Origin of the sequence: Nonomuraea sp. NPDC050783 (assembly GCF_040802095.1) — a bacterium.
Classification (GTDB): domain Bacteria; phylum Actinomycetota; class Actinomycetes; order Streptosporangiales; family Streptosporangiaceae; genus Nonomuraea.
In genome coordinates, this window is the sequence record NZ_JBFAHK010000018.1 from 166,381 (window position 1) to 214,226 (window position 47,846).

Genomic DNA, 47,846 nt, shown 5'->3' on the forward strand with positions numbered 1-47,846 from the left:
TGGACCGGCTGCTCGACCTGCTGCTCATCGCCGTGCTGCGCGGCTACTTCGCCACCCACGAGGCGCCCGCCTGGTACCGCGCGATGGGTGACCCGGTCGTGGGCAGGGCCCTGCGCATGCTGCACAACAACCCCGCCCACCCGTGGACGGTCGCCGCGCTGGCCGCCGAGGTCGGCGTCTCGCGGGCGTCGCTGGCCCGCCGCTTCACCGAGCTGGTCGGCGAGCCGCCGATGTCCTTCCTCACCGACTGGCGGCTGGCGCTCGCCGCCGACCTGCTGCGCGAGCCCGACGCCACGATCGGGTCGGTGGCCAGGAAGGTCGGCTACGGCAGTCCGTTCGCGCTGAGCGCGGCCTTCAAGCGGGTACGCGGCGTCAGCCCCCAGGAGTACCGGCGGCAGCCGGCCGGAGCCGTCGAGTGAAACCCCTGCTGCTGCTCGACGTGGACGGCGTGCTCAACCCGATGGGCCGGCCCACGGCCGGTTACCGGCGCTACCGCTGCACGATCGGGCGCGAGACGTACGTCGTGCACCTCAACCCCCGGCACGGCCCCCTCCTCCTCGACCTCGCCGTGTCCACCGGCGCCGAGCTGGTGTGGGCGACGACCTGGGAGCACCACGCCAACGAGTGGATCGCGCCGCGCATCGGCCTGCCCTCGCTGCCGGTCATCCCGGTCAACGCCGGGGCCGCGCCGGTGGGCGAGCACGGCGAGATGTTCAAGACCCCGAAGGTGGCCGCCTACGCGGGGCGGCGGCCGTTCGTCTGGTTCGACGATCAGGTGTGGGCCGAGGACGAGGAGTATCTCAGGGTCCATCAGGGTCTCGGCGATTTCCTGCTCGTGCACGTCGACCCCGCACACGGACTGACCAGCCGTCATCTGGGAATGGCACATGAGTGGCTGACCCTTACAGGGTTTTCTCAGGGTCCCTGACGGGAGTCCTTCGGTCTGCCCGTCCGTTTTGTTAGTAGATCGAGAAACGGAAGGAAGATCATGTATCGCTCACGAGAGCACCGGATCATCGCCGGCGTCTGCGGCGGCATCGCCGACAAGCTGGGGCTGCCCCCCACTCTGGTCCGGATCCTGTGGTTGCTCCTCTCCCTCATCCCCGGACCGCTGTGGGTCGTCTACGTCGCGATGTGGATCCTGGTCCCGCAGGAGCCGCAGGGATACCGCACCGTCTGATCAGCACCGTCTGATCAGCACCGTCTGATCAACGCGGCCGGGGGCCCAGCGCCGCCGCGAACCAGGCGGGGTCGTCGAGCCAGGGGAAGTGCCCGCCGCCCGGCTGCACCACGAACGTGACACGGGGGAACAGGCCGGCCAGCTCGGCCATCGCGGGGGGCGGCGCGGCGACGTCCGCCTCCCCGGCCAGCACGAGCACCGGCGCGTCGAGCCCTGCCAGGGCCTCGCGGGTGGCGGCGGGGTCGAAGGCGCCCTCGGCGCCGAACCCGGCCGCCGCCTCCCGGCCGGCCTGCCGCTCCCCGGCGGCGTGGTGGGCCCGCGCGGCCTCGTCCCAGCGCCCGTAGGTGAAGGGCACGATCAGCGAGCCGTCGCCCGGCAGGCCCCGGCCCGCCGTGACGCGCTCCAGCGCCGCGTACGCCTCGGCGAACCAGGGCTCGGCGGCGCGCGAGCGGGCGACCTCGCGGCGCGTCTCGCCGCCGATCTCGACGCCGGCCGCCCGGGTGCTGGGGGTGACCAGGACGAGGCGGGCGATCCGGTCGGGGTGGCGGGCCGCGTACAGGATCGCGAGGTTGGCGCCCGCGCAGTGCCCGAGCAGGTCCAGGCGGTCGAGGCCGAGGTGGGCGCGCAGCGCCTCCACGTCCGCGACCTGCCGGTCGCAGCGGTACGTGGCCGGATCGGCGGGCGTCGCCGACTCGCCGGTGCCGCGCAGGTCCAGCCGGACCACCCCGCGCAGCCCGCCGAGATCGCCCAGGTAGGCCGAGGCCCGCGGGCCGCCCGGCAGGCAGACCAGCGGCCGGTCGCCGCCCTCCCCGTGATAGGCGAGGACGGTCCCGTCGGGAGCGGAGAAGGCCGGCATGCCGGGCAGTCTTCCAGGTGTCCCGGCGCGCGGCCAGAGCGGCATATCCTCGAATGCATGAGGGCAAGGCCGCTGACACTCATCCAGGACGATCTCGTCGACTACGCCACGGCGATGGAGCGCATGACCGACCTCGTCGGGCAGCGCCAGCGGGACGAGCGCCCCGACACGCTCTGGCTGCTCAGCCACCCGTCGGTCTACACCGTGGGCCGCCGCACCCCGGCCGCCCACCTGCCCGACCCCTCGCGCGGCATCCCGGTCGTCGAGACCGGCCGCGGCGGGCAGCTCACCTACCACGGCCCGGGGCAGCTCGTCGGCTACCTCGTCGTCAAGCTCGCCGAGGGCGAGGGCATCGTCGACTACGTCCGCGAGGTGGAGCTGCGCCTGGTGGAGGCCCTGGGCAAGCTCGGGCTGCCGGCCGAGCGCCGCGACACCCCGCCGGGCTCGGAGCTGCTGACCGGCGTCTGGACGGTCGAGACCGGCCGCAAGATCATCTCCATCGGCATGCGGCAGAGCCGCGGCGTCACCAGCCACGGCTTCGCCCTCAACGTCGACGGCGACCTCGCCCCGTGGAACTGGGCGGTCGCCTGCGGCATGCCCGACGTGGACATGACGTCGCTCAAGCGCGAGCTGGGCACCGCCTCGATGGGCGAGGTCCGCGAGGCCGTCGCCGCGGCCTTCGAAGCCTCCTGAGATGCCCGCCTCGGCCGCGCGTTCCTTTGTGCCGGCACGTCAGACGGGTTCGGTCTCGTCCACGGTGCGGCGGGGGCCGGTGAACCAGTGGCGGGCCGAGAGCGTCCACCACAGGGCGATGAGGATCAGGACGACGCCCACCGCGATCGGCGCGTAGTTCACCGACGTCCAGGTGAAGCCCGGATCGCCCGGGACGCCTTCGGGGCTGAACGGCATGATGAAGTAGATCGACACCACGACGATCTCGGCGCAGGCGATCCAGCACAGCGCCTTGTACCTGCGGCCCAGCGTCCACGGCCCCGGCCGGAAGGCGTCGCCCATCCGCAGCCGGAGCCAGATGGGGATGAGGAAGGCCAGGTAGAGGCCGATGACGGCGATGGAGACGACGGCGTAGAAGGCGACCGGGGTGGTCAGGCCGGCGGGGGCGTAGAGGGCGGGCAGGGTGATCAGGGCGGCCACCACGCAGCCGGCCACGATGGCGTTCACGGGGGTGCGGTTGCGGTCCACCTTCGACCACAGCCGCCAGCCGGGCACGGCGCCGTCGCGGGAGAAGGCGTAGGTCATGCGGGACATCGAGGTCACGCAGCTCATGCCGCAGAAGAACTGGCCGATCGTGGAGATGGCGAAGACGGCCGTGGCGAGCGGCGAGGACAGGGCCGTCTCGAAGATGGCGCCGACGAAGCCCTTCTGCTCGTTGATCGCGTCCACGTGGGTGGCGGCGAACAGGAACGACAGCAGCAGGATCCAGCCGCCGATCGCCGAGTAGAAGATCGACTGCCACAGGCCGCGGGCGGCGGTCCTGGCGGCGCCCTGGGTCTCCTCGGAGACGTGGGCGCAGGCGTCGAAGCCGGTGATCGTGTACTGGGTGAGCAGGAAGCCGAGCGGCAGCACGTACAGCCAGAAGGTCGGGCCGCCGGAGCCGTCGCCGAAGCCGGAGGTGTTGTTGGTGCCGAAGAAGACGAACGACGCCGACTGGTGGTTCTCCGGGGCGAAGACCAGGATGGCGACGACGACGGCGGCGCCGGCGACGTGCCACCAGACGCTGACGTTCTGCAGCAGCGAGATCAGCTTGTGGCTGTAGATGTTGATCAGGGCGTGCAGGGCGAGGACGATCACGAACAGGAGGAACGCCTGCGGGAGGGTGCCCTCCCAGGCGCCGCCGGTCAGGCGGTTGAGGGTGATGTTGAGGAAGGTCGCGCAGCCGTAGTCGACGGAGGCGGTGACGGCGACGAGCCCGATGAGGTTGAGCCAGCCGGTGAACCAGCCGTGGATGGGCTTGCCCATCGTGGCGGCCCACCAGTAGATGCCGCCGGCCGTCGGGTACGCCGAGACCAGCTCGGACATGCAGAAGCCGATGATCAGGATGAACAGCGAGATCACCGGCCAGCCCCACGAGATGGCGATGGGGCCGCCGTTGTTCCAGGCCTGGCCGAAGGTCGTGAAGCAGCCGGCGAGGATCGAGATGATGGAGAAGGAGATGGCGAAGTTCGAGAATCCGCTCCAGGTGCGGGCCAGCTCTTGCCGGTAGCCGAGCTCGGCCAGCCGCCTGGAATCCTCGTCAGCGGTCATGAGGTCTCCCTGGGGGGCGCGGAGGACGCTCTATTTGGTCTACGTCTAGACCATTTCCCGCCGGGGGACAAGGCGTTACAGGCCAGTTTCCTCCTCGTCAGGCCGGAGCGACAGGGGCCCACGGCGTGTCGCGGGCCCCGCGATCGGTCATGTGCGGAAAGCGCGTCCGTCACGCGCCGACAGCGCCGTCACTTGCCGAAGACGTCCGTCGCCGCCTGGCAGAACGCCTTCAGGTCGTCCGGCTTGCGGCTGGTGACGAGGACGTTCGGGCCTTCGGCGTCCACCACGACCTCCTGGTCCACCCAGGTCGCCCCGGCGTTGCGCAGGTCGGTCCGGAGGCTGGGCCAGGACGTGAGCGTGCGCCCGCGCACCACGTCCGCCTCGATCAGGGTCCAGGGGGCGTGGCAGATGGCCGCGACCGGCTTGCCGGCGTCGAAGAAGGCGCGGGCGAACTGCACGGCCTTGGGCTGCATGCGCAGGAAGTCGGGGTTGGCCACGCCGCCGGGCAGGACGAGGCCGTCGAAGGACGCCGGGTCGGCGTTGTCCACCGTGTCGTCCACGGCGAAGGTGCCGGCCTTGTCCAGGTGGTTGAAGCCCTGGATCTGGCCGGAGTCGGTGGAGATCAGCTTGGGCTCGCCGCCCGCCTGCTTGACGGCCTTCCACGGCTCGGTGAGCTCCACCTGCTCCACTCCCTCGGGAGCGACGAGGAAGGCGATGGTCTTGCCGTTCAGCATGTGAACTCCCCTTCGGGTGGTGCGTTTCCTCCCCTCTATCCGGCTGTGTCGGATGTATGCGTCTTTACCCTAGGGGGGTATAGTGACGGCCATGACTGTGATGACATACCAGGTTGAGGGCATGACCTGCGGCCACTGCGTCAGGTCGGTGACCGAGGAGGTCGGCAAGGTTCCCGGCGTGAGCGGGGTCGAGGTGGATCTGGCCTCCGGGGCCGTGACCGTGACGAGCGCCGCGCCGCTCGACCGCACCGAGGTGGAGGCCGCCGTCAACGAGGCGGGCTACGAGCTGGCCGGCCGCGTCGAGCTGCTTCCTCAGGTGGACGGCGGCTCCTGCTGCGGCTCGGGCGGCTGCCACTGACGTGCGTACGCCCCGTGGGCGGCGCAGGCGGCCGCCGCGCCCACCGCGTACCAGAGCAGGTCGGGTGGGTTGAAGGTGCTGCCGAGCAGCGGCCGTAGCATCGCCGGGATCGGGCCGAGCTGGGCGAACTCGATCGCCCAGCTCAGCCCGGCCGACACCAGGGCCGCCGCCCACGGCCGGATGCGGGGGAGCGCGAGCACCGCCAGGGCGTAGATCAGCACGGTGTAGAGCGCGTCGCCGGCGTACTTGGGCACCGGGCCGTCCCACAGCAGCCGCACGCCGAGCCCGGCGGCGACGGTCAGGACGGCGGCGAGCGCCGCGAGCGCACGGGGCATTTGTTCACCGTAGCCCCGGAAGCACTGAAAATTTACACCGCCAAAGGATACGAAGATGAAACAATTTTCCGTGTCGCGTTGACACGTGGTCTCCGTATGGTGTGCCTTTCCATACACAGGAATCCCCGCCTGAAGGTGAGGCACTCATGAGGAAATGGCTCGCGCGCCTGGCAGCGCTGGGCGTGGCGGTGTTAGTGGCAGGTCAAGGCACCACGGCGGCCCTCGCCCAGGATCCGTCGGCGGGGAAGAAGGTCCTCAAGGTCGGCGCCACGCAGTCCATGGACTCGATGAACCCGTTCCTCGCGGTCCGCCTGGTCTCCACCTCCATCCACCGCTGGATGTACGGCTACCTCACGGTGCCCGATCCCAAGACCCTCCAGCCCAGCCCCGACCTGGCCGAGTCGTGGAGCGCCTCGCCCGACGGGCTCACCTGGACGTTCAAGATCCGCCAGGCCAAGTGGTCCGACGGCCAGCCGATCACGGCCGAGGACGCCGCCTGGACCTTCAACAAGATGATGACCGACGAGGCCGCCAAGACGGCGAACGGCCCGGCGGTGGAGAACTTCCAGAGCGTCACGGCCAACGGCCAGGACCTCGTCATCAAGCTCAAGTCGCCGCAGGCGTCCATCCTGGAGAACCCGACCCCGATCATGCCCAAGCATGTGTGGGAGTCGGTCACCGACCTGGCCAACTACGACGCCGAGAAGTACCCGTCGGTCAGCAGCGGCCCGTACGTCGCGGTCGAGCACAAGAAGGACCAGTACGTCAAGCTGCAGGCCAACCCCAACTACTGGCGGGGCAAGCCCAAGATCGACGAGCTGCAGGTCATCTTCTACGACAACCCGCAGGCCGCCATCGCCGGCCTGAAGAAGGGTGACATCGACCTGATCGGCCGGCTCAACCCGCCGGAGTTCGAGGCCATCCAGAACGACCCGAACATCGTGGCCTGGAACACCCAGGGCCGCCGGGCCGCGTACCTGCAGATCAACCACGGCGCCACCACCAGCGACGGCAAGCCGGTCGGCGACGGCCACCCGGCGCTGAAGGACCTCAAGGTCCGCCAGGCCCTGCACTACGCCATCGACAAGCAGAAGCTGGTCGACGAGGTCCAGAACGGCCTGGCCAAGCCCGCCGACGGCTCGATCGTGCCGCCGATGTACAAGGACTGGTTCTGGGAGGCCACCGGCGAGGAGAAGGTCACCTACGACCCGGCCAAGGCCAACCAGATCCTCGACGACGCCGGCTACAAGAAGGGCCCCGACGGCGTCCGCACGATGCCCGACGGCAAGCGCAAGCTGGAGTTCCGCTTCAGCATCCACACCGACACGCCGATCGAGGACAAGCTCGCCGAGTACCTGACCGGCTTCTTCAAGGCGATCGGCATCACGCTGACCACCAAGAAGCTCGACTCCAGCAAGTTCACCGAGGAGACCGGCACCACCGCCCTGTTCGACATCGCGATCAGCGGCTGGTCGGTCAACCCGGACCCGGAGGAGGTCCTGGCCACGCACCTGTGCAGCCGGCGGCCGGACCCGAACGGCCAGGGCGGCGGCACCGAGTCGTTCTTCTGCGACGACACCTTCGAGAAGCTCTACCAGGAGCAGCTCAAGGAGCTCGACCGGCCCAAGCGCATCGAGCTGGTCAAGCAGATGCAGGAGCGGCTCTACACGCAGGCGCCGATCATCGCCATCTACTACAACAACGACCTTGAGGGCTACCGCAAGGACAGGATCGCCAGCATCACCCCGATCCCCGAGGACAAGGGCCTGCTCTACGGCGGCAGCGGCTACTGGCCGTTCTACACCGTGGTCGTCAAGGACCCCGCGGCGGCCGGGGCGAGCGGCGGCGGCGGCTCCAACACCGGCCTCATCGCCGGGATCGTCGGTGCCGTGGTGGTGCTCGGCCTGGGTGCCTTCTTCCTGACCCGGCGGCGCAAGAGCACCGCAGACGAGCGCGAATGACCACACCTCTCGAATCAGCGGAGCCCGCCGTCCAGGCGGCGGGCCCCGCCGAGGAGCGCTCCGCCGGCCGTGGCACGCTGCGTTACGCGGCCGCCAAGGCCGGCGGGGCGCTGTTCAGCATCGCCATGGTGATCGTCGGGACGTTCTTCGTGTTCCGCCTGCTTCCCGGCGACCCCGTACGCAACCTCGCGCAGGGCCGCAACATGACCCCCGCGCAGCTCGACCTGGAGCGTCACCGGCTGGGCCTGGACAAGCCGCTGGTCGACCAGTTCTTCGACTTCGTCGGCAAGACCCTCCGGCTCGACCTCGGCACCTCCTACGAGTACAAGCGGCCGGTGCTCGACCTCATCGGCGAGCGCTTCGGCCCGACGCTGCTGCTGGCCGGCACCGGCCTGGTCATCGCGGTCAGCCTCGGCATCTGGCAGGGCACGCGGGCCGGGTGGCAGCGCGGCAGCGGCTTCGACCGCTTCTCCACCGGCACGTCGCTGGTGTTGTGGTCGGTGCCCACGTTCTGGCTCGGGCTGCTGCTCATGATGGTGTTCGGCGTGGGCATCGGGCCGATCCCGGGGCTGCTGCCCTTCCGCGGCATCGAGAGCGTGGACGCGCCGGACGGGTTCGCGTACGTGCTGGACGTGGCCGCGCACATGGTGCTGCCCTGCCTGACGCTGGTCGCCGTCGTCTACGCCCAGTACCTGCTGGTCATGCGCTCGTCGTTGCTGGAGGAGGTCGGGCAGGACTACGTCACCGTGGCCCGCGCCAAGGGGCTGCGCGACGACGAGGTGCGGCGGCGGCACGCCGTGCCCAACGCGCTGCTGCCGACGGTGACGCTGGTGTTCATGCGGATCGGGTTCGTGGTCGGCGGCGCGGTCACCGTCGAGACGATCTACACCTGGCCCGGGCTCGGGCAGTTGTTCTACGAGGCGGTGCGGGTGCCCGACTTCACGCTCATGCAGGGCACGTTCATGCTGATCACGGTGGCGGTGATCATCATGAACACGCTGGCGGACGTGGTCTACCACCTGCTCGACCCGAGGGTGAGGTCGGCATGACGAGTCTCGCCGCCACGCGCAGGCGCCTCGCGCTGCGCCGCTTCTGGGCGGAGTTCCGCGCCCACCGGGCCGGGCTGGCCGGAGCGGTCGTGCTCCTGGTCGCCGTGGTGCTCGCGCTGGTCGCGCCGCTGTTCATCAGCCAGGACGTGACCAGCGTCGTCCAGGGCACCGGGGCGAAGTGGGCGGCGCCGAGCCTCGCCGAGCCCTTCGGCACCGACGAGTCCGGCCGCTCGATCCTGCTCATGGTGTGGTGGGGCTCGCGCACGTCATTGTTCATCGGCTTCCTCGCCGCGCTGCTCAGCATCGTGATCGGCGCGGTCGTCGGGATCGCGGCCGGCCACTTCCGCGGCTGGACCAACGCCGTGCTCATGCGGCTCACCGACTGGTTCCTGGTGCTGCCGTCGCTGATCACGGCGCTGGTGCTGGCGGCCATCCTGGGCGGCAGCACGTTCACCATCATCATGGCGATCGCGATCACCACGTGGCCGTCCACCGCCCGCCTGATCAGGGCGCAGACGCTGGCCGTCGAGGCGCGGCCCTACATCGAGCGCTCCAGGGCGCTCGGCGGCGGGCACTGGCACATCACCACCCGGCACGTCCTGCCGAACGTGGCGCCGCTGCTGCTGGCCAGCACCACGCTGGAGGTGGCCAGCGCCATCGTCACGGAGTCCACCCTCGCCTTCCTCGGCGTCAGCGCCAACAAGACCTCGTGGGGCACCATGCTGCGCGCCTCCTACGACTACGGGGCCGCCACCCAGGGCGCGTGGTGGTACATCATCATCCCCGGTCTGGCCATCCTCGTGGTGGTCATGGCGTTCACCCTGGTGGGGCGGGCGCTGGAGGCCGTGCTCAACCCTCAGCTCAGGAGGAAGGCGTGAGTCTCCTCGAACTCGACGACGTGTCGGTGACGTACCGGATCGCCGCGGGCGAGGTGCCCGCGGTGCGCGGTGTGTCGCTGACCCTCGGCTCCGGAGCGGCACTCGGAGTCGCCGGCGAGTCGGGATCCGGCAAGTCGACGCTGGCCATGGCGCTGCTCAGGCTCCTGCCCCGGGACGCGCGCGTGGACGGCCGGATCCTGCTCGACGGCGAGGACGTCCTCGCCATGAAGTGGGGCAGGCTGCGGGCGGTGCGCTGGGCGGCGGCCTCGATCGTGTTCCAGGGCGCCCAGCACGGGCTCAACCCGGTGCGCAGGATCGGGGAGCAGATCGCCGAGCCGCTGCTCGTCCACGGCCTGGCCAAGCCGGACGCCGCCCGCGCGCGCGTGGCCGAGCTGCTCGAACAGGTCGGCCTGCCGGCCTGGCGGGCGCGCAGCTACCCGCACGAGCTGTCCGGCGGCCAGCGGCAGCGCGTGATGATCGCGATGGCGCTGGCCTGCTCGCCGCGCCTGATCATCGCCGACGAGCCGACCACCGCGCTCGACGTGATGGTCCAGGCCCAGGTCCTGACGCTGATCAAGGAGCTGGTCGCCGAGCACGGCATCTCGCTGATCATGATCTCGCACGACCTGTCGGTGCTCGCCGACGTCTGCGACCGGCTCGCGGTCATGTACGCCGGCCGCGTCGTCGAGCACGGCCCCTCCGCGCAGGTGTTCCACGACCCCCGGCATCCCTACAGCCGGGCGCTGGCGGCGGCGTTCCCGACCGTGGGCGATCCCGCCTCGCGCATGGCGCCCAAGGGGCTCGGCGGCGACCCGCCCGACCCCATGCAGCTCCCGACCGGCTGCCCCTTCCACCCGCGCTGCCCGGTCGCGCTGCCGGAGTGCCCCACCCTGGACGTGGAGCTGTGGCCGGCCGGGCCCGGGCGGAGCGCGGCCTGCGTGCACGTACGGGCGAAGGAGGAGGCCTCATGACCGAGACGCAGACCCCCGCCGAGGCGGTCGAGACCTCGCGGCCCACCCTGCTGGAGGCCCGCGACCTGCACGTGGAGTTCTCCTCCAGGGGCCGCAGGGCGCGGGCGGTGGACGGCGTGAACCTGGCCATCGGCAAGGGCGAGATCGTCGCGCTGGTCGGCGAGTCGGGCTGCGGCAAGACCACGCTCGCCCGCACCCTGCTCGGCCTGGAACGCCCCACCTCCGGCGAGGTCCGCTTCGACGGCGCCGCCCTGGACTACCGCTCCCGGGCGCTCAAGACCTACCGCAGGCAGGTCCAGCTCATCCTCCAGGACCCGATGGGCTCGCTCAACCCCCGGCACACCGTGTACGAGGCCGTCGCCGAGGGCCCGCGCATCCACGGCATGCAGGACGAGCGGGACGTCGTGGCCACCGCCCTGTCCCGGGCCGGGCTCCGGCCGCCGGAGCGGTTCTTCCTGCGTTACCCGCACGAGCTGTCGGGCGGGCAGCGGCAGCGCGTCGTCATCGCGGGCGCCCTCGCGCTCGACCCGAAGGTGCTGATCGCCGACGAGCCGGTGGCCTCGCTGGACGCCTCGGTACGCGGCGAGATCCTGGCCCTGCTGCTGCGGCTGCGGGCCGAGCTGGGCCTGTCGGCGCTGGTCGTCACGCACGACCTCGGGCTGGCCTGGAACATCGCCGACCGGGTGGCGGTGATGTACCTCGGCCGCATCGTCGAGTCGGGGCCGGTCGAGCAGGTGCTGACCGCGCCGCGGCACCCGTACACGCAGGCCCTGCTGTCGGTGCTGCCGGAGTCGCCCGAGCGGGTGGTGCTGACCGGCGAGCCGCCGGACCCGACCCGCATCCCCGGCGGGTGCCGCTTCCACGCCCGCTGCCAGGTGCTCGCCTCCGGGCGGGCGGCCGAGGCCGGGGTGGACGGCAGGTGCCGCGCCGAGCCGCTGGCCGTCCTGCCCGCCGTTCCGCGGGCCCAGGCGGCCTGCTACTACGCCGAGGTGGCCGAGCAGGGGGGCTAGGCGCTAGGCCAGGTCCGCGTCATGGACCAGGATGGCCGCCTGCACCCGGTTGGCCAGGCCCAGCTTGGCCAGCACGCGGCTGACGTGCGCCTTCACCGTGGCCTCCGACAGGCGCAGCTCGCGGCCGATCTCGGCGTTGGACAGGCCGCGGGCCAGGGCCCTGATCACGTCCTCCTCGCGGCCGGTGAGCGCGGCGAGGCGGCGGCGGGCGGTCTCGGCGCGGGACGGGGCGCGGTCGGCGTAGGAGGCGATCAGGCGCCTGGTGACCGAGGGGGAGAGCATGGCCTGGCCGGCCGCGACCGTGCGGACGGCGGCGGCCAGCTCCCTCGGCGGGGTGTCCTTGAGCAGGAAGCCGACCGCGCCGAGGCGCAACGCCTCGTGGACGTACTCGTCGAGGTCGAACGTCGTCAGCATGACCAGCTTGGGCCCGCCGGGCGCGGCGAGCAGGCGGGCGGCGGCGCTCAGGCCGTCGGTGCCCGGCATGCGCACGTCCATCAGCACCACCTCGGGCCGCAGGCGCTCCGCCGCCGAGACCGCCTCGGCGCCGTCGCGGGCCTCGCCGACCACCGCGATGTCGCCCGCCGCCTCCAGGATCAGCCGCAGCCCGGAGCGCACCAGCTCCTCGTCGTCGGCCACCAGGACCCTGATCACGCGGGGATCACCGCCGCCACCAGGAAGCCGCCGCCGTCCTGGGCGCTGGTCCGCAGCGTGCCGCCGAGCAGCTCCACGCGCTCGCGCAGCCCCACCAGCCCCCAGCCCGCGCCGGGCAGCCCGCCGGGCGGCGAGGCCGGCGCCCGGTTGCGCACCTCGACCTCCAGCGCCCCCGGCCGGTAACGCAGCCGCACGTCGGTGCGGGCGTCCGCGGCGTGCTTGTGCACGTTGGTCAGCGCCTCCTGCACCACCCGGTACGCGGTCCGCTCGACGGCCGGCCGCACCGCCCGCGCCGGGCCCTCGTCGTGCCGGACGACCTCGATGCCGAGGGCCCGCGACTGGTCGAGCAGCCGGTCGAGGTCGGCGAGCGTGGGCGGTGGCGCGACCGCCGACGCGCCGCCCCCGGCGGGCTCGGGGGCGCGCAGCACGCCGAGCACGTCACGCAGGTTGGCCAGCGCCTCGCGGCCGATGCCGCCGATCAGCGCGGCGGCCCGCGCCGCCTCCTCGTCGGAGGTGCGCACCTCCAGCGCCCCGGCGTGCAGCACGATCAGCGAGACCCGGTGGGCGACCACGTCGTGCATCTCCCTGGCGATCCTGGCCCGCTCCTGCGCCCTGGCCTGCTCGGCCCGCGCGACCTGCTCGCGCTCGGCCCGCCGCCGCACCTCGCGCCTGGCCCGCTCCCACCGGCCGAGCGCGAACGGCAGCCCGACCACCGCCAGCGCCATGAGCAGCGCGTTGCCGGGGGCGGCGGCCATGAGCTCGTGCGGGCCACCCCGCCAGGTGCCGACCAGCGCGGACGCTCCGCACACGGCCGCGCAGCCGCCCAGGTAGGCGGCGGCGTCCCGGCCCCGCGCCAGGTCGCGGCCCGCGTGGTAGGAGGCGGCCAGCAGCGGCGGCCACAGCAGGAGCCAGGCGTAGCCGGCGGCGCCCACGACCGCCAGCGGCCACCAGGACCGCCGCGTCCACCAGGCGGCCAGCCCGCCCGCCGCGGCGACCGCGACCGCCACCGGCAGCGGCAGGCCCGCCGGCGCCCCCGCCTGCCCTTGCAGGACCAGCAACGAGGGCACGAACACGCCGGCGCCGAGCAGAACGAACCGCATGCCCCTCAGCGTACGGGTCCGGCCGGAAAGGGCTTTACGACGAAAGTAGTAACCGCCGGCCGACGATCAGGGGGGACGCCGGGACGGCCGGCGCCGCCAGCCTGGGATCCATGCTGAAGACCCTGACCGCCCTGTCCCTGCTCGCCCTTCCCCCGCAGGCGGACCTCGCCCTGCCGGAGCCCACGGGCCCGCTGCCCGTCGGCACCGCCGACCTGCGTCTCGTGGACCACGACCGCCCCGACCCGTGGAACCCGGAGGCGGGCGAGCGCGAGCTGATGGTCACCCTCTGGTATCCGGCCCGGCGCGACAACGGCGCGCGGAGGCCCTACCTGACCCCGCAGGAGTCGGCGGCGGTCCTCGCCCCCTACCGCGACCTCGACCCCGGCGCCCTCACCCGGGTCGGGACGCACGCCGGGCGGGACGCCCCCGCCCGCGCGGGCCGCCGGCCGCTGGTCGTCCTGTCCCCGGGGTTCAGCTTCCCGCGCGCCACCCTGACCTCGCTCGGCGAGGACCTGGCCAGCCGCGGCTACCTGGTCGCGGCCGTGGAGCACACCTACGAGTCGGTCGCCACCACCTTCCCCGACGGCCGCACCACCACGTGCCTGGCCTGCGCCCAGAAGCCGGACGGCGCGAAGGTGGCGGCGGGCCGGGTGGCGGACGTGCGCTTCGTCCTGGACGAGCTGACCAAGGGGGCCTGGGGCCGGTCGATCGACCGCTCCAGGATCGCGATGGCCGGTCACTCGATGGGCGGCAACAGCGCCGCCCTCGCCCTGGCCACGGACCGGCGCCTCAAGGCCGGGGCCAACCTGGACGGCACCTTCACCCCGCCGGTCGAGCGCCTCGACCGGCCGTTCCTGCTGGTCGGCACGCCCAAGCTGCACGCGTGGGACGGCACCGACGACTCCTGGAAGAAGTCCTGGCCCCACCTGAAGGGGCCGAAGAAGTGGATCACGGTCGCCGGGACCGACCACTCCGCCTTCGTGGACTACGCGGTGCTGCGGCCCCGGCTCGGCCTGCCCGCGCAGGAGCTCGACGGCTCGCGGGCGCTGCGGATCACCCGCGACCACCTCGCCGCCTTCCTCGACCTGCACCTGCGGGGGAAGCGCACGCCGGTCGCCGACTTCCCCGAGGTGGCCGATCAGGGCAGGTAGTCCTTGAGCGTGATCGCGTTCGCCGCGCGGTGGATCGGGCCGGCCACCCGCTCCACCATGCGGTCGCGGCCCGGCAGGTGGGGGAGCAGGCGGATCATCCGGAGCTGGAACCACAGGGCGAGCCGCGACGGGACCACCATGCCCTTGAGGTTGGCGTCGGCCAGCGCCTGGTTGGCCGCCACGAAGTCGCGCAGCTCCCGCTCGTAGCCCTCCGGCCCGCGGCCCGCGGCCAGCTCGCCGGCCAGCACGTACGCCCCCACGATCGCCAGGCTGGTGCCCTGCCCCGAGGCGGGGGAGGCGCAGTACGCGGCGTCGCCGAGCAGCACGGCCCGCCCCTTCGACCAGCGTTCCATCCGGATCTGGCAGACCGCGTCGAAGTAGAAGTCGCCGGCCTCGCGCACGGCGTCGAGCAGTCGCGGGACCTGCCATCCCATCCCGGACATGGCCCGGGCCAGCAGTTCCTTCTGCCGCCCCACGTCCCGGTGGTCGTAGGCGAGGGGCGGGGAGGACCAGAAGAAGGCCGCCTTGGCGCCGGGGTCGTGCCGGGTGCTGTAGACGTTCGCGGTGCGGCCGGGCGCGGCGTGCACGGCCTCCTCGCGGTCCAGGCCGAGCAGGTCGGGCACCGAGCAGATCGACAGGTAGTGGCCCAGGTGGCGCACGAAGCGCTCCTCGGGGCCGAACACCAGCCCGCGCACGTTGGAGTGCACCCCGTCGGCCCCGACCACCAGGTCGAAGCGGCGCGGGCCGGAGCGCTCGAAGGTCACCGTGCCGTCGTCGGCGATGGCGGTGATCGAGTCGTCGAAGACGTACTCGACCTCGTCGCGGGTCAGCTCGTACAGCAGGGCGTTGAGGTCGCCGCGCATGATCTCGGCGTCGTCGCCGGTGCGGCCGCCGAACAGGTCGGCGTCCATGGTCGCGACCGGCCGGCCGGCGGCGTCGTAGTGGGTGGCGACGCGCATGCCGGTGCCGCGGGCGCGGATCGCGTCCATGAGGCCCATGCGCTCGACGACCCGCAGGGCCGCGCCGCGGATGTCCACCTTGTAGCCGCCCTCGCGGACGGCGGGGGCCCGCTCCACCACCGTGACCGCGAAGCCGTGCCGGTGCAGCCAGTAGGCGGCGGACGTGCCGGCGATGCTCGCGCCGGAGATGAGGATGTTCGTCACACCGCAGACGGTACATATGTCTAAGACACTTGTCTAGTACAAATGTGTTAGGGTGTGAGCATGGGAAACAGGGAGGACCTGCTGGCCGGAGCGAAGCGGTGCCTGGCGGAGAAGGGCTACACGCGGACCACGGCGCGCGACATCACCGCCGCGTCCGGCGTGAGCCTGGCGGCGATCGGCTACCACTTCAAGTCGAAGGAGGCCCTGCTCAACGAGGCGCTGTTCGAGGTCATGCGGGAGTGGGGCGACGAGCTGGCCAGGACGCTGCGGACCGAGGTCGAGCCGGGCGCGGCGCGGCTGGAGCGCTTCGCGGCGGTGTGGGACCGGGTGCTGGAGTCGTTCGCCCGGCTGCGCCCGCTGTGGGTGACGCAGCTGGAGCTCCTGGGGCAGGTCGATCACCTGCCGGGGGTGCGCGAGCAGCTAGCCGGGGCCGCGCGGGAGGCGCAGGAAGGGCTCGCCGAGCTCTTCGAGAGCGCCGGCGGCGGCGAGCCGGACGCCGATCCCGAGCGGCGGCGGCTGACGGGGGCGCTCTACCAGGCCCTGCTCACCGGGTTCCTGGCGCAGTGGCTGCTCGATCCGGAGCGGGCGCTGCCGGGCCGCGACGTGGCCGCGGCCCTGCGCATGATCACGACGTGATCGGGGCGCCCTGCCCGGCCGGGGTGTTACGCCCGGTCAGAACGCGCTGATCGTGGCGGGGGCGCGCTCGGCCCGGCTCAGGGTGCGGATGACCGCCGTCGCGCCGTGGCGGTGCACGGCCAGCCGGGCCAGCAGCTCGACCACCGGCCCGATGACCTGATCCGGCAGGGCCGGCGTCTCCAGGCCCACGCTCGCGGCCAGGTCGTCGCTGTGCACGACCAGCTCGACGAGGCGGGTGAGCAGGAAGTCGTCGAGGGTGAGCGCCCAGCCGGACGGCCTGACGTAGACCACCCGGCCGGCGGGCTCGGCGGGCAGCGCCGCGGCCTGCGCGTCGAGCAGCGCCCGCGTCCGCTCCACCAGCGCGGCCGGGCCGTCCGCGGCTGCCGCCTCGCCGCCGCGCCGGATGCCGACGTTGATCTCGTGGTCGAGGCCCGCCTCCACCCACGGCGAGCGCGAGTAGTGCTCCAGCAGGCTAAGGGGCTCGTGGCCGGTGCCGTCCGAGTCGAGCACGTCGCGGGTCCTGACGATCTGGTGCGCCAGGTGGCCCGCCAGCCCGGCGACGCTGAACTCGGTGAGCGCGCTCGGCTTGTCCCAGGCCGCCGCCACGGCGGGGTGGGCGAGCAGTGACACCGCCGACGTCGCGGCGATCAGGTAGGACTGCCTCGTCTCTCCCATGTGCCGCCCTTCTGCTCCTTCAGGTGGTGACTCGGGCCAAGACTATCCCTCCCACGATCAGCGCCAGGGCCGCCATCCGGCCCACCGAGAGCGGGTCGTCGTTGAGCACGACCCCCAGCGTGATCGCGCCGACGGCGCCGATGCCGGTGAAGACGGCGTACGCGGTGCCGACCGGCAGCGTGTTCATGGCCTGCGACAGCAGCCAGACGGCGGCGGCCATGAGCAGCAGGCAGACCAGGGTGGGCAGCGGGCGGGTGAAGTTCTGCGTCGGCTTGATGCTCTGGGACCAGGCCACCTCGACCAGGCCGGCCAGCAGCAGGATCAGCCAGCTCACGGGGTCACCGCCGCGTCCGCTTCCTTCGCCGCCTTCTCGGCCGCTTCCTTCGCCGCCCGCTCGCGGGCCGCGGTCAGCGACTCCTCGTGCTGCTCGCGCAGGTGGGCGAGGGCCGGGTCGAGGCGGGCGTTGACCAGCTCGGCGTGGATGAAGGTGACGTCCTCGACGCGGAAGTGGCCCTTGAAGAAGTCGCGCAGGTAGCGCTCGTGGTGGTCGTACGGCTCGCGCGGGGTGCCGGGGCCGTACGCGCCGCCCCTGGCGCCGGTCACCACGAACGAGCGGCCCTGGAGGGACATCTTGGGAAAGGTGATCTGGTCGAGCCACGCCTTGAGCGACGACGGGATCGAGTAGTTGTACATCGGCGCGCCGATCAGGATGACGTCGGCGGCCACCACCTCGGCGAGCAGCGGCTCGACGATCTCCCAGGCGGCACGCTGGGCGGGGGTGCGGACCGCCTCCGCGTAGCGCCCGATGTCGGTGATCTCGTGCTCCAGGATGTGGTCGCACAGCTCGGTCCACGCCTCGCCGATGTGCGGCACGGGGCGGGCGGCGAGGTCACGGTAGACGTAGCGGGCGCCGGGGCGGGCGGCGCGCCAGGCGTCCGCGTACGTGGCCGACAGCAGGCGGGAGACGCTGTCGCGGCGCGCGCTCGCGTCCAGGTGCAACAACATGAGTGATCCTCTCGATAAGTGGACACAGTGTCCACTTCATCATAAGCGGACGTCACGTCCACTTACAATGGGCGCATGGAGAGAGCCGACGCCGCGCGCAACCGCGCCAAGATCCTGGAGGCGGCGGCCGCGCTCTTCGCCGAGCGGCCGCCGCAGGACGTGACGATGGACGACATCGCCAGGAGGGCCGGGGTCGGCCGGGGCACGCTCTACCGCCGCTACCCCGACCGCGCCTCGATCGCCGTCGCCCTGCTCGACGAGCACGAGCGCGCGCTGCAGGAGGAGCTGCTGCGCGGCGAGCCGCCGCTCGGCCCCGGCGCGCCGCCCGACGAGCGTCTGGCGGCCTTCTACGCCGCGATGGTCCGCCTGCTGGAGGACCACTCCCACCTGGTGCTCGGCACGGAGGTGGGCCGCTCGCGCTTCGAGACCGGCGCGTACGGCTTCTGGCGGGCCCACGTGCGGGCGCTGCTGGTGGCCGCCGGCACGCCGGAGCCGGACGCGCTGGTGGACGTGCTGCTCGCGCCCCTCGCCCCCGAGGTGTACGGCTACCAGCGCACGACGCTCGGCCTCACCCCCGACCGGATCGCGGCGGCGCTGGCCCGGCTGACCACCGTCCTCAGGCCGGCGCCTTCCTGATCGCCCGATGGCCGAGCGTCATGCCGGCGCCTTCCCGATCGCCCGATGGCAGCGTCAGGTCAGCGCCTTCCTGATCGCCGAGCGGATGAACGCGCGGGCCAGCTTGGCCCGCCGGAACCGGCTCAGCTTCGGCGGCGGCGTGCCGTACCGGCGGGCACGCACGTCGGCCACCACGACCTCCGGCGCGCCCAGCCCGGCCAGCACGTCGAGGGCCTCCCGCTTGGTGATCAGCCGCCCGTCGGCGAGCGTGACCGTGGCCCGCGCGACGGTCACCGTGCCGAGGTCCACCCAGATGTCCCGCAGCCATCGCCGCCGCCCGCGCGTCATGACCAGCCAGAAGTCCCGCAGGTCGGCCCGGACGAACTCGGCCAGCTCCGCGTCCGACACCGGGGGCAGCAGCCCGGCGGGCGGCGGGCCGTACAGCTCCAGGGCGCCGTTGTGCAGCTCGCGCCGGGTGACCGGGGTGACCGGGCGGCGGAAGATACGCTCGTGCGCCCACGTCACGTGCTCGGCCGACGGGTCGGCCAGCTCCTGGCGCGGCAGGTACGAGCAGTGCAGCTTGTCGGCCAGCGGCAGGTCCAGGCCCCGGTGCACGGCCTTGATCCGCCGCCACTGCTCCATCGTCACCGGCTCGTCCACGACCGCGATGAGGTCGAGGTCGCTGCGGCCCGGCTGGTAGTCGCCGGTCGCCAGTGACCCGTGGGCCCAGAGCGCGACGAGCGGGACGGCGGGCTCCACGGCCTCCAGGAAACCCCTCAGCAGGCGGTCGGTCGCTGCGTGCATGATGGTCACTATGATCGATCCTGGCCTGACTGGAAAGGTTGCGTTGATCACTGGCGCCAATCAGGGCATCGGGGCCGCGGCCGCGATCGCGCTGGCGGCCCAGGGGGTGGCGGTCTTCCTGACGTACAAGCGGCTCACGCCGCTGAAGCATCCCGCCTATCCCGAGGCGTACGACCGGCTGCGCGCCGGCGACGCCGAGGACGTCGTGCGGCGCGTCCGCGAGGCGGGCGGCCGGGCCGAGGCGGCCGAGGCCGACCTGGCCGACCCGGCGGCGCCCGGCAGGTTGTTCGACCTGGCGGAGAAGGCGTTCGGGCCGGTGGAGATCCTGGTCAACAACGCCAGCGGCTGGCTCAGCGACACCTTCGCCCCCGAGGAGCGCGACGGCTTCGGCCGCCCGCTGCGGCCGGTGGACGCCGAGACGCACGAGCGGCAGTTCGCGGTGGACGTGCGCGCGCCCGCGCTGCTCATCGCCGAGTTCGCCCGGCGGCACGTCGAGCGGGGCGCGAGCTGGGGCCGCGTCATCGGCCTGACCTCCGCCGGGTCGCAGGGCTTCCCGAGCGAGGTGAGCTACGGCGCCGCCAAGGCGGCCCAGGAGAGCTACACCCTGTCGGCCGCGCACGAGCTGGGCCGCTACGGCATCACCGCCAACATGGTCCACCCGCCGATCACCGACACGGGCTGGATCAACGAGGAGGTCGAGAAGCTGGCCCACGCCCACGGCCCCATCGGCACCGTGGGGCAGCCCGGGGAGGTCGCCGAGGTGATCACCTACCTGGCCTCCCACCAGGCCCGCCGGGTGACCGCCCAGGTGATCAGGATGTACTGAGCCGGGCCCTGTTCACGGGGCCAGGTCAGGGGTGAGGGCGCCGAGGTCGGGCAGCACCCGCCAGGCCAGGGCGAGGGCGTCCGGGTCGGGCGGGTAGCGGGGGTGCGGCACCGCGACGACCCGCATCCCGGCCGCGTGCGCCGAGCGCAGCCCGTTGCTGGAGTCCTCGACGGCGACGCAGCCGCGCGGGTCCACCCCCATGCGCCGCGCCGCCTCCAGGTAGCCGTCGGGCGCGGGCTTGCCCCGCTCGACCTCCTCGGTGGACACGGTGGCCGCGAAGCACTCCGCCAGCCCGGCCGCGTCCAGCACCACCTCGATCAGCCGCCGCGGGGACGAACTGGCCAGCCCGAGCGTGAGCCGCCCCGCCAGCCGCCGTACGGCCTCGACGGCGCCCGGCATGAGCGGCACCTCGTCGCGGTAGCGTGCTGCCATCCGCTCGACGACCTCGCGCGCGATCTCGTCCGGCGCCATCCGCACGCCCAGCTCGTGCAGGTAGGCGGCCCACTCGCCGGTGCTCATGCCCATGAGCCGCGCCTGGGTGTCCGGCTGCCACGTGCCGCCGTGCCCGGCCACGAACGCCCGGCGTACCTCCTCCCACACCGGCTCGGAATCGACCAGCACCCCGTCGAGGTCGAACACACACGCTCCCATGAACGATCAGCTAATCACACGGCCGGATCCGGGACCGGAACCGCCCCGAGATGTCCTTATTGACCGAGATTCATGCTCTTAGGGGGATTTGTTGGGCTAGCCGGGAGCGACTACCGGGCAGGCGCCCAGTCATGGCAGACCTTCCCTTCCACGACAGGGGCGACTTCGACGACGCGGACCGCGGTTTCATCGCAGAGCTCAGCCCCGCGGTGATCAAAGCGGCGGACGGCAGGATCGTCTGGGACCTCACCCCCTACGCCTTCCTCCAGGACGAATGCCCCGAGACCGCCCACCCGAGCCTGTGGCGGCAGGCCCAGCTCTGCGCCAGACAAGGTCTGTACGAGGTCACCGCCGGCCTCTACCAGGTACGCGGCCTCGACCTGGCCAACATGACCCTGGTCGAGGGCCACGACGGCGTCGTCGTCATCGACCCGCTCGGCTCCGTCGAGTGCGCCGCCGCCGCGCTCAAGCTCTACCGCGCCCACCGCGGCGACCGCCCCGTCACCGGCGTCGTCTACACCCATCCCCACACCGACCACTTCGGCGGCGCGCGCGGCGTCACCCGGGGCGGCGTCCCGATCCTGGCCCCCGCCGGGTTCCTGGAGCAGGCGGTGTCGGACAGCCTGTACGCCGGCCCGGCCATGACCCGCCGCGCCGTCTACCTGCACGGCTCCGCCCTGCTCCGCTCGCCCGAGGGCCGGCTCGGCTCCGGCCTCGGCCTGGCGCTCGCCACCGGCACCCGCTCGCTGCTCCCGCCCACGCTGGAGGTCAGCCGTACCGGCCAGGAGGAGACGGTCGACGGCGTCCACATGATCTTCCAGCTCACCCAGGACGCCGGCGGCCCCGCCGAGATGGCCCTCCTCCTCCCCGGGCACCGCGCGCTCCACCTGGCCGACCACGCCATCCACGACCAGCACGCCGTCCTGTCGCTGCGCGGCGCCCCGGTCCACGACGTCCGGGCGTGGGCCCGCTCCCTGGACCGGGCGCTCAGCCTGCTGGCCCCGCACGCCGACGTCGCCTTCGCCGCCCACCACTGGCCCACCTGGGGCGGCGACGGCATCGCCCGCTTCCTCGCCCGGCAGCGCGACCTGTACGCCTACCTGCACGACCAGACCCTGCGCCTGCTCAACAAGGGCCTGACCGCCGCCGAGATCGCCGAGTCCCTCCGCCTGCCGCCCCCGCTGGAGGGCGCCTGGCACGCCCACGGCTACCACGGCTCGACCGGCCACAACGTCAAGGCCATCTACCAGCGCTACCTCGGCTGGTTCGACGGCAACCCGGCCCGCCTGTGGCAGCACCCGCCCAGGGAGAGCGCCCTGCGCTACGTCGAGTGCCTGGGTGGCGGCGCGGCCGTGGTCGCCCTCGCCCGCCGCTACGTCGCCGAGAACGACCTGCGCTTCGCCGCCGAGCTCCTCAACCACGCGGTCTTCGCCGACGAGGGCAACAAGGAGGCCCGCGACCTGCTCGCCGAGGTCTACACCCGGCTCGGCCACGGCGCCGAGAACGCCGCCTGGCGCAACTTCTACCTCATGGGCGCCCTGGAGCTGGCCGACGGCATCGTCCCCGCCACGCCCGGGCGCACTGCGCCGGACGTGCTGGCCGCGCTGAGCGTGGCGCAGATCTTCGACACCCTCGCCGTCCGGGTGGACGGCCCGCGCGCCTGGCACGAGCGCCTGGCCATCGACTGGCACCTGACCGACCTGGGCGAGCACCACCGCACGATCCTGTCCAACGGCGCCCTCATCCACCAGCAGGACCCGCCCGCCGCCGAGCCCCCCGACCTGACCCTGCGGCTGACGAAGGCGCAGCTCGTGGAGCTGATGGCCGGCAAGGGCGTGGAGGGCGTGACCCGCGAGGGGGACACGGGGGCACTGAAACGCCTGGTGGCCGTCCTGGACCATCCGATCCCGGACTTCGCGATCGTCACCGCCTGACGGCCGGCCCGCTCACCCGGGGCCCCGTACGGCCTCCTCGCGCAGCGCCCGGCAGGCCAGCGCCAGCAGCGTGACCACGGCCGCCGCCATCCCGGGCCCGGCCACCAGGGGCATCGTCACCTCGCCCGCGTGCCACACCGCCACCAGGGTCGCCACCGGCGTCACCACGCCCACCCCGAACATGGCCTGCCAGAGCGGCAGCACCCTCGGGTACGCGAACAGCAGCGGGAACACCGGCCACACGAACGCCCCCGAGGCCACGGCCAGCGCCAGCCAGAGCGCGGTCAGCGCCCCGAGCCACACCCGCCCGGCCACCGGCCTGCCCTCGGCCGACGGCCCGGCCGCGTACCCGGCCCCGAGCAGCACGCCCGCGGCGGCCACGGCCACCTGGTCCTCGCGCAGCACGGCGACCACGGCGATCGCCAGCAGCCCGAAGGCCGCGAGATGCACCGCCCAACCCAGCAGCCGCAACGGTATGTCCATCATCGAACACCCACGGTAGCCGCAGGAGGGCGCGAAGGCGACGAGCCGGGCCGGACCCGGGCCGCGCGCCCGGCCCCGCGGGTGCCCGGGTGCCCTCAGCCGCCGGCGCGCCGGGCGCCGGACGCCGGCTGCTCCCGTCCCGCGACGGGACGGCCGCCGCCGGCGGGCCGCACGGCCGTGACCAGGAAGTACAGCGCGCCCGCCACCACGAGCGCGACCGCCACCCCGATGTTCGCCGCCCCGAACGTCGAGGCCCTCATCTCCTCGCTCATCAGGAACCCGACGACCCGCGCGATGTTCTCGTCGGCCGACGTGATGAGCCCCATCCCCACGACCGACGCCACCACCAGCACCCCGGCCCCGGCCCAGTTGACGGCCGGCCCGCCGGAGCCGGCCCGCAGCAGCCGCTCGTCGTACCCGCGGCCGCCGTCCCGCAGCCGCCACATGTCCACCAGGAAGATCGCCACCCAGGCGGCCATGACCACCCCGACGATCGCCAGGAACGCCTGGAAGGTGCCGAAAAAGCTGTCGCTGACGAAGAGCAGGTAGTAGCCGCCGAGCACCATGAGCAGCCCGTCGACGAGCACCGCGTAGTGCCGCCGCAGCGGCACCCCGAGCGCCAGCATCGACAGCCCGGACGAGTAGATGTCCATGATCGCCCCGGCCAGGAACCCGCCGATGGCGGTCAGCAGGTACGGTAGCAGGAACCAGGTCGGCAACGCCCCCGCCAGCGCCGCCACCGGATCGCCCCCGGCCGCCTCGGCCAGCTTGGGGTCCCCGCCCGCCAGCAGCACCCCGAACACCAGCAGCACCATCGGCGGCAGCGCGCCCCCGAGCGTCGTCCACCAGGCCACCGCCCGCCCCGACGAGCGGGCGGGCAGGTAACGCGAGTAGTCCGCGCCGCAGTTGACCCAGCCGAGGCCCAGCAGCGTCATCGCGAAGATGACCCCGCCGACCCAGCCGCCCGCCCCGGAGGTGGTCTCCAGGGACGTCCCGAGCCGGGGCAGCATGAGCGCCATGTAGACGACGGTCAGCACGACGAACGCGTACGTCAGGTAGCGCTGCACCACCATGATCATCGCGTGCCCGTACACGCCGACCGCGATCACGACCAGCGCCGCGACGGCGAAGCAGACGGCGGTGGCGGTCGTGCGGGGCAGGCCGGGCGCCAGCCGCGCGAGGATGGCCGCTCCGCTCTGCGCCGAGAGCGTGACGAGCACGATCTCCCAGCCGACGTTCGAGATGTACGACAGCGCGGCGGGCAGCTTGTTGCCCTGGTAGCCGAACGGCGCCCGCCCCAGCGTCATCGTCGGCACGCCGGACCGGGTGCCGCCGATCGCGACCAGGCCGACCAGCAGGAACGACAGCACGTACCCGACGGCGCCGGTGATGATCGCCGGCACGACACCGAGGCCGAGACCGACGATGTAGACGCCGAACGCGACCCCGAACAACGACAGGTTGGAACCGGCCCACGGCCAGAAGAGGTCACCCGGCCGGCCGTGCCGCTCGGCCTCGGGGACCGCGTTGATGCCGTTCTGCTCGACGGCCATCGTCTCCATGATCCGGACATTACCTGCCGTCTATACCGAAACCCATCCTCTTGGCATATCGGGATCGTTACGGCGACGAAATCCTGGTTAGGGGAGGGCGACATGCGAGAACCGGTGACCGGCGGCCGACGTCCGGCGGCTGGTGGCCGGCGAGGAGGGGTAGCCGTTCCATGAGGGCGTCGAAGGGCGACACGCGCATGCGCGCGCTGGCCGTGTGCCTGGTGGCGGCGTTCATGAGCGGGCTCGACGTGAGCATCGTGAACGTGGCGCTGCCGTCCATCCGCGAAGGGCTGGGGGCGACGGAGGACGGGCTGCAGTGGACGCTGTCCGGGTACGCGCTGACCTTCGGCCTGCTGCTGGTCCCGGCCGGGCGGCTGGGGGACGCCAGGGGCCGGCGGACGCTGTTCATGTGGGGCGTGGTGCTGTTCACGCTGTCCAGCGCGGCGTGCGGGTTCGCCTGGAGCATGCAGGTGCTCATCGCGGCCCGCCTCGTGCAGGGCCTGGCGGCCGGCATGCTGAACCCTCAGGTGTCGGGGCTGATCCAGCAGATGTTCCGCGGGCACGAGCGCGGCCGGGCCTTCGGCGCGCTGGGAGCCACGATCGGGGTCTCCACGGCCGCCGGGCCGCTGATCGGCGGGGCGCTGGTCACCGCGTTCGGGCCGGAGATGGGCTGGCGCTGGGTCTTCCTGGTCAACCTCCCGATCGGCCTGGCCCTCCTCCCGCTGGCCCACCGCCTCCTCCCACGCTCCACCCCCTCAGAACTCCACCCCTCAAAAGCCCCGGCGATGGAGTCCCCGGCAGTGGGGGCCTCGGCGGCGGCGACCTCGGCGGTGGCGACTTCGGCGGTGGGGGCCTCGGTAGCGGACACCTCGGCTCGGGACACCTCGGCTCGGGACACCTCGGCTCGGGACGCCTCCGCTCGGGACGCCTCCGTCCGGGACGCCCGCGTCGCAGGGATCCGCGCTCCGGACGCCCATGCCGCAGGAACCCGCACTCCGGACGCCCGCGTCACCGGGGCCGGCGACAGGACTGCTACCGGAAGGGGCGGCGGCACGGCCGTCAGGGACGGCAGGCGGAACGAGAGCATGGACCCCGTGGGAGTGCTGCTGCTCGGCCTCGGCGTGGCCTGCCTCCTCCTGCCCTTCATCCAGCAGCACCAGTGGCACAGCCAGGCCAAATGGCTCCTCGTCCCGGCCGCCCTGCTGGTGCTGGCCGCCTTCGTCGCCTGGGAGCGCGTCTACCGCCGCGAGCCCCTGGTGGACCTGTCGCTCTTCCGCAAGCGTTCCTACAGCCTGGGCTCGGCCATCGCGCTGTTCTACTTCGCCGGCTTCACCGGGATCTTCTTCGCCTTCACCCTCTACCTCCAGAGCGGCCTCGGTTACAGTCCGCTGATGGCGGGCCTGTCGATCACGCCGTTCGCCCTCGGCACGGCGTCGGCCTCGGTGGTCGGCGGCCACCTGGTGTCGAGGGCGGGCCGCCGGCTGGTGGCCGCCGGCCTCGCCACGGTGCTCGTCGGCCTTTCCGCCACGATGGCCGCCACCGTGCTCGTTCCGGGTCACCACGTCGGCCTGGCCACCGCGCTGCCGTTGCTGATCGCCGGGATCGGCAGCGGCCTGGTCATCTCCCCGAACCAGGCGATCACCCTCTCCGAGGTGCCTCCGGCCGGAGGCGGCAGCGCGGCCGGCGTGTTGCAGACGGGCCAGCGGCTCGGTTCGTCCGTCGGCATCGCCGCGGCCGGCTCGACCTTCTTCGGCTCCCTCGCCGAGGGCTGGCCGACGGCCTTCCGCCACGGCCTGCTGGTGGTCATCTCCTTCGTCGTGGTCGCCCTGCTGGCCGCCGCCTACGACCTCATCCGCACCTACCGCACCACACCACAAGACCAGACGGCCGCATGACCATAAGGCCGCATGACCTCACGCGGCCGTCGGCTCACGCGGCCGTCGGCTCACGCGGCCATCGGCTCACGCTCCCGTCGGGCTGCCGTCCTGGAGTGCCAGCAGCCGGGCCTCGGCCTCCGGGCCGAGGCCGATCCGCGGCCGGTCCCGACGGATCGGCGCCTCGCCCCCGATGCCCCGCAACCACGCCCACGTGTCGCCCACCGTCTCCTCCACGGGCCGGAGCCGCAGCCCCGCCGCCACGGCCTTGGACACGTCGCCGCCGTGCATGAAGTCGTAGTCGGCGCCCACCAGCCAGAACGGCAGCTCCGTCCACGGCTGCACCCCGGCCGCCAGGATCGGCTCGGGATCGACCCACCGCAGCTCGGCGTCGGCCCCGGTCACGCGGACGCAGGTCTCCAGCATCTCCCGCATCGTCACGAACCCGGGAGGGCTCACCACGTTGAACGCCCCGCCGACCCCGCGCTCGGCCGCCCGCAGGCACCACACCGCCAGGTCACGCGCGTCGACGTACTGGAGCCCCTGCTCGGCGGGACCCGGCGCGAGCACCGGCCCGCCGCGCGCGATCCGGTTGAGCCACCACGGCAGCCGCCCGATGTTCTCGTACGGCCCGATGATCAGCCCCGCCCTGGCCAGCAGCGCCCGCTCCCCGAAGGCCGCCACCGCGCCCAGCTCGCCGCCCGCCTTGTTCCTCGCGTAGTCGGAGGGATCGTCGTCGTCGGCCGAGGCCGCCACCACCGGCGCGCTCTCGTCGGCTCCGAAGGGCACCGGATCGGCGTAGACGGACCTGCTGGAGACGTATACGTAGTGCCCCGCCTGCCCGGCCAGCAGCGACGCCGCGTCGCGCACCGCCGACGCCGCCCACGACCAGGTGTCGACCACGACGTCCCACTCGCCGCCCTCCAGCGCCGCCAGCCCGCCCGGCGCCGTGCGGTCGCCGTGTAACGCCGTCACCCCCGCGGGCGCGCCGTGACTGCCCCGGTTGAACACCGTGACGTCCCACCCGAGGCCGAGCGCCTCCTCGACGACCGCCCGCCCCACGAACTCCGTGCCGCCCAGCACCAGGATCTTCATGCCGTCCACTCTCGCGCAGGCGACGGCCTCCGCGCGCCCGTGCACGCTCGCAGCGGAATCGCCGCGAGCGAAACCCGCCGACCGTGCCGGCTCAGAACTCGCACCCGCCCGGATCCAGCAGGTCGTCGTCACCGGGCTCCGGGGGAGGAGGCGGCGCGGGGACGCGCCACGCCCCGTACTCCGTCCCTGGCGGGACCCGGCCGGCGACCCGCACGGTGAGCCCGTGACCGCCGTGGGGACCGGCTTCCAGCAACACCTTGATGTCCCGCATCGCCCCGTCCTTCGCTTCCCGCCACCGCCGTCCGATCCGAATGATGGACGGCACCGATGCACGGAGCGTGGCGAAACGCCCGTCCTGGCGCGTCGCTTACCTGATCAGGACGCCGCGTAGGCCCAACGCCGCCCGCCGGCCGCACGTAAGGTACGGGGAGTGGACCTGCGGCAGCTCTCCGACGCGATCGAGTCCGTCTCCAGCCGGTACGCCGCCTCGCTCGGCATCGAGCGGGACGACATCTGGTACGTCCTGAAGCTCCAGGAGGAGGTCGGCGAGCTGACCCAGGCGTTCCTGACGCGCACCGGACGATCCAGGACCAGGGGCCGCACCCCGGCCGAGATCGAGGCGGGCTTCCGCGAGGAGCTGGCCGACGTCCTGTGCCACGTGCTGCTCCTGGCCCGCCACCACGGCGTGGACCTGGAGGCGGAGATCGACCGCAAGTGGCTCAACCGCTGAGGTCAGGCGCGCGGCCCTCCCCGGACACGACCACGACCTGATCGCGGAACTACTTCCGGCGTGGTAGTGGGGCCGGTCGCGGTCGTCCCGGTGCGGTAGCGACAGACGATCCCGGTGGAGGACGCCCGGAAGCCGGTCCCCGGACGACGATTCCTCTCAGGCGAGCCCCGACGACGCGGCGCCGCCGCCCGGCCCGCCCCGCCCCCTGAGGAGGATCATGTTCCTGCGTATCGCGATCACCGTACAGACCGTCGCCCTGCTGCTCCAGGCGGTCACCGCCGGGTTGTTGCTCAGCTCGCCCGGCGGCCGGACGATGCACAGCGCCACGGCCGCCGTCGTCCTGGTCGCCGTGCTGCTGCATCTGGTCGCCGCGCTGGTGGCGCGGCAGCGGAGGGCCGTCCTGCCCGCCGTCGGCATGCTGGTGATGACGCTGGTCCAGGCGGCGCTGGGCGTGGCCCACGTCAAGGGGGTGCACGTGCCGCTCGGCGTGCTGATGTTCGGCGTGAGCACGGTACGCCTGGCGCAGGTCTGGCCCACCGGCCGCACCCGGACGGCGGCGGCGTGACCATCCGCGCGACCACCCGCACGACCCCCGACACGACCCCCGACACGACCCCCGGCACGACCCCCGGCATGGCGATGACCAGGCGGCAGGCGCTGCGCCTGCTCGGCCTCGGCGCGGCGCTGTCCCTCCCGGGCTGCTCGGCGCTGGCGGGGACCCCGCTGCCCCAGCTCCTGGCGAGCAAGGCGCCCCTGCCCGCGCCGTACGCCGTACCGCTGCCGTTGCCCGCCGTCGCCGAGCCGTACCGGACCGACGCGGGCACCGACTACTACGAGCTCGTCCAGCGCCCCGCCGAGGTGGAGATCCTGCCGGGCCTGCGCACCCCGATCCGCGGGTACGACGGCCGCTTCCCCGGGCCCACCATCCGCGCCCGCAGCGGCCGCCGCACCGTCGTGCGCGTCACCAACCGCCTGGACGCGCCGACGGTCACCCACCTGCACGGCGGCCACACCCCGCCCGAGTCCGACGGCTACCCGACCGACCTGGTCCAGCCGGGCACCCACCGCGACCACGTCTACCCGCTGGAGCAGCGCGCGGCCACGCTCTGGTACCACGACCACCGCATGGACCACACCGGGCCGCAGGTCTGGCGCGGCCTCGCCGGCTTCTTCCTGGTCGGCGACGACGAGGAGGAGGCGCTGCCGCTGCCGTCGGGCGAGCGGGACGTGCCGCTGCTGATCTGCGACCGGTCCTTCAACGCCGACGGCACCATGCCCTACCCGTCCCGCCACGACGGGCCCGGCGCCCGCGAGGCGTTCATGGGCGGCGTGCTGGGCGACGTCATCCTGGTCAACGGCGCGCCCTGGCCGTGGCTCGGCGTGGACCGGGCCCGCTACCGGCTGCGGCTGCTCAACGCCTCCAACGCCCGCACCTACGAGCTGGCCCTGTCGCCCGGCGGCGTCCTGACCCAGATCGGCAGCGACGGCGGGCTGCTGGCCGCGCCCCGCCCCCTGCGACAGGTACGGCTGGCGCCGGGCGAGCGCGCGGACGTGATCGTCGACTTCGCCGCGTACCGGGTCGGCGACCGCGTCGAGCTGCGCAACCTCCTCGGGGAAGGGCCGCAGGCGCGGGTGCTGCGCTTCACCGTCGAGCGCGACGCCCGCGACGACTCGGCGATCCCGGCGACGCTGTCCCGCGTCGAGCGGCTCGACCCGGCCAAGGCCGAGGTGACCCGCGACTTCGAGTTCACCAGCGGGAGCCTGCACGGCCACACCGGCTGGCTGATCAACGGCCGGCCGTTCGACGCCGCCCGCGTCGATGCCCGGCCCAAGCTCGGCCAGGTGGAGGTCTGGCGGCTCACCAGCGACGTCGCCCACCCCGTCCACCTGCATCTGGCGCCTTTCCAGGTGCTGTCGGCCGGGGGCGAGCGGCCGGGCGGGCCGCCCGAGTGGAAGGACACCGTCGAGCTGCGGGAGGCGCAGACCGTGGAGATCATCACCCGGTTCACCGGCTACCGCGGCCGCTACGTCCTGCACTGCCACAACCTCGAACACGAGGACATGGCCATGATGAGCACCTTCGAGGTGATCTGACGCCGGGCCGTCCGAAGCGGGGGCCTGCCTCCGCTACGGTGACCGACCATGACCGACTTCATCTCCCTCCCCGCCTACGACCTGTTCCACGAGAACGGCCACGTCCCGGTCATCCGCGAGAAGCTGCCCCCGCTCCTGGCCGGCGTGACCAGGAGCATCCTGGAGGTCGGCGCCGGCACGGGCCTGATCACCACCTCCCTGGCCGACTGGACCCCGGCCGAGATCTTCGCCCTGGAGCCGTCCGCGGGCATGCGCGCGGTGCTGATGTCCCGGCTGCTGGCCCGTCCCGAGCTGCTGAAGCGCGTCACCGTCCTGCCCGGCGACGCCCTGAGCGTGAGCCTGCCCGAGCCGGCCGAGGCCATCGTGATGATCAACGTGCTGTACGCCCTCGACCACGACTACCGCAAGCGCCTCTGGCCGGTCCTCGCGAGCCAGGTGGAGCCGGGTGGCCTGCTGGTCTTCACCTGGCGCGGAGGCAGCCTGGCGCCGCGTCCGCTGGAGGAGCTGGAGGCCCACCAGGTGGGCCGCCACCGCTACACGATGTCGATGGAGGTCATGGAGCCCCGGGACGAGGAGACCCTGAGGCGCCGCATCGTCTACCGCGTCCTCGACGGCGACACGGTGATCGACGAGGAGGAGCTGGTCGGCGACGCCTACCACCCGTCCTGGGAGACCCTCCAGAGCGAGCTCACCGGCGCCGGCTTCACCCGGTCGGACGCCCCCGAGGGCCTGCTCGCCTGGCGCCGCACCCGCGGCTGAGCCGGGCCGGGGCGGGCCGAGCCGCGACGAGCCGGCCCCGCCACCGGCGGAGGGGCGGGATCCTGTCACATTCGTGACGGCCCGGGGTTCAACGGAATGCCGGGCCACGGCGGCCCGGCGTCCGGAAGGAGTCCTGATGTCCACCACCGCCGTCGTCATCACCGTCCTGGCCGCCGTCTGGGTGGGGTTCTCGGCCGTCTCGGTCTTCGCGCGCGCCACGTGGGTCGTGGAGCCGCTGGCCGAGTACGGCGTGCCGCGCGCCCTGTGGCCCTGGCTGGGCACCGCCAAGGCGGCGGGCGCGATCGGGCTGGTCGCCGGGCTGTTCGTGCCGGCGATCGGGGTCGCCGCCGGCATCGGCCTGGTGATGTACTTCACCGGCGCGGTCGTCACCGTGCTGCGCGCCCGTTCCTACAAGCACGTGCCGTTCCCGCTGCTCTACCTGGCGCCGGTGGTGGCCGCCATGATCCTGGCGTCCTGAACGGGGTCCTAGGAACGGGAACGGGCGGCGGCGAGCCGGGCCGCGTACTCCTTGGCCGCCAGCGTCAGGGCCAGGATCTCGGGCCCCAGCAGCAGGCCGGCACAGAGCAACCGGTACCAGAACGCGACGGCCAGGGGCCCCTCGGCCAGGCCCTCGGCCGTCCACCGCAGGACCTCGGCGAAGACCGGCAGCAGCAGCAGGCAGAACCAGGCGACCACGCCGGCGAAGCCCGCCAGCCACACCCAGCGGAACCAGCGCCCGACCCGCAGGTCGGCCTCGCTCGCCTCGGCCAGCTCGCCGGCCTCCTCCGCCGTCAGCCGGCCGAACGCCCGCCGCAACATCAGCGTCTTCACCCGCCACAGGTTGCGGCAGCCGAGGGCGTTGACCAGCACCGCGTAGAGGTCGGTGCGCAGGAAGACCAGGCTCTGCCAGAGCATCTGCATGATCTTGATGAACACCCAGGCGGCCAGCAGCGACGCGACCAGCGCCGGGGGCGACCAGAGGCCGACATCGATCAGCAGCCGGCCGGTGAGCAGCACGGCGAGCAGCACGGAGTCGACGGCGAGACCCGCCAGCAGCGGGCCGTACCGCTGCCGGCGCGGCAGCGTCCAGAGCTGGGTGAGGTCGGTCTCGAAGACCAGCATCCACAGGCGGCGATCGACGCCGAAGCGGGTCTGGATGCCGGCCGCCCGCGCGCCGAGCCAGTGCCCGCATTCGTGGCTGGCCGCCGCGAACCACACGAACGGCAGCCAGGCCAGCGCGCTCAGCCCGGTGTCGCCGAAGGCGAACGCGTCCTCCGCCGGATGCGGGACCAGGCCCGGTCTCAGGACGAGGACGGCCACCGCGTAGAGCAGGCAGGCGGCGTAGCAGGCCCAGGCCACGAGGCCGAAGAAGGGGCGGACCAGCTCCGGTCGGACGCTGGTCATCCAGCGGCGGGCCTGGATGGGCGCGGTGCGTACGGGCTCGGCGGCGTCGGCCGGATCATCCTGTGCCGCCTCGTCGTCGGCCAGGAAGCCCAGCTCGCCGAGCGTGGCGACGAACGACGGGACGTTGACCGGCTCGCCGGCGAACTCGGCGGCCTCGGCCGCCGCCTCGTCCACGCTCGCGCCGCGCTGGAGCGCGGCGATCACCACGCCGCCGACCGCCGGGATCGTCACGAAGGTCCCGGTCGCCGGGTCGCCCACCAGCACCTCGTCCTCGCCCTCGGGGACGACGCTGAGCGGCCGGAGCCGCACGGTGGCCGCACCGGTGGCGCCGGTGGCGAGCGCCTGCTCCGGGACGCTCACCGCCCGCCGTCCTCGCGCGGCGGCGCCAGCCGGCAGACCCGGCAGCCGGGGTCGCGGGGGAGGGGCTGCCACTCGGGCACCAGCCCCTGGCGCAGGTCGAGCGTGACGCGGTACCCGGCCGCACGCGGCGGCTCGTACCCGGTGAGGTAGCGCTGTGCCTCGAAGGCGAGCAGCGAGCCCACCTGCATGGCCATCGGGCCGGTGAGCGGGTTGCTCAGCTTCATGTTCTCCACGATCCGGTACGCGACGCCCTCCGAGGTGTCCTCGGCGGGCCGGTCGGCGTAGTCGCAGGCCAGGCAGGCCGTGCGGCCCGGGTCCACGGAGAGGTACATGAGCTGGCTGCGGTTGGCGCCGCCCAGCACGTACGGGATGCCGGCCCGGACGGCGGCCTCGTTCGCCCAGAGGTTGGCGTGCGGGTGGCCGTCGAGGCCGCCGGCGATGAGATCGACCCCCTCGACCAGGTCCGCGAGGTCCTCCGGGGCGGACACCCAGCGCTCGACCGGGCGTACCTTGATGCTCGGGTCGTAGTCGCCCACCCAGGCGGCGGCGCGCTCGGCCTTCGACAGGCCGAGGTCGGCGTGGTGGTAGAGGAACTGCCGGGCGAAGTTGCGGGGCTCGACGCGGTCCTGGTCCACCAGGGTCATCTCGCCGACACCGAGGCCGGCCAGGCACTGGACCAGGGAGGATCCGCCGCCGCCGACGCCGAGCACCAGCACGTGGGCCTCGCGCATCGAGCGCTGGAACGCGGCCCGCCGGCGCTCCAGCGAGGCGTGCGTGCCGTAGAAGCTGAGGTTGGAGAAGTGCCGCTCGTCCTCGTCCGGATCGCCGAGGCTGCGGCCGTCGGCGTCCTCGACCAGGCCCAGGGAGTCCAGTCCGGCCAGGCCGTCGCCGACCTCCTCCGCGGAGAGGCGGAACCCGCGCGCGGTGAGCGCCGCGCTCAGCTCGGCCGCCGTGCCCGGAGCCCGGCGCAGCTCGCTCAGGAGCGCGGCCACCTGCCCCTCGGGATCGCTCAAGGTGATCGCCTCGCGAGCGTCGAAGACCACGAGGAGATCCTCGCCGGTCGTCTCCCACTCGCATTCCTTCAACGCCACACGCATCGTGCCTCCAGCGCCGGTACCCGTTGGGTTCCCGCGGGGAGGGAGGACCGGCGCGCCGTGCGGGGCGTCATGCCTCCCTCCCCGCGGGAGAGATCGTCAGGCGGTGTCAGCGCCTCACGTGGCGGGGTTCTGGGTGGCCTTGACGGATTCGACCTTCTTGACCTTGATCTCCATAATGGTCCTCCTCGTGAGGTTCGAGCGGCCTGAGTGCCACTGGTGAATAGAGTGATCCCGCGTACTGAAATGTCGCTGATTTTCCGCTGATGTGGCCGTTAAGCTGCCTACCGATGATCATTCTGGGGCGTGTGCCCTTGAGGCGTCCGGTGGCTGGAGGCAAGGACGGGTGACGGAGGACGGCGTCGAGTTCCGCCTGTTGGGACCGGTGGGAGCATGGGACGCCGGGCGGCTCCTCGGCCCGTCCACCCCGCAGCAGCGGACCGTGCTGGCGATGCTGCTGCTCGACGCGGGACGCCCGGTGCCCGTCGCACGCCTGGAGACCGCGCTATGGGGCCCCGAGCCGCCCGAGCTGTCCCGCAACGCCGTGCAGGGGCACATCTCCCGGCTGCGCCGGCTGCTGGCCCCGTTCCCCGAGGCGACGCTGGCGACCTCGGCGCACGGCTACTGCCTGACCGTGCCGCGCACCCGCATCGACCTGCACCGCTTCCGCGGCCTGGCCCGCGAGGCCGGCGCCGAGCCGGACCCCGGGCGCGCGCTCGGCCTGCTGCGGGCGGCGCTCGCGCTGTGGCAGGGCCCGCCCCTGGCCGGCGTCGCGGGCCGGTGGCTGCCCGACGTCGTGGTGCCGGTGCTCGACGAGGAGCGGCTGGCGGCGCTGGAGCGGCGAGCCGCGCTCGACCTGCGGCAGGGCCGCCACAAGGAGGTGGCGGCCGAGCTGGCGACCCTGCTCGGCGAGCACCCGCTGCGCGAGCGGCTGGTGTCGCTGCTCATGACGGCACTGCTGCGCGACGGCCGGAGGACCGAGGCGCTGGCCGTCTTCCGCAGCGCCCGCCGCCGCTTCGCCGAGGACCTGGGCATCGAGCCAGGGGACGAGCTGCAACGCCTGCACCAGGCGATCCTCGCAGGCCGCGAGGACACGCCGGTGACCCCCGGCACGCCGGTGACGCCCGGCACGTCCCCGGCCCTTCGTCCGGTGGCGGTCGAGCCGTACGCCCTCACCGTCCCCCGGCACCTCCCTCCCGACACCGAGCTGTTCACCGCCCGCGAGGACGAGCTGGCCGCCCTGGACCGGCTGATGCCACCCGCCGGCTCCCCGGACCAGATGCCGGCCCCCTGCGTGATCACCGGCACCGGCGGCGTCGGCAAGACCACCCTGGCCGTCCACTGGGCGCACCGCGTGCGCGACCGCTTCCCCGACGGCCAGCTCTACGTCAACCTCCACGGCTTCGGCCCCACCCACCACGCGCGCCCGCCCGCCGAGGCGGTGCGGCTGTTCCTGGAGGCCCTGCAGGTGCCGCCCCAGCTCATCCCCGCCACGCTGGAGGCGCAGGTCGGGCTCTACCGCAGCCTGCTGGCCGAGCGCCGCATGTTGATCGTGCTCGACAACGCCCTCGACTGCGACCAGGTCCGCCCGCTGCTGCCCAGCGCGCCCGGCTGCCTCGCGCTGATCACCAGCCGCGCCGAGCTGACCGGCCTGGTCGCCGCCGAGGGCGCCCGTACGCTGCGGCTGGGGTTGTTCTCGCCCGAGCACTCGCGCGAGCTGCTGACCCGCCGGCTCGGCGCGGACAAGGTGGGCGCCGAGCCGCGGGCGGTGGACGACATCGTCACCCGGTGTGCCGGGCTGCCACTGGCCCTGTCCATCGTGGCCGCCCGGGCCCACGCGCGGCCGTCGTTCCCGCTCGGCAGCCTCATCTCGGGGCTCGACGCCGCCTGTGACAGCGCTGACAGCACTGACGGCGTTGACGGCGAGGCCGTCGAGGCCGGCGAGGCCGACGGCCTCGACGTCTTCGACGGCGGGGACGCGGCGACGAACATCCGCACCGTCCTGTCCTGGTCCTACCACGCGCTCTCCCCGGACGCCGCCCGCCTGTTCCGCCTGTGCGGCCTGCTCCCCGCCCCTGACCTTTCCACCGCCGCGGCCGCCAGCCTCGCCGGCATCCCCGTACGCCAGGCCCGCCGCCTGCTCGCCGAGCTGACCCGCGCCAACCTGGCCACCGAACGCGCCCCGGGCCGCTACGGCCGGCACGACCTGCTCCGCGCGTACGCCGAGGAGCTGACCCGCCTGCGCGACCCGGCGGACGAGCGCCGCGAGGCCCTGCACCGGCTGCTCGACCACTACCTGCACAGCGCCCACCTCGGCGACCGGCTCCTGGACCTGTACCACCGCGTCCCGCTGGCCCTGGCGCCGCCGCGCCCCGGCGTGGTCCTGGCCCGCTTCGCCGACCGCGCGCAGAGCCAGGCATGGTTCGGCCGCGAGCACCGCACCCTGCTGGCGGCGATCCGGCACGCCGCCCGTACCGGCTTCGACGTGCACGCCTGGCAGCTGGCGGGCGCCTGCTGGGGCTTCCTTTCCCAGGAGGGCCGCTCCGACGACCAGGCGGCGATGTTCCGCACCGCGCTGGAGGCGGCCGACCGGCTGGACGACCGTGCCGCCGCCGCCCACGCCCGCGTCGGCCTCGCCCAGGCTCTCATCCGGCTCGGCCAGGACGACGCGAGCGAGCACCACCTGCGGCAGGCGTTCGACCTGTTCGGCGCGCTCGGCGACCCGGCCGGGCAGGCCCTGTGCCTCATCTACCTGAGCGTGCTGGACGACCGCCGCGGCCGGTACGCGGACGGGCTGGCCCTGAGCGAGCAGGCGCTGCGGCTCTACCGCTCGGCCGGCGACCGGGCGGGTGAAGGGCGGGTCCTGAACAACATCGGCTGGTTCCACGCCCAGCTCGGCGCGTACGAGGAGGCGTTACGCCGCTGCGAGGAGGCCCTGACCATCCACCGCGAGCTGGACGACCTGCCCGGCGAGTCGGCCACCCTCGACAGCATGGGCCACATCCACCACCTGCTCGGCCGCCACGACGAGGCCATCGCCTACTACCGCCGCTCGCTGGCCTGGCGGCGCGGCGGCAAACGCGCGCTCGGTGCCCGCACCCTGCGCCGGCTCGGCGAGGCCCAGCTGGCCGCCGGACGGCTGAGCGAAGGCAGGGACACCCTCGAACGCGCCCTCGCCCTCATAGCCGAGCTGGCCCCCGGCGACGCCGACGCCCTCCGCGCCCGCCTGAACGCCCTCGACGGGCGGCAAGGCTGATCCCGCCTCAGCCTTGCCCGCTGCTCGCTCCGTGGCGCGCCATGAAGACGTCCACCTCGTCCTCCCTCTCGAACGCGAACCCGTGCCGCTCGTACAGCCGCCGGGCCGCGCTGCCCCGCAACACGTTCAGCCGGACCACCGCCACGCCCTCGCGGTCGCACCGCTCCAGCAACGAGCCCAGCACGGCGGACCCGACGCCCTGGCCGTGCAGCTCCGGCGCCAGGTAGAAGTGCTCCAGCCAGCGGGCGCCGTCCCGCGCGGGACGCAGCGCCACGCAGCCGGCCGGGGTCCCGTCCACCTCGATCACCCAGGTGTGCTCCGGCGCGAACGCGTCCCGCAGCCGCTGCCGTACCCGGTGCTCGTCGTAGCGGCCGAGCCGTTCCAGATCGGGCCGCATCACCACGGCCCGCAGCTCGGCCAGAGCTTCGAGATCCGCCCAGGAAGCCGCCCGAACCCCCCAATTCATCACAATCATCACATTATCGCCCACTGATCACGCACGCCCCCGCCCGGCCGCTCTTCGGCTCACCGCCTTCCCCGACGCGGCACATCGCGGGAACCTGTAAGGATGACGGGAATGCCCGGCCGGCGCGGGCGAGACGTGATCGTGATCGGCGCGTCCGCCGGCGGCGTCGGCACACTGCAGAAGCTGTTGAGCGGGCTGCCGCCGGGGCTGCCCGCGGCGGTGCTCGTCGTCCTGCACACCGCCACCACCGACGTCCCGCTGAGACTCCCCAACATCCTCGCCCGATCCGGACCGCTCCCGGTCGCCTACGCCGTCCCCGGCCAGCGCCTCACGCCCGGGATCGTCGTCCTCGCGCCCGCGGACCAGCACCTGGTGCTGACCCCGGGAGACATCCTGCGCCTGCACCGCGGCCCGCACGTCCACGGCAACCGGCCGGCGGCCGACCCGCTGTTCCACAGCGCCGCCCGCACGTGCGGCGGGCGGGTGGTGGCCGTGGTCCTGTCGGGGGTCCTGCGGGACGCCGCGGACGGCGCGGCGGCGGTGGCGGCCGCCGGTGGAGCCGTCCTGGTGCAGGACCCGGGCGAGGCGCCGTTCCCCTCCATGCCCCAGGCCACCCTCGCCCAGGTGCCGCAGGCGAGGCCCCTGTCCGTCGAGGACCTGGGGGCGGCCGTCGCCCGGTTGGCGGCGACCGCCCCGCCGCCCGCGACAGCGCCCGCCACCACCACCTGCGCGGACGGCCTCGACGTCGCGCTGTGGCTCGCCGTCAGCCGCCTCCACGCGTACGCGTCCACGCAGCGGCAACTGGCCGAGCGGGTGGCCGAGAACAGCCCGCTGCGGCGCAGCGCCGAGCTGAAGGCGTACGAGGCCGTCCACGCCGCCGAGCTGATCGCCACCCACGTCCTGCCCGCCTACGCCACCCCGGCCGCGCCGGCAGGCCCCGCCGGTCCGCCCGGCCCGGCCACCGACTCCCCGGCGGCCGGCGGGCGCTCGTGAGCGGTTCGGCGCCCTGCCCGGTTCCGCGCGCGGCAGGCGATACTGCATCGTGCGCTCCGAAGACCGGGCCGAACGTACGGCTCACACGTTGAGAGACCACATCCACACGGCGTTACGCGACGGCGGCCTCGACGCCGAGCCCGTCCTCCGGCTGGCCTGCCTGCTGGAGGAACAAGGCGTGAGCACCGCCACCACCCGGGAGCTGCTCGAACGCCCCACCGCCGAGCTGACCGCGGCCGACCTCACCCGCCTGGGGAGCGGCCTCCTGCGCGACACCGGCCCCGGGCCGGGCTTCGTCTTCGAACCGGGCCCGTGGACGCTGCTGGAGCAGGCACTAAAGATCGTGGAGCGCGACGTCCGGGCCGCGGGGATCACGGGAACGCTCCGGCTGACCACCGACGACCAGGACGGCAGCGGCCACGCCCGGGTGGAGTTCCAGGGCGGCTACCAGGGCAACGGCATCCCGCCCCACGCGGCGAGCCACCCTCAGGAGGCGCTCGCCTGCGTGGCCGACGCCACCCAGGAAGTGATCATGGAGCTGACCTGGAGCGTATGGCCCACCTGCCCCACGCACGACCGCGGCCTGCACGCCGAGCTGGAGCACGGCCGCGCCGTCTGGCGATGCACCCCCGGCGACCCCCACACCGTCGCCCCGATCGGCGAAATGCCGTGACTTCCCCGTGCCGGCACCCGGCGGACCCCTGACCGCGAAGGCTCGCGATCAGTACGTTGACCGTCATGGGAGCCGACGGGGTATTTCTGCGATTGATGGACGTGACGTCGGCATTGGAGACCACCCTCACCGCCCTGAAAGCCGCCGGAGCCGCCGGAGCCGATCCGGCGTACCGCGTGGGCGGCACGAGCGCCGCCCTGCTGCAGGGCGTCGATCTCCCCGTCGGCGACGTCGATCTCCTGGTGGCCCGCCGCGAGGACGTGGACGCCTTCGCCGCCGCCCTCGCGCCCTTCCCCTGCCTGTACGCGGCCACCTGGCTCCCCGAGAGCGCGCAGTACTTCACCAGGTACGAGGTGAACGGCGTCCCCCTGGAGATCAGCACGGTCGAGCGGGAAACCGACTCCGACGGCATGGAGTGCGTCGGCCCCGGCCCGTGGCGGCACTACGTCCTGGTCCCGTGCGGCCCCCACCAGGTCCCCGTGGTGCGCCTGGAGCTGCGGCTGGCCACCGAGCTCCTGCGCGACCGCCCCGACCGCTACGAACCCCTCCTCGACCACCTGGCGACGCACGGATTCGACCCGCACCTCCTGCGGACAGCCATGACCGCCCGCCACCTCCCCCCGGAACGCCAACGTTGGATCAACGCCCGCCTCACCCCTCCCACGGCCTCGACCGGGCGCCCGCCGCCGAGAAGCGGCGCGCGACACAACACGACCTGACCCACCTGACCTGATCCACCTGCCGCTGTCGTGGCATCTTGTGGCGTCCGGTCTACTCCACCCACCACCAGCCGTCGCCGAGGTCCCGTACGGGGCTGCCGACGTCCCCGGCAGCGGTCTGGACGATCGTCTCGGAGGTCGGCGGGGCCGGTAGGTAGGCGATCCCCCTGCCGCTCTCCGCACGCCAGGAGTCTTCGAACACCGGAAGGTAGAGCACCTCTCCCTGTCGGCGCACCTGGCCGTCCATCGACAGGTACGCCATCCACCAGGGCACCGTGAGCGGCCGGCCGCTCCGGTTCTCCGCGACAAGAGCGGCGACCTCCGCTCAATCCTCCAGATGAGCGCACCCAAGAGCACCGTGACCGCGAGCACGGCGAACGACCGGGCGTAGACCTTGAACGACAGATAGGTCATCACCGTGGTGAAGGACCACAGAGCGGCCCACGTCCAGGCCGTCGCGGTCACGAGCTTGCTGAACCACCAGATCGTCCGGAACATCGGCAACGACAGGTACGACGCGATGGCCAGCACCACCCATCCGAGCAGTGCCATGATCGCCGTCCACCTGGTCCAGCGGGGCACCTCCGTCGCGGAACGCATGGACGCAGTCTCGCGGTCGTAGCTGAGACGCGACCAGATCTCCCGACGCACCTCCACATGATCTGCACGGCTTCTCCACACCCTGAGCCACAACCGAAATCGCCGTCGACAGCGGGCGCCCCCGACGGAACCGCTTCCCCGGCCTGCCGCACGACGCGACGCTCCGCGCGTCGGCGTTCCTGGGACCTCAGGAGCTTTCCATGAAGCGCGCGCCCGGCCCGGGCGTACGGCAGACGTCTTCCGGGGCGAGGTGGCTGTGCCCCGCGGCGCACTCCAGGACGACTTTGACCGGCTCGTCGCAGGAACTCGCATCGTCGACGGGCCGGTGCCGGACGATGACCGACGGGCCCTGCGGGTCGGCGAGGTACGTGTCGCCCCATTCCAGGAGCGCCACCAGCGTGGGCCGCAACGCCCGGCCCTGCTCGGTGAGCTCGTAGGCGAAGCGCTGCCGATCCCCGGGCTCCTGATAGGGCACGCGGCGCATCACCCCCGCGGTCACCAAGGTCTCGAGCCGGGTCGCCAGGAGATTCCTGGCGATCCCGAGGCGGGAGTGGAACTCGCCGAACCGGCGCGCGCCGTCCAGCGCTTCACGAACGATCAGCAGCGACCAGCGCTCCCCGACCACCGAGAGGGCGCGCGCCACCGAGCAGTTCACCGGGTCGATTCGCCGCGTCTCCATGGGACGAGTGTATCCACCTGGGTTTACAAGTTGTACTTAGCCCTCGTAGACTCCGGCCTGAGTTGAAAAAGTAAACTCATAAGGAGATCGACCATGCCCATGCTCGACGTGTACATTCCCGAAGGCGCGCTCCAGCCGGACGCCGAGGCGGCCCTGCTGAACCGCATCACCGAGATCCTCATCCGCAACGAGGGATTCGACCCCGCCGACCCGGTGAGCCGTTCCGTCTCCTGGCTCTGGCTGCACCGACCGGCCGGCATCTACGTCGGCGGAGAGCCCGCGGACGCACCTCGCTACAAGGTCGTCCCGTCCGTCCCCGAGGGCCAGCTCGACGAGCAGAAGCGCGCGAGCGTCATCGCCGAGGTCACCGAGGCGATCCTCGACGCGGAGAACGGCGCCTGGCCGCGCGACGCCGGCCGGATCTGGGTGTTCCCCACCGAGATCCCCGAGGGCCACTGGGGCGGCCGGGGCCAGATCAGACCGCTCGCAACGATCCTCGCCCGGCTCACCGGCGACGACACCAAGCGGGCCCGCACGCTCGCCCGCGAACGGATCGCCGCCACCCGCGCCGAACACGCCCGCCTGCCCTGACGAGCGGGGATCGACGCGACACCTCCGCGTAGATGTGTTGCAGACCCATTCGGAAGGCACGTAGTTCCTCGACCCGGAGACCGGCGTCGACCTTGGCGGTAAAGCCTCCGACGCGCACGAGGACGGGAGAGGCGAGCCAGTTTCCGTCCCAGAAATCAGTGGCGCCGGGGTGCATGCGGCCTACTACTTGGATCGCCACATGATCGGCCTGCTTGCTCCTGCCAATGGCGATCTCCGTGGATTCCACGCGCTCATCCCGCACGAGCAGACGCGGCCTCGCGCGCCTCGCCCGCCTGCCTGGCCTGCTCGGCTTGCCCCAGGTCGATGACGGGCGGGATGATCAGGCTTCCACCTCGGCCATTTACGTTCCTGACTCGCCGTAGGGCGACCACCCGGAACCGGAGCATCCCCGCCGGGGCATTATCTGTGGCGACGCCACATCACCATGACAAACCAGATAATGGTGGGCAGGAGAAACAGCAAAACGGCGAAGCCGGCCCCGGCGGCGAGCTCGGCGTCGCTCCACGGCTGGATCGCGCGCTCATCGTTGTCCACCTTGCGAGGCTAGCCGCGAAGAGGATCGGTGGGAATGTCGTGCAGGCGTGGCCCGAGCACGGGGAGCGCCGCCCAGGACACACCAATTCCACAATGATCGCCATGCGGGCCGCGGGATGCGGGCCGCGGGATGCGGGCCGCGGGATGCGAGGCGCAGATGCACGTGCCGACCACCGCAGGCCGGTCGTCCGGCCACCGTCAGCAGTCGCAGGCGCCGGCTCTCGGGTTCGTAGCGTCGGGCTGTCAGCACGCTGCCGGGGCTGGGCAAGGTGTCGCCAGGGCCGTCGATGAGCACGAACCTCCCGGTCTGCTGGTCGCCATTGGGAGTGGCCGCGGGTCGGGTCGAGGGCGCCCACCAGGCAACACGCGACCGGGAAGAACGAGCGGAGCGAGCGTCCGGGTCGAAGGGGGCGGAGCCCCCTGGGAAGCAGGGCCTGGAGCAACTGGCGCGAAGCACCCTGAAGCGAAAGACCTCGCGATCGAGGCCCCTGCACATGCTGGGAGCGGGTGACGGAATCGAACCCGCGCTGTCAGCTTGAGAACTGCATCGATCACGGCCCGCTGAGGCGCTGAGCTGGGCCGCAAGCCGGTCATGGGTGACCGTGGTCGCTCCCTCGTCACCCTTCTCGAGGGCCTGCTCATGGCCCGACGACCAGCCTTCGGCCTGGCGTGACCTGAGCGCCGAGGCACGTAACAGGGCAATTTCACTTCTCCAAGACCCGGCCCTTGCCGCCCCTATAACGCCTGTGTTATGAGCTGAGGAGAGGTGGAGCTGGAGCCTGAGGTTGATGAGTGGGTTCGACACTCTTGACCAGGAAGACCAGGAAGACCAGGAAACAGCGGCGTTCTCCATCGACCTACTGGCCGAGCGTGGTGTCCTGCTCGATGAGCCCTACACTCGTCAACTCCGCGGCAAACTACGGGAGCTGCGGTTTCATCTCCACCGAGAGGCTGTGCGGATCACCTACTGGATCGCTCCGGGGAGACGGATCGTCATGCTGACGGTGTTCCGCAAGCAGCGGATGCGCGAGACCACTGAGATCGATCGTGCGTGGCGGGCCATACAGCGGTGTATCACTGAGGCGCACACCACTGATGAGGAGTGAGCGGAGTGAGCGGAGTGAGCGAGCGCAGGACTTGGGCCGACAGGAAGTCCGAAATAATGAGTCGTCCCGGTGCCGGAGCGGCCTACGAGGCGGCCAAGATCCGGTTTGAGCTGGGCGAGGCCGTGAGGCTGCGGCGTGAGCAACTTGGACTGACCCAGGCCGAACTGGCGGAGCGCACGGGGCTGCGGCAGCCGGCGGTTGCCCGGTTCGAGACCGGAGGGGCCATGCCGATCATCCCCATGTTGGAGCGTCTGGCAGAGGCTCTGGAGATGCGGCTCAGCGTCGAGTTCCAACCGCTGTGTGAGGCCGGCTGATTCCGCTCGAAAGCAGCGTCGCAGTCACATCCCGGCCGCCGGCACCGCATCGCTGGTTGCACGGAAGATCGAGAACAGTCCCACAAAACGATCAGAGCCAGGTAGTGAATCCATCCCTGACCTGGCTCCCCGTCAGCTGACCTAGGCACACGCTGGGCGAGCGACCGTACATCCCCGTGGCTCCCCGCTGGTCGCCACCAGAACGGGCACGCGGCGGGCACGGGTGTTGACGGGATCCCGTCACCTTCGGCCAGGCTGGAGCTCCGCTCGGCAGGCGTCACGGACAGTCCTCATCGTGGGGACAACCGGTCGGCCAACCGTCTCCGTCATGCCACCGGGACCAGCGTCAGATAGACAAGCCCAAGGATCCCGCGATAGCCGGTCAGGTACGAGGCGCGCTGCCGGTCGGCGTCGGCGCGCAACTCCGCGGCCTTGGGATGGCCGGCGTTGGCGGCCAGCCATACCTCGATGTCGGCAAGATAGCCCGCCTCGAACTGGTCCCACTCTTCCTGGGAGGCGACTTCCAGCCACTCCACCCGGAACCCGGCCTGCACCGCCACCTTGACCATGCCGTCCAGCGGAAGGTGGTCGTCGAGCTTGGCACCTGGCCACATCCTGGCCAGCTCCTCCGGCTGCGGCCGGCGTTCCCAGAACCCTTCGCCGTACAGCACGCGGCCGCCGGGGTTGACCAGCCTGCGCAGCTCCTTCAGAGCCTCACCGTACTGGCCGGGGGCCGGGGCGTCGCTGAGCGCCTGCCCGGAGCCCACGCACAGCACCACGTCGGCGGGACCGCGCTGGGTGCCGGTGGCTGACTCCTTCAGGTACTCCATCCGGTCCGCCAGACCGCGACCGGCCGCGAGGGCCCGGCCACGTTCCAGATCCCGATCGAGCAGGTCGATACCGATGCCCGTAGCACCAGGCGCGGCGGCGAGCAGCCGGAGACTCAACTCGCCCCATCCGCAGCCGATGTCCAGCACGCTCTCCGGTTCCGTCGCGACCAGGCGCGCGAGGAATCCCGCGACCCGCTCCTCACTCAACGGCCCGTGAAAGGTCAGCCTGCTTACATGCGAGGGCATCTGGTCTGCGGTCGTCTCGTCTGTCGTCTGATCAGCCACGAACGGCAAGACTAAACATGGTGGATGCCCTCGTGCACCCGCATTAAGCCTCAATCGCACCGGCCTCGGCAGGGCGGTCCAAGAGCCAACGGCCGAATGAAAGCGCAGGTGCCGAATCCATCGGTTCCCTGGGCTTTCTCTGCGAGAGCGGGTGATGGAATCGAACCCGCATTGTCAGCTTGGGAACTCGTTCAAGATTACGGCCTTTGCACAGGGGAAACGCTGGCTGGGCACGGACCGGTCGAGTGACCGCGAGTCCCCGCGAGTCCCCGCTGATCGCCCTATGAACGGGCACGCAACGGGCACGCCGATGACATCGGTATCCAGGCCCTGTACGACGAGCGCTTGGCTGCTGTCGGTGTGCAGCCCACTGGCGGCGGCGTTTCTGAAGTGCGCGAGCTCGTCAGAACGCCGTAGGAGGATAAGAGGTAGGATAAGGAGTATGAGTGAGCCTACCGGCAAGTATTCGATCACCATGCCTCGCGATATCGCCGAGGCTGCCCGGTCCCGGAGCGGCCCTTCCGGCCTGTCCGCCTACGTTGCCGCCGCCGTCGCCCGCCAGATCGAGCGCGACAACCTCAACGAACTCATCCAGGTCGCCGAGGCCGAGCACGGCCCCATCTCGGACGACGAGGTTCAGGCACTGCGTGACCAACTCCACCAGGCCCGGCGGGGACAGGCCAATGGTGGGGCGGCTGCGTGACCCGTTCTCCCGCTGCTCCCGGCGGCACCCTTGTCCTCGACAGCGAGGGGCTGGCCAAGGCCGTCCTGCGTGACCGTACGGTCACCGCATGGCTTGCTCTTGCCCGTGCCGACGACCTTCGCGTCATCACCTCTGCCGCCACTCTCGTCGAGGTGGTGCACCCCCGCGTCAACAGGCCGGCCCTGGAGTGGACGCTTTCCCGCCTTGTCGTCGAGCCGGTCACCGAGCCAATCGCCCGCCACGCCGCCACGCTCTTGTCCGACGCCAACCTGCACGGGCACAAGTACGCCATCGATGCCATGGTCGGCGCCACCGCCCTCGCTGCCCCCGGGCCAGTCACGGTCCTCACTTCCGACCCCGACGATCTCGCCGTTCTCTGCGGCGTACGCGTCACTGTCATCAAGGTCTAAGTTGCCTGCCGGCTCCGACAGGGTGATCACTTGTCCTGAACGGCCCGGAGAGATCAACAGCCTCTGGACAACGTCGAAGCACGGGTGCCGAATCCATCGGTCGACCTGGGATTTCGTAGTGAGAGCGGGTGACGGGAATCGAACCCGCGCTGTCAGCTCGGGAACCGGCTACTGATCTTGTCACGCTGAGCTGGGAAACGATGGCGCAGGCCGGAGGGTATCTGCTGCTCGTGAATAGCCGTGAGTGACCGCGGCTTCCTGCGAGCCTGAAGGTGATGATTACGGTCGTACGCCGACCCTTGGGGGTGGTGCTGCTGCCGCCAGCGGAACTGCTTGCGTAGACTCGTGGGCATGAGCGCTGAACATGCGCATGAGGAGCTTCACCATCTGGTGGACCGGCTGTCGCCCGACCAGGCACGTCGGCTGCTGCGCTTGGTCAAGACGGATCCGGAATTGGCTGAGGCGGCCGACGAGGAGCCGTCTGAGCCGGTTCGGCATCGTCGGCTGTCGATCGCCGGGATCGGCGCATCAGGCGAAGGAGATCTGTCAGAACGGGTCGAAGATCTACTGGCGGAGCGGTTCAATCGGTCGGTGTGACCGCCACACTTCTGGACACCGGCCCGTTGATCGCTGTCGTCGATCGAGATGACAGGCACCATATCTCATGTGTACGGCTTCTTGAGTGTCTGAAGGGGCCGCTGCTCCTTCCACCGACAATCTTGATTGAAGCCGGCTGGACGATCAACAGGCACATGGGGCCTGCCGTACACGCCCAGTTTCTTGATCTCGTGATCGAAGAGTTCGAGCTGGTTGAGCTGCTTCCTGTGGATGTGCGGCGGATGGCCGAACTCGTCCGGCTCTACAAGGATGCTCGACTCGACCCTGCTGACGTGTCCGTGGTCGCCATTGCCGAGCGTCTGGGGATCACACAGATCGCGACGATAGACCGACGGGACTTCACGCTCATTCGCCCTCGGCATGTGTCAGCGTTCAGGTTGCTGCCCGAGATACTTACCTGAGAGATGATGGAGCGGGTGACGGGAATCGAACCCGCGCTGTCAGCTTGGGAAGTCTTTCAAGATCACACTGCCTGAGCTGGGCAAACGCTGGCCTGGGCTTATGGCGGTCGAGTCACCGTGAGTCCCCGCAGCTTTCTGCTGATCGCCAACCGAACGGGCACGCAACGGGCACGACTCAACCATGCGCAGCCAGCGCGGCCTCGCGCAGCTACGAGTCGGCTGTCACGGGTTGCATGATCTCGACCACGCGTGCCGTTCCGGCAGGAGGTCGCATCTCGTGCATCGTGATCAGGTCACCTGGTTTGCGCTTCCCCTCGTAGCGTGGAGACCGAACCGGGAGAGGTTTGGTCGTGGCAGCAGTCACGCGGCGGCGCTTTGATCCGGAGTTTCGGACCG

The 47,846-nt window shown here is 72.2% G+C and carries 56 protein-coding genes (1 of these 56 running past the window's edge); 33 read left to right on the plus strand and 23 right to left on the minus strand.

Features of this window, described 5'->3' with window-relative positions; translation table 11 throughout:
• The 3 genes in view from AB0H75_RS36880 to AB0H75_RS36890 are tightly spaced (at most 60 nt apart) and all read left to right on the plus strand, a layout consistent with a single transcriptional unit that may run on beyond the window.
• Positions 1 to 419 carry the 3' portion of an AraC family transcriptional regulator gene (locus tag AB0H75_RS36880; protein ID WP_367804288.1) on the plus strand. Its footprint begins 511 nt before the window's first position, so 419 of the gene's 930 nt are visible here — the last part of the coding sequence; its start codon lies beyond the left edge, outside the window; its stop codon occupies positions 417 to 419.
• Complete coding sequence (locus tag AB0H75_RS36885; RefSeq protein ID WP_367804289.1) at positions 416 to 928, plus strand: HAD domain-containing protein; 513 nt, start codon at positions 416 to 418, stop codon at positions 926 to 928. The genes AB0H75_RS36880 and AB0H75_RS36885 overlap by 4 nt, the downstream gene beginning before the upstream one ends.
• Positions 929 to 988: 60 nt before the next feature.
• Positions 989 to 1,180 carry a PspC domain-containing protein gene (locus AB0H75_RS36890; protein WP_367804290.1) on the plus strand — a complete coding sequence of 64 codons (192 nt, stop codon included), beginning with the start codon at positions 989 to 991 and terminating at the stop codon, positions 1,178 to 1,180.
• 28 nt (positions 1,181 to 1,208) lie between these two features.
• On the opposite strand, the gene AB0H75_RS36895 is transcribed toward AB0H75_RS36890, so the two are convergent.
• Entirely contained in the window at positions 1,209 to 2,036 is an 828-nt protein-coding gene (locus AB0H75_RS36895; RefSeq protein WP_367804291.1) for an alpha/beta fold hydrolase, read from the minus strand.
• Positions 2,037 to 2,093: 57 nt separating this feature from the next.
• Between AB0H75_RS36895 and lipB the strand changes: the two genes are divergently transcribed.
• Positions 2,094 to 2,729: a lipoyl(octanoyl) transferase LipB gene (gene lipB / locus AB0H75_RS36900; protein WP_367804292.1), complete on the plus strand. Its 636-nt coding sequence runs from the start codon at positions 2,094 to 2,096 to the stop codon at positions 2,727 to 2,729.
• Between the two features lie 39 nt (positions 2,730 to 2,768).
• Here lipB and AB0H75_RS36905 read toward each other — a convergent pair whose 3' ends face one another.
• Together AB0H75_RS36905 and AB0H75_RS36910 are read right to left on the minus strand one after the other, a co-directional pair.
• On the minus strand, positions 2,769 to 4,298 hold the full coding sequence (locus tag AB0H75_RS36905; RefSeq protein WP_367804293.1) for an amino acid permease: 1,530 nt from the start codon (positions 4,296 to 4,298) through the stop codon (positions 2,769 to 2,771).
• A gap of 188 nt (positions 4,299 to 4,486) precedes the next feature.
• Positions 4,487 to 5,032, minus strand: coding sequence for a type 1 glutamine amidotransferase domain-containing protein (locus tag AB0H75_RS36910; protein WP_367804294.1), 546 nt, complete (start codon positions 5,030 to 5,032; stop codon positions 4,487 to 4,489).
• Between the two features lie 91 nt (positions 5,033 to 5,123).
• Between AB0H75_RS36910 and AB0H75_RS36915 the strand changes: the two genes are divergently transcribed.
• The gene (locus AB0H75_RS36915; RefSeq protein WP_367804295.1) at positions 5,124 to 5,390 is read left to right on the plus strand and encodes a heavy-metal-associated domain-containing protein; all 267 of its coding nucleotides are present in this window, start codon (positions 5,124 to 5,126) and stop codon (positions 5,388 to 5,390) included.
• Here the strand turns inward: AB0H75_RS36915 and AB0H75_RS36920 are convergent.
• A complete protein-coding gene (locus AB0H75_RS36920; protein WP_367804296.1) occupies positions 5,345 to 5,725 on the minus strand; it encodes a DUF2809 domain-containing protein in 381 nt (126 codons plus the stop codon). The genes AB0H75_RS36915 and AB0H75_RS36920 overlap by 46 nt on opposite strands.
• A 146-nt stretch (positions 5,726 to 5,871) precedes the next feature.
• Between AB0H75_RS36920 and AB0H75_RS36925 the strand changes: the two genes are divergently transcribed.
• From AB0H75_RS36925 to AB0H75_RS36945, 5 genes are read left to right on the plus strand one after another with little or no spacing between them, the layout of a single operon-like run.
• Positions 5,872 to 7,686, plus strand: coding sequence for an ABC transporter substrate-binding protein (locus tag AB0H75_RS36925; protein WP_367804297.1), 1,815 nt, complete (start codon positions 5,872 to 5,874; stop codon positions 7,684 to 7,686).
• Entirely contained in the window at positions 7,683 to 8,735 is a 1,053-nt protein-coding gene (locus AB0H75_RS36930) for an ABC transporter permease (RefSeq protein WP_367804298.1), read from the plus strand. Before AB0H75_RS36925 ends, AB0H75_RS36930 begins: the two co-directional genes overlap by 4 nt.
• The gene (locus AB0H75_RS36935; RefSeq protein ID WP_367804299.1) at positions 8,732 to 9,613 is read left to right on the plus strand and encodes an ABC transporter permease; all 882 of its coding nucleotides are present in this window, start codon (positions 8,732 to 8,734) and stop codon (positions 9,611 to 9,613) included. The genes AB0H75_RS36930 and AB0H75_RS36935 overlap by 4 nt, the downstream gene beginning before the upstream one ends.
• Positions 9,610 to 10,584, plus strand: coding sequence for an ABC transporter ATP-binding protein (locus AB0H75_RS36940; RefSeq protein ID WP_367804300.1), 975 nt, complete (start codon positions 9,610 to 9,612; stop codon positions 10,582 to 10,584). Before AB0H75_RS36935 ends, AB0H75_RS36940 begins: the two co-directional genes overlap by 4 nt.
• On the plus strand, positions 10,581 to 11,594 hold the full coding sequence (locus AB0H75_RS36945; protein WP_367804301.1) for an ABC transporter ATP-binding protein: 1,014 nt from the start codon (positions 10,581 to 10,583) through the stop codon (positions 11,592 to 11,594). The genes AB0H75_RS36940 and AB0H75_RS36945 overlap by 4 nt, the downstream gene beginning before the upstream one ends.
• A gap of 3 nt (positions 11,595 to 11,597) precedes the next feature.
• Here the strand turns inward: AB0H75_RS36945 and AB0H75_RS36950 are convergent, their stop codons facing one another.
• Both AB0H75_RS36950 and AB0H75_RS36955 read right to left on the minus strand, forming a co-directional pair.
• Positions 11,598 to 12,245 carry a response regulator gene (locus tag AB0H75_RS36950; protein WP_367804302.1) on the minus strand — a complete coding sequence of 216 codons (648 nt, stop codon included), beginning with the start codon at positions 12,243 to 12,245 and terminating at the stop codon, positions 11,598 to 11,600.
• Positions 12,242 to 13,345 carry a sensor histidine kinase gene (locus tag AB0H75_RS36955; protein WP_367804303.1) on the minus strand — a complete coding sequence of 368 codons (1,104 nt, stop codon included), beginning with the start codon at positions 13,343 to 13,345 and terminating at the stop codon, positions 12,242 to 12,244. Before AB0H75_RS36955 ends, AB0H75_RS36950 begins: the two co-directional genes overlap by 4 nt.
• A gap of 110 nt (positions 13,346 to 13,455) precedes the next feature.
• Between AB0H75_RS36955 and AB0H75_RS36960 the strand changes: the two genes are divergently transcribed.
• Positions 13,456 to 14,496, plus strand: coding sequence for an alpha/beta hydrolase family protein (locus AB0H75_RS36960; RefSeq protein ID WP_367804304.1), 1,041 nt, complete (start codon positions 13,456 to 13,458; stop codon positions 14,494 to 14,496).
• Here AB0H75_RS36960 and AB0H75_RS36965 read toward each other — a convergent pair.
• Positions 14,484 to 15,659 (minus strand): FAD-dependent monooxygenase, encoded by a 1,176-nt coding sequence (locus tag AB0H75_RS36965; RefSeq protein WP_367804305.1) that lies wholly within the window; start codon positions 15,657 to 15,659, stop codon positions 14,484 to 14,486. The genes AB0H75_RS36960 and AB0H75_RS36965 overlap by 13 nt on opposite strands.
• A gap of 60 nt (positions 15,660 to 15,719) precedes the next feature.
• Here AB0H75_RS36965 and AB0H75_RS36970 point away from each other — a divergent pair, with 60 nt between their 5' ends.
• Positions 15,720 to 16,295, plus strand: a complete 576-nt coding sequence (locus AB0H75_RS36970; RefSeq protein ID WP_367804306.1) for a TetR/AcrR family transcriptional regulator — start codon at positions 15,720 to 15,722, stop codon at positions 16,293 to 16,295.
• Positions 16,296 to 16,331: 36 nt separating this feature from the next.
• On the opposite strand, the gene AB0H75_RS36975 is transcribed toward AB0H75_RS36970, so the two are convergent.
• Genes AB0H75_RS36975 through AB0H75_RS36985 form a run of 3 tightly spaced genes read right to left on the minus strand, consistent with a single transcriptional unit; the run spans position 16,332 to position 17,975 of the window.
• Entirely contained in the window at positions 16,332 to 16,970 is a 639-nt protein-coding gene (locus tag AB0H75_RS36975) for a maleylpyruvate isomerase N-terminal domain-containing protein (RefSeq protein WP_367804307.1), read from the minus strand.
• Between the two features lie 19 nt (positions 16,971 to 16,989).
• Entirely contained in the window at positions 16,990 to 17,304 is a 315-nt protein-coding gene (locus tag AB0H75_RS36980; RefSeq protein ID WP_367804308.1) for a multidrug efflux SMR transporter, read from the minus strand.
• Positions 17,301 to 17,975, minus strand: coding sequence for an FMN-dependent NADH-azoreductase (locus AB0H75_RS36985; protein WP_367804309.1), 675 nt, complete (start codon positions 17,973 to 17,975; stop codon positions 17,301 to 17,303). Before AB0H75_RS36985 ends, AB0H75_RS36980 begins: the two co-directional genes overlap by 4 nt.
• Positions 17,976 to 18,050: 75 nt before the next feature.
• On the opposite strand from AB0H75_RS36985, the gene AB0H75_RS36990 reads away from it, so the two are divergent.
• Positions 18,051 to 18,611, plus strand: coding sequence for a TetR/AcrR family transcriptional regulator (locus tag AB0H75_RS36990; protein WP_367804310.1), 561 nt, complete (start codon positions 18,051 to 18,053; stop codon positions 18,609 to 18,611).
• Between the two features lie 54 nt (positions 18,612 to 18,665).
• Here the strand turns inward: AB0H75_RS36990 and AB0H75_RS36995 are convergent, their stop codons facing one another.
• Positions 18,666 to 19,394, minus strand: a complete 729-nt coding sequence (locus AB0H75_RS36995) for a nucleotidyltransferase domain-containing protein (protein ID WP_367804311.1) — start codon at positions 19,392 to 19,394, stop codon at positions 18,666 to 18,668.
• Positions 19,395 to 19,437: 43 nt separating this feature from the next.
• Between AB0H75_RS36995 and AB0H75_RS37000 the strand changes: the two genes are divergently transcribed.
• Positions 19,438 to 20,220: an SDR family NAD(P)-dependent oxidoreductase gene (locus tag AB0H75_RS37000; protein ID WP_367804312.1), complete on the plus strand. Its 783-nt coding sequence runs from the start codon at positions 19,438 to 19,440 to the stop codon at positions 20,218 to 20,220.
• A 12-nt stretch (positions 20,221 to 20,232) separates the two neighbouring features.
• Here the strand turns inward: AB0H75_RS37000 and AB0H75_RS37005 are convergent, their stop codons facing one another.
• Positions 20,233 to 20,859: an HAD family hydrolase gene (locus AB0H75_RS37005; RefSeq protein ID WP_367804313.1), complete on the minus strand. Its 627-nt coding sequence runs from the start codon at positions 20,857 to 20,859 to the stop codon at positions 20,233 to 20,235.
• A gap of 143 nt (positions 20,860 to 21,002) precedes the next feature.
• Here AB0H75_RS37005 and AB0H75_RS37010 point away from each other — a divergent pair, with 143 nt between their 5' ends.
• Positions 21,003 to 22,805: an alkyl/aryl-sulfatase gene (locus tag AB0H75_RS37010; protein WP_367804314.1), complete on the plus strand. Its 1,803-nt coding sequence runs from the start codon at positions 21,003 to 21,005 to the stop codon at positions 22,803 to 22,805.
• 12 nt (positions 22,806 to 22,817) lie between these two features.
• On the opposite strand, the gene AB0H75_RS37015 is transcribed toward AB0H75_RS37010, so the two are convergent.
• Both AB0H75_RS37015 and AB0H75_RS37020 read right to left on the minus strand, forming a co-directional pair.
• Positions 22,818 to 23,291 carry a hypothetical protein gene (locus AB0H75_RS37015; RefSeq protein ID WP_367804315.1) on the minus strand — a complete coding sequence of 158 codons (474 nt, stop codon included), beginning with the start codon at positions 23,289 to 23,291 and terminating at the stop codon, positions 22,818 to 22,820.
• A 92-nt stretch (positions 23,292 to 23,383) separates the two neighbouring features.
• Complete coding sequence (locus AB0H75_RS37020; RefSeq protein WP_367804316.1) at positions 23,384 to 24,850, minus strand: cytosine permease; 1,467 nt, start codon at positions 24,848 to 24,850, stop codon at positions 23,384 to 23,386.
• A 161-nt stretch (positions 24,851 to 25,011) separates the two neighbouring features.
• Here AB0H75_RS37020 and AB0H75_RS37025 point away from each other — a divergent pair, with 161 nt between their 5' ends.
• Entirely contained in the window at positions 25,012 to 26,736 is a 1,725-nt protein-coding gene (locus tag AB0H75_RS37025; protein ID WP_367804317.1) for an MFS transporter, read from the plus strand.
• A gap of 66 nt (positions 26,737 to 26,802) precedes the next feature.
• On the opposite strand, the gene AB0H75_RS37030 is transcribed toward AB0H75_RS37025, so the two are convergent.
• Both AB0H75_RS37030 and AB0H75_RS37035 read right to left on the minus strand, forming a co-directional pair.
• Entirely contained in the window at positions 26,803 to 27,810 is a 1,008-nt protein-coding gene (locus AB0H75_RS37030; protein ID WP_367804346.1) for an NAD-dependent epimerase/dehydratase family protein, read from the minus strand.
• 91 nt (positions 27,811 to 27,901) lie between these two features.
• Positions 27,902 to 28,081: a hypothetical protein gene (locus AB0H75_RS37035; protein WP_367804318.1), complete on the minus strand. Its 180-nt coding sequence runs from the start codon at positions 28,079 to 28,081 to the stop codon at positions 27,902 to 27,904.
• Positions 28,082 to 28,240: 159 nt separating this feature from the next.
• On the opposite strand from AB0H75_RS37035, the gene AB0H75_RS37040 reads away from it, so the two are divergent.
• The 5 genes from AB0H75_RS37040 to AB0H75_RS37060 all read left to right on the plus strand — a co-directional run bounded on the left by AB0H75_RS37040 (position 28,241) and on the right by AB0H75_RS37060 (position 31,871).
• The gene (locus tag AB0H75_RS37040) at positions 28,241 to 28,540 is read left to right on the plus strand and encodes a MazG nucleotide pyrophosphohydrolase domain-containing protein (protein WP_367804319.1); all 300 of its coding nucleotides are present in this window, start codon (positions 28,241 to 28,243) and stop codon (positions 28,538 to 28,540) included.
• Between the two features lie 217 nt (positions 28,541 to 28,757).
• Positions 28,758 to 29,105, plus strand: coding sequence for a hypothetical protein (locus AB0H75_RS37045; RefSeq protein ID WP_367804320.1), 348 nt, complete (start codon positions 28,758 to 28,760; stop codon positions 29,103 to 29,105).
• Positions 29,102 to 30,634, plus strand: coding sequence for a multicopper oxidase family protein (locus AB0H75_RS37050; protein WP_367804321.1), 1,533 nt, complete (start codon positions 29,102 to 29,104; stop codon positions 30,632 to 30,634). The genes AB0H75_RS37045 and AB0H75_RS37050 overlap by 4 nt, the downstream gene beginning before the upstream one ends.
• Positions 30,635 to 30,682: 48 nt before the next feature.
• On the plus strand, positions 30,683 to 31,393 hold the full coding sequence (locus AB0H75_RS37055; protein ID WP_367804322.1) for a trans-aconitate 2-methyltransferase: 711 nt from the start codon (positions 30,683 to 30,685) through the stop codon (positions 31,391 to 31,393).
• Between the two features lie 136 nt (positions 31,394 to 31,529).
• Positions 31,530 to 31,871, plus strand: a complete 342-nt coding sequence (locus AB0H75_RS37060; protein WP_367804323.1) for a DoxX family protein — start codon at positions 31,530 to 31,532, stop codon at positions 31,869 to 31,871.
• Positions 31,872 to 31,879: 8 nt separating this feature from the next.
• Here the strand turns inward: AB0H75_RS37060 and AB0H75_RS37065 are convergent, their stop codons facing one another.
• Both AB0H75_RS37065 and AB0H75_RS37070 read right to left on the minus strand, forming a co-directional pair.
• Positions 31,880 to 33,157 (minus strand): hypothetical protein, encoded by a 1,278-nt coding sequence (locus AB0H75_RS37065; protein WP_367804324.1) that lies wholly within the window; start codon positions 33,155 to 33,157, stop codon positions 31,880 to 31,882.
• Positions 33,154 to 34,254, minus strand: coding sequence for a ThiF family adenylyltransferase (locus AB0H75_RS37070; RefSeq protein WP_367804325.1), 1,101 nt, complete (start codon positions 34,252 to 34,254; stop codon positions 33,154 to 33,156). Before AB0H75_RS37070 ends, AB0H75_RS37065 begins: the two co-directional genes overlap by 4 nt.
• 343 nt (positions 34,255 to 34,597) lie before the next feature.
• On the opposite strand from AB0H75_RS37070, the gene AB0H75_RS37075 reads away from it, so the two are divergent.
• Positions 34,598 to 37,507: a BTAD domain-containing putative transcriptional regulator gene (locus AB0H75_RS37075; protein ID WP_367804326.1), complete on the plus strand. Its 2,910-nt coding sequence runs from the start codon at positions 34,598 to 34,600 to the stop codon at positions 37,505 to 37,507.
• 7 nt (positions 37,508 to 37,514) lie between these two features.
• Here the strand turns inward: AB0H75_RS37075 and AB0H75_RS37080 are convergent, their stop codons facing one another.
• Entirely contained in the window at positions 37,515 to 37,973 is a 459-nt protein-coding gene (locus tag AB0H75_RS37080; RefSeq protein ID WP_367804327.1) for an N-acetyltransferase family protein, read from the minus strand.
• 102 nt (positions 37,974 to 38,075) lie between these two features.
• Between AB0H75_RS37080 and AB0H75_RS37085 the strand changes: the two genes are divergently transcribed.
• The 3 genes from AB0H75_RS37085 (at position 38,076) to AB0H75_RS37095 (ending at position 40,358) form a co-directional block, all read left to right on the plus strand.
• On the plus strand, positions 38,076 to 38,966 hold the full coding sequence (locus AB0H75_RS37085; protein ID WP_367804328.1) for a chemotaxis protein CheB: 891 nt from the start codon (positions 38,076 to 38,078) through the stop codon (positions 38,964 to 38,966).
• Positions 38,967 to 39,054: 88 nt separating this feature from the next.
• On the plus strand, positions 39,055 to 39,639 hold the full coding sequence (locus AB0H75_RS37090) for a hypothetical protein (RefSeq protein ID WP_367804329.1): 585 nt from the start codon (positions 39,055 to 39,057) through the stop codon (positions 39,637 to 39,639).
• A gap of 101 nt (positions 39,640 to 39,740) precedes the next feature.
• On the plus strand, positions 39,741 to 40,358 hold the full coding sequence (locus AB0H75_RS37095; protein ID WP_367804330.1) for a hypothetical protein: 618 nt from the start codon (positions 39,741 to 39,743) through the stop codon (positions 40,356 to 40,358).
• 52 nt (positions 40,359 to 40,410) lie between these two features.
• Here AB0H75_RS37095 and AB0H75_RS37100 read toward each other — a convergent pair whose 3' ends face one another.
• The gene (locus AB0H75_RS37100; RefSeq protein WP_367804331.1) at positions 40,411 to 40,620 is read right to left on the minus strand and encodes a hypothetical protein; all 210 of its coding nucleotides are present in this window, start codon (positions 40,618 to 40,620) and stop codon (positions 40,411 to 40,413) included.
• A gap of 159 nt (positions 40,621 to 40,779) precedes the next feature.
• Here AB0H75_RS37100 and AB0H75_RS37105 point away from each other — a divergent pair, with 159 nt between their 5' ends.
• Positions 40,780 to 40,980: a hypothetical protein gene (locus AB0H75_RS37105; protein WP_367804332.1), complete on the plus strand. Its 201-nt coding sequence runs from the start codon at positions 40,780 to 40,782 to the stop codon at positions 40,978 to 40,980.
• 165 nt (positions 40,981 to 41,145) lie between these two features.
• Here the strand turns inward: AB0H75_RS37105 and AB0H75_RS37110 are convergent, their stop codons facing one another.
• Entirely contained in the window at positions 41,146 to 41,637 is a 492-nt protein-coding gene (locus AB0H75_RS37110) for a winged helix-turn-helix transcriptional regulator (protein ID WP_367804333.1), read from the minus strand.
• A gap of 93 nt (positions 41,638 to 41,730) precedes the next feature.
• On the opposite strand from AB0H75_RS37110, the gene AB0H75_RS37115 reads away from it, so the two are divergent.
• Positions 41,731 to 42,228: a hypothetical protein gene (locus AB0H75_RS37115; protein ID WP_367804334.1), complete on the plus strand. Its 498-nt coding sequence runs from the start codon at positions 41,731 to 41,733 to the stop codon at positions 42,226 to 42,228.
• Positions 42,229 to 42,648: 420 nt separating this feature from the next.
• Here the strand turns inward: AB0H75_RS37115 and AB0H75_RS37120 are convergent, their stop codons facing one another.
• Complete coding sequence (locus AB0H75_RS37120; RefSeq protein ID WP_367804335.1) at positions 42,649 to 42,783, minus strand: hypothetical protein; 135 nt, start codon at positions 42,781 to 42,783, stop codon at positions 42,649 to 42,651.
• Positions 42,784 to 43,571: 788 nt separating this feature from the next.
• Between AB0H75_RS37120 and AB0H75_RS37125 the strand changes: the two genes are divergently transcribed.
• Both AB0H75_RS37125 and AB0H75_RS37130 read left to right on the plus strand, forming a co-directional pair.
• Positions 43,572 to 43,889, plus strand: coding sequence for a type II toxin-antitoxin system RelE/ParE family toxin (locus tag AB0H75_RS37125; protein ID WP_367804336.1), 318 nt, complete (start codon positions 43,572 to 43,574; stop codon positions 43,887 to 43,889).
• Positions 43,890 to 43,903: 14 nt separating this feature from the next.
• Positions 43,904 to 44,203, plus strand: coding sequence for a helix-turn-helix domain-containing protein (locus tag AB0H75_RS37130; RefSeq protein WP_367804337.1), 300 nt, complete (start codon positions 43,904 to 43,906; stop codon positions 44,201 to 44,203).
• A 326-nt stretch (positions 44,204 to 44,529) separates the two neighbouring features.
• Here AB0H75_RS37130 and AB0H75_RS37135 read toward each other — a convergent pair whose 3' ends face one another.
• On the minus strand, positions 44,530 to 45,318 hold the full coding sequence (locus AB0H75_RS37135) for a cyclopropane-fatty-acyl-phospholipid synthase family protein (protein WP_367804338.1): 789 nt from the start codon (positions 45,316 to 45,318) through the stop codon (positions 44,530 to 44,532).
• A gap of 442 nt (positions 45,319 to 45,760) precedes the next feature.
• On the opposite strand from AB0H75_RS37135, the gene AB0H75_RS37140 reads away from it, so the two are divergent.
• The 4 genes from AB0H75_RS37140 to AB0H75_RS37155 all read left to right on the plus strand — a co-directional run bounded on the left by AB0H75_RS37140 (position 45,761) and on the right by AB0H75_RS37155 (position 47,450).
• Positions 45,761 to 46,021, plus strand: coding sequence for a CopG family transcriptional regulator (locus AB0H75_RS37140; RefSeq protein WP_367804339.1), 261 nt, complete (start codon positions 45,761 to 45,763; stop codon positions 46,019 to 46,021).
• A complete protein-coding gene (locus AB0H75_RS37145; protein WP_367804340.1) occupies positions 46,018 to 46,431 on the plus strand; it encodes a type II toxin-antitoxin system VapC family toxin in 414 nt (137 codons plus the stop codon). The genes AB0H75_RS37140 and AB0H75_RS37145 overlap by 4 nt, the downstream gene beginning before the upstream one ends.
• 351 nt (positions 46,432 to 46,782) lie before the next feature.
• Positions 46,783 to 47,028 carry a hypothetical protein gene (locus tag AB0H75_RS37150; protein ID WP_157548638.1) on the plus strand — a complete coding sequence of 82 codons (246 nt, stop codon included), beginning with the start codon at positions 46,783 to 46,785 and terminating at the stop codon, positions 47,026 to 47,028.
• Positions 47,025 to 47,450, plus strand: a complete 426-nt coding sequence (locus AB0H75_RS37155) for a type II toxin-antitoxin system VapC family toxin (protein WP_367804341.1) — start codon at positions 47,025 to 47,027, stop codon at positions 47,448 to 47,450. Before AB0H75_RS37150 ends, AB0H75_RS37155 begins: the two co-directional genes overlap by 4 nt.
• Positions 47,451 to 47,846 lie beyond the last annotated feature (396 nt).

Bases quoted from the DNA above. Each gene is read 5' to 3' on its own strand.
- AB0H75_RS36905 (WP_367804293.1), bottom strand. From the start codon at position 4,298: ATGACCGCTGACGAGGATTCCAGGCGGCTGGCCGAGCTCGGCTACCGG.
- AB0H75_RS36955 (WP_367804303.1), bottom strand. From the start codon at position 13,345: ATGCGGTTCGTTCTGCTCGGCGCCGGCGTGTTCGTGCCCTCGTTGCTG.
- AB0H75_RS36925 (WP_367804297.1), top strand. From the start codon at position 5,872: ATGAGGAAATGGCTCGCGCGCCTGGCAGCGCTGGGCGTGGCGGTGTTA.
- AB0H75_RS37010 (WP_367804314.1), top strand. From the start codon at position 21,003: ATGGCAGACCTTCCCTTCCACGACAGGGGCGACTTCGACGACGCGGAC.
- AB0H75_RS37140 (WP_367804339.1), top strand. From the start codon at position 45,761: ATGAGTGAGCCTACCGGCAAGTATTCGATCACCATGCCTCGCGATATC.
- AB0H75_RS37060 (WP_367804323.1), top strand. From the start codon at position 31,530: ATGTCCACCACCGCCGTCGTCATCACCGTCCTGGCCGCCGTCTGGGTG.
- AB0H75_RS37030 (WP_367804346.1), bottom strand. From the start codon at position 27,810: ATGAAGATCCTGGTGCTGGGCGGCACGGAGTTCGTGGGGCGGGCGGTC.
- AB0H75_RS36985 (WP_367804309.1), bottom strand. From the start codon at position 17,975: ATGTTGTTGCACCTGGACGCGAGCGCGCGCCGCGACAGCGTCTCCCGC.
- AB0H75_RS36970 (WP_367804306.1), top strand. From the start codon at position 15,720: ATGGGAAACAGGGAGGACCTGCTGGCCGGAGCGAAGCGGTGCCTGGCG.
- AB0H75_RS37025 (WP_367804317.1), top strand. From the start codon at position 25,012: ATGAGGGCGTCGAAGGGCGACACGCGCATGCGCGCGCTGGCCGTGTGC.
- AB0H75_RS36945 (WP_367804301.1), top strand. From the start codon at position 10,581: ATGACCGAGACGCAGACCCCCGCCGAGGCGGTCGAGACCTCGCGGCCC.
- AB0H75_RS36920 (WP_367804296.1), bottom strand. From the start codon at position 5,725: ATGCCCCGTGCGCTCGCGGCGCTCGCCGCCGTCCTGACCGTCGCCGCC.
- AB0H75_RS36990 (WP_367804310.1), top strand. From the start codon at position 18,051: ATGGAGAGAGCCGACGCCGCGCGCAACCGCGCCAAGATCCTGGAGGCG.
- AB0H75_RS37055 (WP_367804322.1), top strand. From the start codon at position 30,683: ATGACCGACTTCATCTCCCTCCCCGCCTACGACCTGTTCCACGAGAAC.
- lipB (WP_367804292.1), top strand. From the start codon at position 2,094: ATGAGGGCAAGGCCGCTGACACTCATCCAGGACGATCTCGTCGACTAC.
- AB0H75_RS36890 (WP_367804290.1), top strand. From the start codon at position 989: ATGTATCGCTCACGAGAGCACCGGATCATCGCCGGCGTCTGCGGCGGC.
- AB0H75_RS37070 (WP_367804325.1), bottom strand. From the start codon at position 34,254: ATGCGTGTGGCGTTGAAGGAATGCGAGTGGGAGACGACCGGCGAGGAT.
- AB0H75_RS37110 (WP_367804333.1), bottom strand. From the start codon at position 41,637: ATGGAGACGCGGCGAATCGACCCGGTGAACTGCTCGGTGGCGCGCGCC.
- AB0H75_RS37115 (WP_367804334.1), top strand. From the start codon at position 41,731: ATGCCCATGCTCGACGTGTACATTCCCGAAGGCGCGCTCCAGCCGGAC.
- AB0H75_RS36915 (WP_367804295.1), top strand. From the start codon at position 5,124: ATGACTGTGATGACATACCAGGTTGAGGGCATGACCTGCGGCCACTGC.
- AB0H75_RS36960 (WP_367804304.1), top strand. From the start codon at position 13,456: ATGCTGAAGACCCTGACCGCCCTGTCCCTGCTCGCCCTTCCCCCGCAG.
- AB0H75_RS37035 (WP_367804318.1), bottom strand. From the start codon at position 28,081: ATGCGGGACATCAAGGTGTTGCTGGAAGCCGGTCCCCACGGCGGTCAC.
- AB0H75_RS36910 (WP_367804294.1), bottom strand. From the start codon at position 5,032: ATGCTGAACGGCAAGACCATCGCCTTCCTCGTCGCTCCCGAGGGAGTG.
- AB0H75_RS36995 (WP_367804311.1), bottom strand. From the start codon at position 19,394: ATGCACGCAGCGACCGACCGCCTGCTGAGGGGTTTCCTGGAGGCCGTG.
- AB0H75_RS37015 (WP_367804315.1), bottom strand. From the start codon at position 23,291: ATGATGGACATACCGTTGCGGCTGCTGGGTTGGGCGGTGCATCTCGCG.
- AB0H75_RS36975 (WP_367804307.1), bottom strand. From the start codon at position 16,970: ATGGGAGAGACGAGGCAGTCCTACCTGATCGCCGCGACGTCGGCGGTG.
- AB0H75_RS37100 (WP_367804331.1), bottom strand. From the start codon at position 40,620: ATGGCGTACCTGTCGATGGACGGCCAGGTGCGCCGACAGGGAGAGGTG.
- AB0H75_RS36935 (WP_367804299.1), top strand. From the start codon at position 8,732: ATGACGAGTCTCGCCGCCACGCGCAGGCGCCTCGCGCTGCGCCGCTTC.
- AB0H75_RS37020 (WP_367804316.1), bottom strand. From the start codon at position 24,850: ATGGAGACGATGGCCGTCGAGCAGAACGGCATCAACGCGGTCCCCGAG.
- AB0H75_RS37125 (WP_367804336.1), top strand. From the start codon at position 43,572: ATGAGTGGGTTCGACACTCTTGACCAGGAAGACCAGGAAGACCAGGAA.
- AB0H75_RS36930 (WP_367804298.1), top strand. From the start codon at position 7,683: ATGACCACACCTCTCGAATCAGCGGAGCCCGCCGTCCAGGCGGCGGGC.
- AB0H75_RS37080 (WP_367804327.1), bottom strand. From the start codon at position 37,973: ATGAATTGGGGGGTTCGGGCGGCTTCCTGGGCGGATCTCGAAGCTCTG.
- AB0H75_RS37045 (WP_367804320.1), top strand. From the start codon at position 28,758: ATGTTCCTGCGTATCGCGATCACCGTACAGACCGTCGCCCTGCTGCTC.
- AB0H75_RS37150 (WP_157548638.1), top strand. From the start codon at position 46,783: ATGAGCGCTGAACATGCGCATGAGGAGCTTCACCATCTGGTGGACCGG.
- AB0H75_RS37085 (WP_367804328.1), top strand. From the start codon at position 38,076: ATGACGGGAATGCCCGGCCGGCGCGGGCGAGACGTGATCGTGATCGGC.
- AB0H75_RS36895 (WP_367804291.1), bottom strand. From the start codon at position 2,036: ATGCCGGCCTTCTCCGCTCCCGACGGGACCGTCCTCGCCTATCACGGG.